This window comes from Methanosalsum natronophilum (genome assembly GCF_024808815.1).
Lineage (GTDB): Archaea > Halobacteriota > Methanosarcinia > Methanosarcinales > Methanosarcinaceae > Methanosalsum > Methanosalsum natronophilum.
In genome coordinates, this window is the sequence record NZ_JANUCS010000016.1 from 1 (window position 1) to 43970 (window position 43970).

The 43970-nt window shown below is 34.4% G+C and carries 39 protein-coding genes and 1 tRNA gene; 18 read left to right on the forward strand and 22 right to left on the reverse strand.

All coding sequences use genetic code 11. The features are described from left to right. Positions 1 to 355: 355 nt before the first annotated feature. Positions 356 to 1321 (reverse strand): methenyltetrahydromethanopterin cyclohydrolase, encoded by a 966-nt coding sequence (gene mch / locus J2T59_RS08295; RefSeq protein WP_259135471.1) that lies wholly within the window; start codon positions 1319 to 1321, stop codon positions 356 to 358. A 146-nt stretch (positions 1322 to 1467) separates the two neighbouring features. On the opposite strand from mch, the gene cruF reads away from it, so the two are divergent. Then, positions 1468 to 2232, forward strand: a complete 765-nt coding sequence (gene cruF / locus J2T59_RS08300; RefSeq protein ID WP_259135472.1) for a bisanhydrobacterioruberin hydratase CruF — start codon at positions 1468 to 1470, stop codon at positions 2230 to 2232. A gap of 38 nt (positions 2233 to 2270) precedes the next feature. On the opposite strand, the gene J2T59_RS08305 is transcribed toward cruF, so the two are convergent. The 3 genes from J2T59_RS08305 to crtID are packed head-to-tail and all read right to left on the reverse strand — an operon-like array spanning position 2271 to position 5564. Beyond that, on the reverse strand, positions 2271 to 3128 hold the full coding sequence (locus J2T59_RS08305; RefSeq protein ID WP_259135473.1) for a prenyltransferase: 858 nt from the start codon (positions 3126 to 3128) through the stop codon (positions 2271 to 2273). Positions 3129 to 3187: 59 nt separating this feature from the next. Beyond that, positions 3188 to 4108, reverse strand: a complete 921-nt coding sequence (locus J2T59_RS08310; RefSeq protein WP_259135474.1) for a phytoene/squalene synthase family protein — start codon at positions 4106 to 4108, stop codon at positions 3188 to 3190. Continuing rightward, positions 4083 to 5564 (reverse strand): bifunctional phytoene desaturase/3,4-desaturase, encoded by a 1482-nt coding sequence (gene crtID / locus J2T59_RS08315; protein ID WP_259135475.1) that lies wholly within the window; start codon positions 5562 to 5564, stop codon positions 4083 to 4085. The genes J2T59_RS08310 and crtID overlap by 26 nt, the downstream gene beginning before the upstream one ends. Before the next feature lie 383 nt (positions 5565 to 5947). Between crtID and J2T59_RS08320 the strand changes: the two genes are divergently transcribed. Next, positions 5948 to 6154 (forward strand): hypothetical protein, encoded by a 207-nt coding sequence (locus J2T59_RS08320; protein ID WP_259135476.1) that lies wholly within the window; start codon positions 5948 to 5950, stop codon positions 6152 to 6154. A 31-nt stretch (positions 6155 to 6185) separates the two neighbouring features. On the opposite strand, the gene J2T59_RS08325 is transcribed toward J2T59_RS08320, so the two are convergent. From J2T59_RS08325 to lysA, 4 genes are all read right to left on the reverse strand, one after another. Beyond that, the gene (locus J2T59_RS08325) at positions 6186 to 8171 is read right to left on the reverse strand and encodes a histidine kinase dimerization/phosphoacceptor domain -containing protein (protein ID WP_259135477.1); all 1986 of its coding nucleotides are present in this window, start codon (positions 8169 to 8171) and stop codon (positions 6186 to 6188) included. Positions 8172 to 8572: 401 nt separating this feature from the next. Next, positions 8573 to 8657 (reverse strand) — tRNA-Ser (locus tag J2T59_RS08330). Between the two features lie 184 nt (positions 8658 to 8841). Next, entirely contained in the window at positions 8842 to 9546 is a 705-nt protein-coding gene (locus J2T59_RS08335; protein ID WP_259135478.1) for a peptidylprolyl isomerase, read from the reverse strand. A 229-nt stretch (positions 9547 to 9775) separates the two neighbouring features. Then, positions 9776 to 11056, reverse strand: coding sequence for a diaminopimelate decarboxylase (lysA, locus tag J2T59_RS08340; protein WP_259135479.1), 1281 nt, complete (start codon positions 11054 to 11056; stop codon positions 9776 to 9778). A gap of 235 nt (positions 11057 to 11291) precedes the next feature. Between lysA and J2T59_RS08345 the strand changes: the two genes are divergently transcribed. The 3 genes from J2T59_RS08345 to J2T59_RS08355 all read left to right on the forward strand — a co-directional run bounded on the left by J2T59_RS08345 (position 11292) and on the right by J2T59_RS08355 (position 13534). Further along, the gene (locus tag J2T59_RS08345; protein ID WP_259135480.1) at positions 11292 to 12479 is read left to right on the forward strand and encodes a geranylgeranyl reductase family protein; all 1188 of its coding nucleotides are present in this window, start codon (positions 11292 to 11294) and stop codon (positions 12477 to 12479) included. Between the two features lie 6 nt (positions 12480 to 12485). After that, the gene (locus J2T59_RS08350) at positions 12486 to 12857 is read left to right on the forward strand and encodes a gamma-glutamylcyclotransferase family protein (RefSeq protein ID WP_259135481.1); all 372 of its coding nucleotides are present in this window, start codon (positions 12486 to 12488) and stop codon (positions 12855 to 12857) included. A 68-nt stretch (positions 12858 to 12925) separates the two neighbouring features. Continuing rightward, on the forward strand, positions 12926 to 13534 hold the full coding sequence (locus tag J2T59_RS08355; RefSeq protein ID WP_259135482.1) for a TatD family nuclease-associated radical SAM protein: 609 nt from the start codon (positions 12926 to 12928) through the stop codon (positions 13532 to 13534). A 100-nt stretch (positions 13535 to 13634) separates the two neighbouring features. Here J2T59_RS08355 and J2T59_RS08360 read toward each other — a convergent pair whose 3' ends face one another. The 4 genes from J2T59_RS08360 to J2T59_RS08375 form a co-directional block, all read right to left on the reverse strand. Beyond that, the gene (locus J2T59_RS08360; RefSeq protein ID WP_259135483.1) at positions 13635 to 13874 is read right to left on the reverse strand and encodes a PGF-CTERM sorting domain-containing protein; all 240 of its coding nucleotides are present in this window, start codon (positions 13872 to 13874) and stop codon (positions 13635 to 13637) included. A gap of 334 nt (positions 13875 to 14208) precedes the next feature. Then, positions 14209 to 14790 carry a GTP-binding protein EngB gene (gene engB / locus J2T59_RS08365; RefSeq protein ID WP_259135484.1) on the reverse strand — a complete coding sequence of 194 codons (582 nt, stop codon included), beginning with the start codon at positions 14788 to 14790 and terminating at the stop codon, positions 14209 to 14211. A gap of 4 nt (positions 14791 to 14794) precedes the next feature. Next, positions 14795 to 15787 carry a DHHA1 domain-containing protein gene (locus J2T59_RS10275; protein WP_259135485.1) on the reverse strand — a complete coding sequence of 331 codons (993 nt, stop codon included), beginning with the start codon at positions 15785 to 15787 and terminating at the stop codon, positions 14795 to 14797. Between the two features lie 121 nt (positions 15788 to 15908). Beyond that, positions 15909 to 17462 carry a COG1470 family protein gene (locus J2T59_RS08375; RefSeq protein ID WP_259135486.1) on the reverse strand — a complete coding sequence of 518 codons (1554 nt, stop codon included), beginning with the start codon at positions 17460 to 17462 and terminating at the stop codon, positions 15909 to 15911. Positions 17463 to 17596: 134 nt separating this feature from the next. On the opposite strand from J2T59_RS08375, the gene J2T59_RS08380 reads away from it, so the two are divergent. Further along, positions 17597 to 18340 carry a Nif3-like dinuclear metal center hexameric protein gene (locus J2T59_RS08380; protein WP_259135487.1) on the forward strand — a complete coding sequence of 248 codons (744 nt, stop codon included), beginning with the start codon at positions 17597 to 17599 and terminating at the stop codon, positions 18338 to 18340. 14 nt (positions 18341 to 18354) lie between these two features. Here J2T59_RS08380 and J2T59_RS08385 read toward each other — a convergent pair whose 3' ends face one another. Both J2T59_RS08385 and J2T59_RS08390 read right to left on the reverse strand, forming a co-directional pair. Beyond that, positions 18355 to 18879 (reverse strand): tRNA (cytidine(56)-2'-O)-methyltransferase, encoded by a 525-nt coding sequence (locus J2T59_RS08385; protein WP_259135488.1) that lies wholly within the window; start codon positions 18877 to 18879, stop codon positions 18355 to 18357. 46 nt (positions 18880 to 18925) lie between these two features. Further along, positions 18926 to 20449 (reverse strand): AMP phosphorylase, encoded by a 1524-nt coding sequence (locus J2T59_RS08390; RefSeq protein WP_259135489.1) that lies wholly within the window; start codon positions 20447 to 20449, stop codon positions 18926 to 18928. Between the two features lie 165 nt (positions 20450 to 20614). On the opposite strand from J2T59_RS08390, the gene J2T59_RS08395 reads away from it, so the two are divergent. The 4 genes from J2T59_RS08395 to J2T59_RS08410 are packed head-to-tail and all read left to right on the forward strand — an operon-like array spanning position 20615 to position 24214. Further along, positions 20615 to 20827 carry a FeoA family protein gene (locus tag J2T59_RS08395; protein ID WP_259135490.1) on the forward strand — a complete coding sequence of 71 codons (213 nt, stop codon included), beginning with the start codon at positions 20615 to 20617 and terminating at the stop codon, positions 20825 to 20827. Positions 20828 to 20830: 3 nt separating this feature from the next. Then, on the forward strand, positions 20831 to 22594 hold the full coding sequence (locus tag J2T59_RS08400) for a FeoB small GTPase domain-containing protein (protein ID WP_259135491.1): 1764 nt from the start codon (positions 20831 to 20833) through the stop codon (positions 22592 to 22594). A 56-nt stretch (positions 22595 to 22650) separates the two neighbouring features. Continuing rightward, positions 22651 to 23301, forward strand: coding sequence for an SAM-dependent methyltransferase (locus J2T59_RS08405; protein ID WP_259135492.1), 651 nt, complete (start codon positions 22651 to 22653; stop codon positions 23299 to 23301). Further along, positions 23228 to 24214: a lysylphosphatidylglycerol synthase transmembrane domain-containing protein gene (locus tag J2T59_RS08410; RefSeq protein ID WP_259135493.1), complete on the forward strand. Its 987-nt coding sequence runs from the start codon at positions 23228 to 23230 to the stop codon at positions 24212 to 24214. Before J2T59_RS08405 ends, J2T59_RS08410 begins: the two co-directional genes overlap by 74 nt. Positions 24215 to 24257: 43 nt before the next feature. Here J2T59_RS08410 and J2T59_RS08415 read toward each other — a convergent pair whose 3' ends face one another. The 5 genes from J2T59_RS08415 to carA all read right to left on the reverse strand — a co-directional run bounded on the left by J2T59_RS08415 (position 24258) and on the right by carA (position 31742). Further along, a complete protein-coding gene (locus J2T59_RS08415; RefSeq protein WP_259135494.1) occupies positions 24258 to 25361 on the reverse strand; it encodes a citrate/2-methylcitrate synthase in 1104 nt (367 codons plus the stop codon). Between the two features lie 127 nt (positions 25362 to 25488). Continuing rightward, positions 25489 to 26064, reverse strand: coding sequence for a diacylglycerol/polyprenol kinase family protein (locus tag J2T59_RS08420; RefSeq protein ID WP_259135495.1), 576 nt, complete (start codon positions 26062 to 26064; stop codon positions 25489 to 25491). A gap of 94 nt (positions 26065 to 26158) precedes the next feature. Next, on the reverse strand, positions 26159 to 27340 hold the full coding sequence (locus tag J2T59_RS08425; RefSeq protein ID WP_259135496.1) for an argininosuccinate synthase: 1182 nt from the start codon (positions 27338 to 27340) through the stop codon (positions 26159 to 26161). A gap of 59 nt (positions 27341 to 27399) precedes the next feature. Then, positions 27400 to 30648: a carbamoyl-phosphate synthase large subunit gene (gene carB / locus J2T59_RS08430; RefSeq protein WP_259135497.1), complete on the reverse strand. Its 3249-nt coding sequence runs from the start codon at positions 30646 to 30648 to the stop codon at positions 27400 to 27402. Continuing rightward, positions 30648 to 31742: a glutamine-hydrolyzing carbamoyl-phosphate synthase small subunit gene (carA, locus tag J2T59_RS08435; protein ID WP_259135498.1), complete on the reverse strand. Its 1095-nt coding sequence runs from the start codon at positions 31740 to 31742 to the stop codon at positions 30648 to 30650. The genes carB and carA overlap by 1 nt, the downstream gene beginning before the upstream one ends. Positions 31743 to 31864: 122 nt before the next feature. On the opposite strand from carA, the gene J2T59_RS08440 reads away from it, so the two are divergent. After that, positions 31865 to 32902: a TIGR00341 family protein gene (locus tag J2T59_RS08440; RefSeq protein WP_259135499.1), complete on the forward strand. Its 1038-nt coding sequence runs from the start codon at positions 31865 to 31867 to the stop codon at positions 32900 to 32902. A 28-nt stretch (positions 32903 to 32930) separates the two neighbouring features. Here J2T59_RS08440 and gatE read toward each other — a convergent pair whose 3' ends face one another. From gatE to hdrA2, 3 genes are all read right to left on the reverse strand, one after another. Beyond that, positions 32931 to 34844: a Glu-tRNA(Gln) amidotransferase subunit GatE gene (gatE, locus tag J2T59_RS08445; protein ID WP_259135500.1), complete on the reverse strand. Its 1914-nt coding sequence runs from the start codon at positions 34842 to 34844 to the stop codon at positions 32931 to 32933. 102 nt (positions 34845 to 34946) lie between these two features. Continuing rightward, positions 34947 to 36242 (reverse strand): 4Fe-4S binding protein, encoded by a 1296-nt coding sequence (locus tag J2T59_RS08450; RefSeq protein ID WP_259135501.1) that lies wholly within the window; start codon positions 36240 to 36242, stop codon positions 34947 to 34949. Then, the gene (gene hdrA2, locus J2T59_RS08455; protein ID WP_259135502.1) at positions 36239 to 38587 is read right to left on the reverse strand and encodes a CoB-CoM heterodisulfide reductase HdrA2; all 2349 of its coding nucleotides are present in this window, start codon (positions 38585 to 38587) and stop codon (positions 36239 to 36241) included. Before hdrA2 ends, J2T59_RS08450 begins: the two co-directional genes overlap by 4 nt. Before the next feature lie 287 nt (positions 38588 to 38874). Here hdrA2 and J2T59_RS08460 point away from each other — a divergent pair, with 287 nt between their 5' ends. The 7 genes from J2T59_RS08460 (at position 38875) to J2T59_RS08490 (ending at position 43881) form a co-directional block, all read left to right on the forward strand. Continuing rightward, positions 38875 to 39150, forward strand: a complete 276-nt coding sequence (locus J2T59_RS08460; protein ID WP_259135503.1) for a ferredoxin-thioredoxin reductase catalytic domain-containing protein — start codon at positions 38875 to 38877, stop codon at positions 39148 to 39150. Positions 39151 to 39235: 85 nt separating this feature from the next. Then, entirely contained in the window at positions 39236 to 39697 is a 462-nt protein-coding gene (locus tag J2T59_RS08465; protein ID WP_259135504.1) for a (Fe-S)-binding protein, read from the forward strand. A gap of 17 nt (positions 39698 to 39714) precedes the next feature. Beyond that, entirely contained in the window at positions 39715 to 40980 is a 1266-nt protein-coding gene (locus J2T59_RS08470) for a formylmethanofuran dehydrogenase subunit B (protein WP_310572671.1), read from the forward strand. Beyond that, positions 40981 to 41391 (forward strand): molybdopterin dinucleotide binding domain-containing protein, encoded by a 411-nt coding sequence (locus J2T59_RS08475; RefSeq protein WP_259135505.1) that lies wholly within the window; start codon positions 40981 to 40983, stop codon positions 41389 to 41391. 453 nt (positions 41392 to 41844) lie between these two features. Continuing rightward, the gene (locus J2T59_RS08480) at positions 41845 to 42060 is read left to right on the forward strand and encodes a hypothetical protein (RefSeq protein WP_259135506.1); all 216 of its coding nucleotides are present in this window, start codon (positions 41845 to 41847) and stop codon (positions 42058 to 42060) included. Between the two features lie 72 nt (positions 42061 to 42132). Continuing rightward, the gene (locus J2T59_RS08485) at positions 42133 to 42762 is read left to right on the forward strand and encodes a class I SAM-dependent methyltransferase (RefSeq protein ID WP_259135507.1); all 630 of its coding nucleotides are present in this window, start codon (positions 42133 to 42135) and stop codon (positions 42760 to 42762) included. Positions 42763 to 42816: 54 nt separating this feature from the next. After that, positions 42817 to 43881, forward strand: coding sequence for a cation-translocating P-type ATPase (locus J2T59_RS08490; protein WP_259135508.1), 1065 nt, complete (start codon positions 42817 to 42819; stop codon positions 43879 to 43881). Positions 43882 to 43970: the final 89 nt, after the last annotated feature.

Genomic DNA, 43970 nt, shown 5'->3' on the forward strand with positions numbered 1-43970 from the left:
ACGAAGAATGGTTAACAGGAAATAGATATTTAAACATGGATCTCTAACTAAAGTGAGGTACAGGAGAATTTACAGCAAAATAGTGACACAACCGGTATACCTCATCCTGACACTAAAATAAAACCTAACACCAATCTCTTAATTTATGGTAGAATGAAATCTATTAAATCATTGGACATAAGAAAAAGTGGGTTTAGTGGTGATTTTGATCATAATAAAGCTGTTTATAATCAAAGGGAAATTGAATCTAAGCAAATTCAAGATGATTTTCATAAATAAAATTGTTTTTTACAAAAAAAGGGTTTATTGATGTGAGTTTAAGAAAAGATTGTTTCTTAAACTACTTTAATTCACTTTAAACATCATCAACACCAAATGATTCCAGCAATATATCTGGACTAAATTTACCACTACTAAATGTTTTTTTACTATTTAGGTCATTGATTGTTACTTTCGCGGGTGCAAACATTCCTGCATCCACTTTGAAGAAATCAAAATTAGCTTCCTTAAATGTTGTATAGAAAGGCTTTCCGTAATCTTTTGACGTGACTGAAGGAGCATTTTTTACATATTCCTTTAATTCGTCAGAAGTTCCCTCAAAATCAACTGTATAATAGGTTTCACCACAATAAATTACACAATCATTCGTTGATCCCATACATTTAGTATCGTCGCCTACAACTGGTGCAATAGGTGCAGTACCAAATCCACTTTTGATGCAATTTATATCGAAGCCGATTGATTCTAATTTATGAATACCTGTTTCAACAACACGAGCTGATATTTGAACACTACCAGCTATAGAGGAGGTGGGTGCAACTGCAATAAATACATTGTCCGTATCTACACTACAGTGTTTAGCAATATATTCCACTACTTCTTCATCAGGAAGTTTGTTAGATTCTAATACAAGAACTGCGGCTGAAAAATCGTCTTGATAGCCGATCTCTTCATAGAGTTCTTTTGGTTTAAGTCCTAGAGCCCTTCCTGGGCCTGACCCCATTCCAAAATAGTTTCCTACTGATATTTTCCATCCAGCATATTGGGATGCCATACATGCTGTTGTTGGAAGATCAGTTGTTACTTGAATACCTGGTACTGCTAGACCATTCAGGTCAATCTTCGTATATGCAAGGTCTGCAAGATCAGCAAGACAAAGCCGGGATAAATACATTCCTGCATCATAACCACCATCAACATTCACACCACAGTCTACAATAACTGCACCATTAGACAGTTCCTGTGATTCTACTTTAAGTTCATCTTCCCAATCTAGCATTTCATCGAAGAGTTGTAGTCCTTTTTCATTTACACTTATCATAGAAAATCATCCTTTATAAGGTCTAATTCAATTCAATTTGTATGATTGAATATATATTTGACGATTATTTCTCAGCAAAATCTGTTATTGAGAAATTTATATAATATAGAATTAAGATATAATTAAAAATAGGTTTTGGTGTTAATTTGAAAGATTATAGTAAACATTTCTACATTATTAGTTTGGCATTAATAATATCTGCATTTTTTCTAGCTAATGTCGAAGTCTCTGAGCAACATACTGTGATATCTATCCTTTTCATAGTGGGATTTGCAATACCTTCATTAATAGCTACATTAATATGGTTAGGAATTAATAAGGGAATCTTATTCATATGTGTCTTAGGTATCTATGCATTTCTTCTTGAAACTTTTGCAATTATTACTGGAATACCATATTCAGAGTTTTATTATACTGAATTGATTGGCTACAAACTCTTTGGATTAACACCATTTACTGTACCACTTGCATGGCTACCACTTTTCATCGGAAGTTTATATCTTGCCACTAAAATCAAAATTAGCACTAGAATACCTAACATTACACAAATATTACTAATAACTACATTGATTCTAGTCATAACAGACCTTGTATTAGATCCTGCTGCAGTCGCATTGAACTTCTGGGTATGGATTGAGAGCGGAACTTATTATAATGTGCCTTTCATCAATTTTGTTGGCTGGGGAATATCAGGATTCATAGCTGCTATTATTGGAGTGAGTATAACAAAAAACAATTTGGATAATAATATGCCAAAAGCAATGGTATCAAGTTTTTTTTTGATAATGGTTTTTTGGACTGCTATCTGTATATACTTAACACTCATAATACCTGCTATTATAGGGGTAGGTTTATTGATATTGACATTTTGGCAAGTTGAAGGTAGAATAGGTGATTTTACACCAAAATAAAATAATTTTAATCATCGTTCTATTTTATTAGCTCACTTTTAAATCCAATTAAATATCTTATAGTTAATTAATGCGAGGAACAACAAGCCACCCAATATTATGTTAACATAAGGTAAATACCAGTACAGTTTTCTAATATCTACTGAAGGTTTTATTATTAAAATAAATGGGAATGCTGGAAACACTAAAACTAAAAAGCTGAGTAAATGGTATCCAGATAAATATATGGCTATAACTGCTAGAATAATCCAGAACATTAGTACAAGATATAAACCGACTTTTTTTCCAAAATATACAGGTGTAGTGATTATACCTGTAACCCGATCATATTCAATATCAGGAATTGCTGAAAAGATATGCATTGCAGAAACATGGCAGTATGCTGCGAGTAATATAATCCATGTAGGAAGTTGTCCTGCAACTAAATAGTACGCAAAAATGCCTGGCATCACATAAAGATAATTTGAAGAAAAATCTAGAATTGGTCTTTCTTTAAAACGTAATGGAGGTGCACTATAAAAGTAAGATAGTAACAGAAATCCTGAAAATATAAACCTTTCACCCCAGCTCTGAGTATACATCAAAATGATGCTTATACCTAATATAAGATAAATCGAAAATTTTAATCTTAGTTTCTCGGATTTTTGTAACCGATGTTCCATTTCATCCTTTTTTGGATTGAGCTCGTCAGTATCCTCGTCCCATAAATCATTGACACCATATATGAAAATATTAGCTAAAAAAAAGAAATAAAAAAGATAAATATAATATTCCATTTGCATAAAGTCAGTAAATGTATTCGCAGCTAATGCGTAACCTACAACATAGGTTCCTCCTGTATATATCCAAAACCTGAATCTGGAAATTTTAAACAAAAATGAAAATATTGAGCTCATGAACTTTTTAATAAACAATATATGTTTTTTGGTCTAAACATTTTTAAACTATTTACATCTCAACCATGGAATGGATTTTTATTTATTTGAGACTTTTTCCTGAGAATTTTAGCACATTTACCTAAACTCATTGCGATATTGAATATAATACGAGGAATGCTAGGTTTAATCTTTCTTTCATAAACAACAAGTGGGTCTTTATAGATTTGGTCTGAAGTCCATAAATACATCTCAGAAGCAGTTTTTATAGGTATCAGGTATCTGCATGGAATAAATACAAAGCCTTCTTCCGCTTTCAACTGCCATTCTCTATAAATATCAATCTGTGCTCTAACAAATGAACGGTAATTCTCTTTGTTCTCTTTTATTTCACCATATTCTAAACTACTCAATCCATATTTTATAAGTTCACTTTCTGGAAAATAGTTCCTACCCAAATCAAGGTCTTCATCGATATCCCTGATAAAATTCAAATATTGCATTGCTCTGCCTAAATACTTTGCCGAAAAATATGCATCTTCTGGTAAATCCAATATCTTGGCCATAAAAAGCCCAACTACTTCTGAAGAACCGTAAAGATATTTATCAAGTTCATCAAATGTTTTGTAACTTGATATTGTCAAGTCCATTTCCATTGAAATTAAAAACGCATCAACCCACGTAAAATCAAATTCTTTTCTATAAAGGAGCTCAATAAAGGAATCTATGACAACATCACCTGTCTTGGCACCATTGATTCCTTCATAATACTTCTTTTTAAATTCATTGAAACCATTAATGTCCTGTGGGATACTATCAACGTAATCATCGGCTTTACGTAAAAAACTATAAAGTGTGAATACGTCACTTTTTATATCACTAGGGAAAAAAATAGTTGTATAAAAATACGTTTTGCTCCCTTTTTTGAATATTGAATGTATCGTTTTATCAATCATGTTATTACTTAGTCCGCTATTATTTGTTATCTCCGTTGTTTCCATTGATCTGTTCTGCAACTATCTGTGAAGATATTAAAGTCATAGGTACTCCAATTCCAGGGTGTGTGTACTGGCCCGAATAAAATAGGTTTGATACTTTTTTGCTTTTATGTGCAGGTCTCCAAACAGCGGTTTGTCTAAGTGTGTGAGATATTCCTAAAGCTGTACCTTTATAGGCATTATAGCTTCTTTTAAAGTCATCTAATGCGAATATACGTTTAACCACAACATGACCCCTTATGTCTTCATTTACCTTTTCTTCAAGATCATTCATGATCATATTGTAAAGTTCCTCCCTTTTTTCTTCAGTATCTTCTAGTCCTGGGGCCAATGGTACCAAGATAAACAGTGTGTCTGTTCCTTCAGGAGAAGCTGTTGAATCTGTTCTTGATGGAATATTTACATAATATGATGGTGAATCTGGCCATTCAGCTTTTTTCGGATCGAACAGTTTATCGAACTTGTTTGACCAGTCCTCTTGCAAGAACAGGTTATGATGATCCAATTTATCTAACACCTTATCAATTCCAACATAAGCAACAAAAGCTGAAGGTGCCATTACTCTTGTTTCCCAGTATTTATTAGAATAACTTTGATGTTTGTCTGGTATTAAATCGATTTCACTATGTGCATAGTCTGCATTAACTAAGACCATATCACAATCATATTCACCATTAGATGTGATCACTTTATTAACTTTCTTTTCCTGTATTTCTAATGATTTAACTGGTTCATTGAATTTGAAATCAACACCTTGTTCAACTGCCAAATCATACATTGAAGAAACTACTTTACGCATTCCGCCTTCCGGATAAAATACACCCATTGTCATATCAATATGTGACATAATATGATACATTGATGGAGTTTTTTGTGGGGAACTACCCAAAAAGCCAATCGAATATTCCAACACTTTTCGGGCTTCATCACTATCAAATCTTTTATTGACAAAATGGTCTAGACTTTCCAAAATATTGAGCTTCATACCTTTGAAAAGTAGTTTCCCGCTCAGAAAATCAGATACTGAAGTGAAATCTTTGTAAAGCATTTCTTTTACAGATGATTCGTACATTTCGCCTGCGGATTCAAGATAATTCTTTAGCTTTTCACCACCATTCTCTTCAAATGTATCAAACAGTTCATAGTTTTTTTCAAGCGATGGTGAGATATCTACAACTTTCTTATCACCAAAAAAAACTCGGTACGAAGGGTCCAGCTTTTTTAATTCATAGTAATCTTCAGGTTTTTTTCCGAATTCAGCAAAATAATTCTCGTAGATGTCAGGCATCAAGTACCATGATGGTCCCATATCAAAATTAAAATCATTCTCACTATAAACACTAGCTCTACCACCAGGTAATTCGTTTTTTTCAATCACTGTGACTTGATGTCCATCTCTTGAAAATAGGGAAGCTGCTGATAGACCCCCAAAACCGGCTCCTATAACTATAATTTTCACAATATTCACTCCTATATAAATATTAACTAACAGTATACTAATATATTACTTTCTTACTATTTAGAAAAATCTATTATTTAAGATTATATCTAACCCTTGGTTAAAATCTTTAAAGATGAAGATTTTATTTTAATTCTAATAGGTAGACATAAATTTTGATTTGAAATAAAACAAAATTCTGTGGCTAGAGTGGAAATCCATTCACTACCAGTTAAGTATGGATAATTTTCTTTGCAGGTACAAATAAAGTTTTCAACATCTTAACAAAATGTTATATTCAAACTATATAACAACAGCTTTATAATTATATATAATGTAATTATATCCTATTAATAAATAATATTTGATAGTAAAATATTAATGATAATATAGAGGTGAGCTGTATGAGTGACAGTAAAACGCACGGAGTTCCTGCATTGCTTTCTTTTTTTATACCTGGATTGGGACAATTGATTAAAGGTCAAATCCTTAAAGCTATAATCATCTGGATAGTGATGGCTATCAGTGGTGCATTGACAATAATATTAATAGGTTACATCACTACTCCAATTATCTGGTTATGGCAAATATTCGATGCCTATAATAATTGAGTAAATATAACAAAAATATTATATGAAAATATCAAACCTCTTTTGGAATCGATATTGTATAGCATGTCCCATCAAGATTATCAAGTCTCAAATCACCTTGTAATTGAGTTACAAGTAAGTTGATCACTTTTAATCCTAGTGTATTAAAGTTCATTTGTTCAAGGCTTTCAGGAATACCTATACCATCATCTTTGACGACAAGTTCATATCCATCATCATTTTCCTTAAATGATATGGAAATATGACCTTTATCCTTGCCATCGAATGCATGCTTAAATGAATTAGTCACTATCTCATTTATTATCATGCCAAGAGGGATGGTTATATCCATGTTAAGATACAGTTCATCTACATCGACCTCAAGGTCTACTGGTACGTTAACAGAACTGTTCATTTGTGATATATGTCTCATGAGGCTACTGACATAATCCGATATCTCAATACTTGCAACTGTGTCACCTGCATAAAGTTTCTCATGAGCTAGTGACATTGACCTTATCCTATTTTGATTCTCTTTAAGTGCAGCTTTGAAATGCTCATCTTTGAAAAGGTTAGATTGCATGCTAAGTAAACTGATAATGACCTGTAAATTGTTCTTAACACGATGATGTATCTCATGAATAAGAACTTGATTTCGTTCTAATTTTTCTAATTTTAGCCTATCATTTTCTGCATTCTTTTCGTCTGTGATATCTATTATATTTGCAACTATCCTCTCGACACCGTTGATATTTGCTTTATTTAAGTATACATGAACCCAAAATTCTTCTCCTGTAGATTTGCGATCAAGCCATTCGAACTGTTGCACCCCTTCAGATGCTGCTTTCCTAATCCATCCTACAGCATCGCTTGAAGAGTAGGGAGAGCTTAAAAATTTCTTTTCTTTTTTGAGATCTCCAATTGAAGAAAAACCATAAGTTTTACAAGCAGTAGGGTTTGCATCTATTATTTCTCCACTATCTTTATCATGAACAATGATAGAAATCGGAGAGAATACAAACAAAGATCTAAACTGTTCCTCTTTAATAATGATTTCCTCTTCCCTCTTTTTTAGCTCCTTATTCAGTGAATTGATATTTCTTGTCCATGCAACAATTACTAGCATTATGAGACCAGAAACAAACATTATTCTAAGAGCTAAACTATAATCAGGTACACTTTCTGTAGTAGCTTCAATAGAAATATGTTTGTTAACAATATGCTGAACTTCTTGAGGTGTAATTGTATTTATTCCTTTGTTAAGAATGTCCCTGAGCATTGGTTCATCCTTACAAACCCCTATTCTAAACTCGTTATAATATTCTGGAACTGTACCTGCAATCTTTAGATTGAACCAACCTTCGTCTCTGATAACATAAGCAGCAACTGTTAAAGAGCGAACAGTCATATCTGCCTCTCGATTTTCAATCATCCTAAATGCATCAGCTTCAGCTGAACCCGTGGTGACTATTCTAAAGTGTGGATAATCGTTTCTTATTCTTTCTTCCATTGCTGTTCCAGAAGGCAAAGCAACTATAGGATCATCTAGTGCGTAAGGTTCAGATATGAACTCATGTTCCTGATGTGTAATAAAAACAACTGGATCTGAGAAATATGGATCAGTGAAAAGAAGCCACTCATCGCGTGCGGGAGTTTGAGTTAAAAAAGCTAGTATATGGCATTTTCCCTCTTTAGAATATTCAAGGCTTTCTTCCCAGTCTTTTGTTGGAACAAGTTCTAGCTCTACACCCGACCTTTCAGCAATAATATAAATAAGATCAGCAGCAATTCCCTCGAAGTTGCCATCCTCATGGACTATCTCATATGGCATCCAATCAGGGTCCACACACATCTTTACTGTCCCAAGTTGTGCCAGATAAGCTTCTTCCTCATGAGTTAAATCCACTCGAATATCGTTTATTTCTGAGTCGGTTTCGTCTTGCAAAATAAGATTATTTTCTTCACCATATACAACCGTTCCCATTAATCCCATACCTAGAATAAGAAGTATTGGAATTAAGAGCCGAAAATGTTGCATAAAAGTTATAATTTTCACATTAAATAAAACTATCTATATTCCAATTTAACTTTCTTCAACACTTATTTTAACATATGGAAGTCAGGAAAGGTTTCTCTAACATATTACAGACTGTCCTAAAATTCTCATTATATTCAAGTTAATATTTGTTCCAGACTTCTAGATGACAGACCATGCTTAAAGATTTCATTGGATATTCTATGCAGTTGAAATTATGAAATTTATTTCAAACTCAGTTCCTTTTTCATATAACTATTTTACCTCAGTTCTTTTTTTTTTCTGCAGAACCTACCAATTTATTTATTATTTTTTTTTAAAAGTCACGCATAAATTATTGGATAGATAATATCCTGCGTAATTAGGTAAATGTGTTTAGAGCATTTAACTATATTATTATATAACGCTGAGGGGGAGATTTGAACTCCCGTGGTGCGTCGCACCACCGGTTTTCAAGACCGGCGCCGTAGGCCGCTTGGCTACCTCAGCATATAAAAAAAGGAGATATCTATATTTTAGGCGAATGTAAAAACATATTCCAACTATTAATAATTTTCCTTATGAATGAAATAAACTAGAAGAGAAAAGTGGTTTTTTGGGCCTACCACTTTTTTTGAACAGTAGCATCAGTTATTCTAGTTTACTGGCCAAATTAGATTCTAACATATTCTAATCACTGTTCATCTTCTTGATCTTCAGCTTCATCTAATTTTTCTTCTTTAGAGTAACGCTCAACATACTCTATATTACCAAGTTCTGTGTGTTCAAGTATCTCTTCAGCAACTCGCGCCTTTGACATTAACCATCTTTGATTAAATGTTATCTCAGGTGGTGTTACTATCCGTGCAGTATTTCCATCGATCTCAACTTCTATTTCAGGGATACCTGTATAAAGCCCTAAGATTCCTTTTATCTTTTCATCAGGTTCTTCAAGTTTTGATTCTATCTTATATTCATAAGTTACTTCTTTACCTGCAAGTGGATGGTTGAAATCTACACGTGCACGTCTACCAATAACTTGAGTTACAATGCCTCTTTTACCTTCAATCTCTACCTGCATTCCAGGTTGAGCATTCTTGTTTTTGAATTTAGATAATGAATAAGATTCTACCTTTTTAGGATCATGTTCACCAAATGCTTTCTCAGGGGGAATTACAACTTCACCTGAATAGCCTACATCTTTACCATCAAGTTCTTCATCAAGTCCTTGGATTGTATGACCGGCACCTACAATAATCACATCACCGCCATACATCCCACGTGGATTATAAATATCGTATTCTTTAGCGATCTCTTCATCTGTAGTATCGAAAATCTGATCTTCATCAAACTTCCCAGTGTATGATATTTTTACAAAGTCTCCAGTTTCTACATTCAATTAAATCATCCCTTATTCTTTATTGTTAGCTAGCTATTCAATTACGCTATGTTAAGATTACTATATACTATTTTAAAATCTTAGCTTGTGCTTATCAGTGTTTTGATTTAATAAGTTTTTGGATTTTTATTCTAACACAAATAAGTGCCCATAACTAAAATATATAATCACCATAAGCTCTAATTAAACCTAAATAAAAGCTTATGATGTATCAAGGTTCTTTTTCATTTCACAAAAACCTTGCAGGTATTAGTTGATTATTTAACAAATCATCATAGGTTTCAGGTTTTCTTATGACATCAATGCAACCTTTATTCAAAAGCAGTTCAGCACATCGAGTTCGACCATTATATTGTGAACTCATGGAAAAACCATAACCACCAGTGTCGAGGAACGCTATGATATCCCCCTTTTCAATTTTTGGGAGTTCACGATCATGTGCTAGGATATCTCCAGATTCACATATAGGACCTACTATACTGTAAATATCTTCAGGTGTTTTATCAGCTTTGTTAGCAACTACTGCAAAATGATATGAGTCGTACATTGCAGGTCTTATTAGAAGATTAAAGCCTGCATCTACTCCAACAAACTTTTTAGCAGCTATCTTCATTGTATTGACAGTTGTCAACAAAACGGTCGCATCACCCATAATGTACCTACCTGGTTCGAGAATCAGTTTTGGTTTAATCCCTTCAGCTTTACACCTTGATTTAAATATAGGTAAGATCAGGTCAGCAAGATCTTTTGGTGTTGGTACTTTACCACCTTTTTCATACGGAATACCTAAGCCTGAACCGATATCTACAAACTGGACATCAACTCCAAGTCGAGTTATTTGTTCAACAAGGTCCATCATTTTGTGCATAGCTTCAGAGAATGGTTCAATTTCTAGAATTTGAGACCCTATATGGCAATGAATCCCAATTGGGTTTACGCCGGGAAGGTCAAGCGCTTCTTTATAAGCTAATACAACTTCATCATTTGGAATCCCAAACTTTGAAGATTTAAGACCTGTGGAAATCTTGGGATGTGTTTCTGGAGATACATCTGGATTTACCCTAAAGGAAACATCTATGACCTTATCTTCCTTTTTAGCTATTTTTGATAGTGTTTTAAGTTCATCTAAAGAATCCAAAGAGATTCTAACATCTGATTTTACTGCCATATACAATTCTTTATCAGATTTGGAGTTACCATTGAACAGAATCTTATCTCGAGGCATGCCTGCCAAAAGTGCTAGATACAGTTCGCCGTCTGAAAACACATCTGCACCTGCGCCTTCTTCTGCCATTATTTTTAGTAGAGTGATGTTAGAATTGGCTTTTGCTGCATAGTACAGATCAGCGTCAGGGAAAGCGTTCTTGTAACGTCTGAAATTTTCACGTATCCTATTTTCATTTGAAACATAGAGTGGTGATCCGTATTCTTTCACGATATCAGTCGCTGAGATACCACCTATTGTTAATTGTCCATCTTCAATTTCTAAATGATTTTTTATTGTGAACATTTTTTACACCTTACTCAAGTAGTGTTTTATAGAAAAGTCTTGTTTTCCTATATAATGTATTTGTCATCAACGTTTGTATTACATTAACAGCTTTATATAATAAAATACCTATGACACTAAAAACTGAACATATTACCTGATTTTCGTTTTAAATAAAGAGTATAAGATGAAATAGTAATTTTTTTGTTTACTTACCAAATAATGAATTAATTTATAGCACGTGGAGATAGGTTTTGTGATCATCAAAGATTCATATGATGTAGTAGTAGTAGGTGCAGGCCCTGCAGGTGCAACTGCTGCAAACTATGCAGCAAAAAAAGGTGTTTCTGTACTTCTAATTGACAGGAAAAAAGATATTGGTGTGCCTTTACAATGCGGTGGATTCTTACCAGGTTTTAGTGTACTAGAAGAACTTGTTCCTAACGCAGAGCTCCCTTATACTCTAAAAGAGTTTCCTGCTAATTGTATAAATGCAACTACTTCTTATCAAAGGTTCATAGCACCTGATGGATATTCTAAAGGATTCGAAGTAACTGGATATGCCCTTGATAGAAAAAGGTTCGATAAGTACCTTGTACATGAAGCTGCTAGTTCGGATGCCCATGTTCTAATTGGAACCAGTGTCACTTCAGTTGATGGAAAGGTGCTCAAGTGTGAAGGTGTGTTCGGAAACTTTTCAGTTAATGCAAAAGTGATTGTCGGAGCTGATGGACCAAGTAGTTTCATAGGCAGGAACGCAGGACTGGTACTTGAGCATGATCCTATGGATATAGCAACTGCTTTAGAGTATGAGCTTATGGGAGTGAATATAGATGAACCATCTGTTGAAATGTATTTTGGGAAAGATTATGTTCCTGGTGGCTATGCATGGATTATCCCTCAAGGAAACAATAGTGCTAATATTGGTATTGGTATTAGAAGACCTATGTGCAAAAAAGGTATGAGTTATAGGGACTATCTTAACCATTTCATGGAAAAACATCCTATTGCGAGCAAAAAATTGAAGGGTAGCACTATTGTTTCGGTTATAGGTGGATTGGTTCCTGTTGGTGGTGCACCATCAAGAACTGTTTCAGGGAATGTTATTTTAGCTGGAGATGCAGCAGGTCATCTAATAGCAACAAATGGTGGCGGGATTTCTACAGCAATGTTAGGTGGAAAGATTGCAGGTGAGACTGCAGCAGAATTCGTTCAGAATAAAATTCCATTAAATGAATATGAAATAAGATGGAGACAGCAAATGGGTATCGAAATAAAAACTGCTGTTTATACTAGAAAACTAATGGATAATCTAATGAAATCTGATACCATGGTCTCAGCTGCATTCAAGATGATATCTTCTGAGCATATGAAAGCTATACAATGCGGCAAGTTACCTAATACTGTCAGGTCTAATTTACTAAAGTTGAATAAGGGTATGTGAAATGAAATGTATGTTTTTGTTTACGGGACTTTGAAAAGGGGTTTTATTAACAATTGGTTACTAACCGAATCTTATTACATTTGTCCCACAAGAACAAACGAAGAATACTTGATGGTTAACCTAAATTACTTTCCCGGCGTTCTTGAACTTGAAAATGATGAATATATAGATTTAGGTGAACCTAAATCTAAGATAAGTGGTGAACTGTATAAAGTGGATAACAGAACAATTTCAACCTTGGATAAGTTTGAAGAACCTTTTTTTTACAGGAAAAGAACATATCTTGAAAATGGAGTTGAAGCATGGATGTATTTTTTAAAAAATGAGTATTATAATGATGATTCAAATAGAAAAATCGAAAATGGTTTTTGGAGATAATTCAACTCGATCTCCCAAAGTGCTAGGTTTTAGATACAATCAAACTAACAAAATTACCATCAAATAACATGAACTACAAATCAAATGAAAGGTCAGGAGCAATAACATATCCTGCACATGGCAACATTTACCTAAATATAACTAACCGATGTACAGCTGAATGTACTTTTTGTATCAGAGAAGTGTCTAATGGAGTATATGGCTATAACTTGACTCTGGATAATGAACCCACCGTACAGGAAATAATAAAAGAGCTAGAAAATCATAACCTTAAAGCATACAAAGAGATCGTATTCACCGGATTTGGTGAGCCTCTTATCAGGCTTGATACTGTAATAGAAATAACTAAGTGGCTGAAAAAAAAAGGACACACTGTCCGACTTGATACAAACGGTCATGCGAAAATACTGTATCCTACTAGGAACGTTCCACTTGAATTAAAAGAAGCTGGGATTGACGCTGTTTCAGTCAGTATGAACGCAGAATCTAAAGAAATATATAACCGTATATGCCGACCATATCATCCGAATGCTTATGATTCAATGTTAGAATTTGTTAAACGTTCTGTTAAGTATGGGATTAAAACAAGAGTAACTGTAGTAAACATGGATGAGATCGATATTAATGCATGTGAAATGAAAGCACATGAATTAGGTGCTGAGTTTTATGTCAGATAATTTATTATTCACTTAAGGAGTTCAATAACACAAGAAAAAATAAAAGATTAATGGTAGCTATACTCAGATAACTACCATTTTTTTTAATTAAGATAGGAGTTTAGCGACGTCCTAGAACAAATCCAGCTGCTGCAAATATTCCCATCATAGCAAGGATTGCACCAAAGCCTGGTTGTTCAGGAATTTCTTCATCACCCATCATATCCTCTGGATCAACGGGTTCTTCTTCGCCCATCAAATCGTCTTCAATTGCCTGTGGAAGATCTCCATCTACAGCTGAAGCTACACCTGTAGCCACAAACAGTATCATTAAGAATGTTAACATTGCTTTAAATTTCATGTTTTTTTAACACCTCCAAAGTATAAGTTATTAAGAAAGTAATATTAGTCCCAACATACCACTATACTAACTATACTTTTTTGAGCATAATTCAATCTGTTCTGGTATTTTGAGCGATAATATCACTTTAGTGTTTTTACACGTTACCTATAGTAAAGTTCTTCTATATAAAAATTCCGGGTTATTTTGGCTTTTATTTAAGCATCTCAATGCCTTTCTAGCCTATAATTAGTTTTAAGGTGGTTAATTAATCTATCCGTGAATTTTGACCTTAATTTAAACTTAGTATACTATTGAAAAGAGCCAGTTTGTAAATGACCTGTATTTTAAGGAGTTATATCTTATTGTAAATTAACTTTTTTAAGCTACCAATATCCTTTTGTTTACCACTAATAATCGCAATATTATCTAGCCATTGTCTCCATGGTGGTAACAGATCAAATTCCTGTATGATTCCATCTACTGTTTCATCTAAATTATGAAGTTTATCTTTTTTATTAATTGCAATAATTGTAGGAATTGATAAATCTGATAGAAAATCATAGAGTTCAATGTCCAGAGGAATTTCATCTCTACCTTTCCATCTCTCAACAATATCTAGGAAAGAAGAGCCATCAAGTACCAGAACACCTAGCTTAATATTATTATTTCTTTCTATATATTTTACAATTTTTTCTTTTACAATATCTTGCTTCCTATCTTTTACCCCACTCATAAAGCCAAATCCTGGCATGTCAGTTACAATAAAATTTTTTGTTAGAATACTATTAGGTTTTAATGTCACACCTGGTCGTTTCCCTTTACGAACTTTTTTGCCAGTTAGTTGACCTACAATTGTAGACTTACCTACATTGGATCTACCTACAAAAATGATTTCAGGTATAGCTGGTTTCTTTTGATCTAACAAGGAACTCAAGAAATTAATTCACCCCATTAAAAGAATCATATCTTTCAGCTAATTTATTGAGCTGTGTTAAAAACTTTTCTAGCATATTTGAGGGTATTCGTGCTCCTGCAGCCATTGGGTGACCACCACCAGTTCCACCAGCAAATTTTGAAGCTTTCCTTGTTATTATGTTAATATCAATACCGTTTCTGGATCTAAGACTTAAATCATATACATCTTTTTTGTCCCTATATTCGGCCGAAACGCCTATTGGGGTTTTACCATATGAAGCTGCATATATCGCGGATTTTGACATATATCCTTTCGCATTGATAACATAAGAAACAAGTGACATGGAAATAACGTTCTTTTTCACGTACAACCTGAGTTCTTCTTCAAGCAATGAAGCTTTCTTAGCATAGTTTAGTAATTTTGGTATTTCTGATGGTAATATATCCTTAGATAAATTATCAACTATCTTTCTTTTTATGTTATGGTCACGACCAACGAATATTGTTGCTTGGACTAAGGTGCCTGCTTGGAAATACAGTGCCCTTTTATCCCAATCACGACACCATTCTTTAATTCTAGAAGTGTTGTCAGCGTAATCACCAATTGCACCATATATTGAAACACGACGAATATCTCTTCCAAGCATTGCTTCAAATGTTTGATAAGCTATTTCTGATGTACAAACATTTTCATCATGATAAAACCATTCACCACCCCATGTACTGTAAGGTATAGGATGGTGGTCTATGTAATATACGTTACTTACTTCACATAGTTCATTGATTTTTTCAAAGAGAGCTTCATGTGTACGTTCATCTACAGCAATATCACATATAATTATGTTATCATACCCTTCTGACATGCTATTCAATTTATCAAGAAGATTTACTGGACTTGTGAAATAAACATCACTATGATAAAATGCATTTTTTGCAATTGAGGCAGAACATATTCCATCAGAATCGCCATGGCTAAATATTATAGAAGAACCAATCTTCCTTTTTTTCCCTTCCATTAAAACATCTCTTGTTCTTGTTTCACTTACTCAATATACTAGATTGCAATAAACTATCAAACTGAGATCTATTTTTTTATAATGTATAGTAAGTTATATATATTCAACTGGCCAATCTATCTCAATCCCTTCGATTCAGCATGATATACATGATAGCAATAACGAATAGTGAAATGATAACTTCAAATCCTGGCTGTACTCTATCGACGTCTTCATTATCATACTCATCATCTTTAGTTACTTCAGTATCATCTGATATATCCGTATCATCATTTTCTTTTAGTGATACATGTTCATCTTGTACACTTATAGTGATTGTTCGAGATTCTACAGTTCCACTATGTCCTCTCAGGTCAACAAAATGAACCTGAGACGATGGTATATTGAATTCTCCTGTATGCTCGAATTTCAGAGTATAGGATAGTGAACTCTTGGAACCTTTCTTTATAATATCATTGAATTTCAAATCACCTTCTACAAGAACAGCACCTTCTGGTAGTTGTTCTTCAAGTGTCACGCTAGCATCTTTATTCCCACGGTTCCTTATATTTAAATTAACCTCAACATTATTATCTAGTAATATAGCCTGATCACTTACTTGTTTATCTACAGTAATATAGGGACCTTCAATCTCACATTCAGGACGATTTGATGTAATCTCATGTTCATTACCCTCAGGAGTAACATAGATAGCAGTTGCACGAGGAATAGTAAAATCTCCAGGTCGATCTGGAATCAGCCTATATTCGAATAGTTTTATTGAGTCTCCGGGTGCTAATGAAACAGTGGTCTCTAATGATTTGTTTTCTTTTATTGCAAAATTATCGTGTATATGATCTTTAACTTCAATCGAATCAAGGGTCACAAGACCGGTGTTTCTGATAACTAAGCTGGAAGATGCTATTTCATTAATGTACATTTCTTGAGTAAACATTTTACTGAGTGAAATACCCCATTTTTCTTTAATTTCAATTACTTTTTCATTTTTAGCTGATATTTTGTCTCCTTTAATATCATGACCTCTAGCGTCGAAATTCAATGAAATGTCTGTATTTTCCCAAAATAGTGGTGTTTTAAATTTTAGTTTAATGGTTTCACTAGACTCTCCTTTTTTTATTTCTGAAAAACTGTGTACAAGAGTACCATCGGTTAATTCGAGGTTACCTACATCTATTTCCAAGAATACATTTTCTGCTTTAGCGTCTCCATCATTTTCAACCTGAACCTCGATTTCAAATGTAGATTCTGATGATTTCTTGGGGTCATAGGTAGATTGATCTGATTCAATGTTAATCTTAATTTTAGGAATGCCTCTTTTGAATACCTGCACCTCTACCTCGGGTTCTGACATCCTACCGGTCCAAGAATCTACATCGGAATCGACTTTTTTCACACATACTCTTATTTCATCATCGTATTCAAGAGTATCAGCAAATCTAAGGGGTGCATCTGCTTTCACAACACCATCTTTTGATATTGAAAGATAAACCAGATCATCCTTTGTAAAGTCTTCAGCTTTGATTGTAAAATCTCCCACATTTAGCGAATCTCCCCATGAAAGTGTTCTTGAATCAACACTTGATTTCCATTCAATATCTTCAGCTAGAGATACAGGAGAGTTTAGTATTAAAATTAATAAAATAACACTAATAATTAAAACTGTTTTCTTATACATTTCAACCTAACCTTATTTATTACTATAAAAATAGTCATATATTAACATTGATATGAATTTGAGATGATAATAAGTTTGAATCAGGTATAACAGTTCCGAAAGCTTGATATTAAAGGATTAATAAAAATGTGTTTATGGAGTTAGCAAAAATAGTACACATTTTAGAAGATATTGCGCCACCTGAACTCGCACAAGATTTCGACAGCGGGAAAATTGGACTTGTTGTTGACCTCCAAAATGAAATTAACAAAGTGGCAGTTGCCCTAGATGCTACTGAATATGTACTAAAAAGGGCTTCTGAAATAGGTGCAGATATTTTAATAACTCATCATACACCTCTTTTTAAGCCTATTACCTCTATAAAAGAACCACTTACTGAAATATTAAGTATCTCATTGAAAAATAATATCTCAATATATGTCATGCACACAAACTATGATCAGGCAGAAGGTGGAGTGAACGATACTTTAGCAAAAAAGATTGGGCTCAAGCATGTTCAAAAACTAGATATGGCCTGTATTGGGACAGTACCACAATGTTCAACATCAACTTTTGCAAAACATGTAGCTAAATCTCTAGATACACCAGTACAATATGTTGGGGAAAGAGATGATATTGTTCGAGTTATGACTGTTGCAGGAAGTGGATTCAAGTCTGATATTTTGGAGTTAGCTAAGATGAATTCTGTTGATTTGATAGTGTCAGGAGAATTAAAACACGATGTTGTAAGAACAAGAGGAAATATCGACATGATTGATGCCACCCATTACGCTACTGAAAATCCTGCAATGGAACAACTTAGCTCAAGGCTTAAAGAACTAATTGAAATTGACATCGAGTATATTGAGCATGACCCTTTCATTCAAGTTACTGAATAAAAAAAAGATTTAGACTATTTTTCAGTAACTTTTTTTCCAATAGGCATTGGCTTTATTTCAAGTTTTGGGTTACTAAAATCATGTTTCAATGGATCCGTGTCTAATATCCTATCTAGAGTAACTGCAAGTGCAGCTACTTCGGAATGTGGTTGGTTTCCAACCGCAACATTCCAGTCAGCTAACTCATATATCTCCGGAGGTACCTTTTCTGCCCCTACAACTATCATTAATTTATTCGCAGTTTTGATCTCATGTGAAATATCTGATAAGTTTAGGCCGTACATCGATAAATGACATACTTTTCCTCCACTATTTTTCCAGTCTTTAATCTCCCTTTTCCAATTGATATCATTTTTCAGGAAAAAGGTGCCACCCCAACGCGCAGTTACATCATCTAAACTTTTTTTTATTCCAGTATCTTTTGATGCAAGTAACATCCCTTTTGACCCAAAAGCTCGAGCTACAAGGCCAACGTGTGTAGTGATTCGTTTATCCCTTTCAGGACGATGCCCTAACCTCAATACAACAATTTCTTTCATAATTAACTCACAGTTTTCTCATATATGGCATTAAAAGGTTGAGTATTTACATCTCCCTAAATGTTGGAACTCTTTCGATCAACATCCCCTCAACAACTATTGGGATATTTTGTTGAGCATTTTTTATAGCATTTTCAAGTTTCCATTTTTTTTCAGCATAGATGGTTAAAACTGGTTCATCTTTTTTAACAGCTTCACCCCGTTTTTTGTTTATAAGGACACCAGCTCCTTTATCATTTGGAGCACCCGCAATTCTTGCAATTTCAACTATTCTCTTGTTATCAAACTCTAAAATATATCCGTTAGTTGGTGCTAATAAAGTTTGGGAATATTCGCCGATCTTTATATCTGAAGATGTTACTGTAGGATCACCACCCTGTATTTCAATAATCTCTTTCATTTTTTCAAGTGCTTTCCCATTCTTAAGTGTCTCTAAAGCGAGTTCTTGTCCAGTTCCTTTTGTAGCTGCACCACCCATTTCCAGCATCATTCCAGCAATCACAATACTTTTTTCAATAAGGCTGTTAGGTCCTTCCATACTTTCGAGGACTTTAAGTGCTTCTTTTACCTCTAAAGCTGGGCCAATAGTTCTCCCTACAGGAGAAGAACCGTATGTTAATGCGCATTCTACAGTCATCCCTAATCTCTCACCAAGATTAATCAAATCACGTGCCAGTTTTCTACCAGACTTCATATCAGGTATCTTGGTACCTAATCCCATCGGGATGTCCATTACAACATGGTCCGCGCCCATTGCACCCTTTTTCGCCATGATCGATGCGAGTAATTGAGAATGTGGATCAACTTTCAATGGATACTCAATTTTTATAAGTTTATCGTCTGCTGGTGCTATATTAGTACTACCACCCCATACAAGGACACCGCCAACTTTTTCGGTCATTCTTTTAATCTCAGAAGCCGTAAAGTCGACTGGAGCTAATACCTCCATCAAATCAGAAGTTCCACCTGCACCGGTAATTGCTCTTGAACTTGTTTTTGGAATCAATAGTCCGTTAGCAGCTACTATAGGTACTACAAGAAGAGATATCTTATTGCCGGGAACTCCTCCAATTGAATGTTTGTCCATGATAGGATGTGTATCGAACTCTATCTTTTCACCAGTATCAATCATGGCACGAGTTAGCCATTCTGTTTCGTCGTCAGTAAGATCGTTTATGTATGTGCTAGTGATAAATGCAGATAGTTCGATGTCACTTAGACTTTCATTAACTATTCCTTTAACTATTTCGTATATCTCATCTTTTGTGAGTTCTTTTTTATCCATTATCTTCCTTACCAAGACCGCTGATTTCGGCCTTGACGCAGGAACTATTTCTACTGATTTAAGGTCATCTTTAAGAGCAAGTTTTTCATTTAATTCATGATATACACCAATTGATCCAGGAGGAATCATATCTTCAGTAAAGTCAACAATTGCTGTAATCGAGTCGTGTTCTTTTATCTTTACACGATCACCCTCGATTACACCTAATTCCTTGGCATCCAAAGAATTAAGGACCACTTTATACTTACCGACTTTGATAGCAATTGGTTGTACATTCAATTTCATTATTTTTCACCACTATAGAATAACAAGGTATTATGCAACTAAATTATATATGTTTAATTTATTTCAGGTTAATTTAGGTTACACGAAAATGTTTAAGTATAGGTAAATATATTAATACCATCTAGATAATATAGGTATGTGAAACATTGAGGTAGGTGAATAAAAATGGATCTTGCTAATTACAGAAAAGGTAAGCCATGCATAATAGAGCATATGCCAAAGAATAATCTTTTAAATTCAATGGGAATTAGGGAAGGATCTAGAGTTTCTATTAAGTCTAGACAACTTTTTGGTGGACCTCTAGTTATACAATATGGTAGTAGATGTTTAGCTATTGATAAAAAAATAGCTGAGAAGATTAAGATTAAAGAGGTATAATAATTGAAATGCCATAATACCAAATCAAGGGGTTTGCCAAAGAGTGCACCTGATGACATTAGAATATTATTGATGGGGAACCCTAATGTAGGTAAAAGTGTTATTTTCTCTAAACTTACTGGTGTTAATGTTATGGCAGCAAATTATGCTGGCACTACAGTAAGTTATACTGAAGGTGATATACATTATGGTAGAAAGACAGCAACTCTAATTGATGTCCCTGGTACTTATTCATTGGATGCTACTTCTCCCGCCGAAGAAGTTGCAGTTAATTTCCTTGAAGATGGTGCTAATGTAATAGTTTGTGTCCTTGATGCAACTAATCTTGAAAGGAATTTGAACCTTGCACTGCAAGTCAAACATAAAGATATACCAGTAGTTTATGCACTGAATCTAATTGATGTAGCTGAAAGTAAAGGAATACAAATTGATGTTGATAAGCTAGAAAAGGAACTGGATGCACCGGTCATTCCAACTATAGCTACACGTAACGTTGGGTTGAAAGAATTACTTGATAAAACATGGGAACGTGCCTTAAAAGATCCCGTGCCTACCGAACCTACCCATATATCACATGATGAAAGGTGGGCAGAAGTTGGTCGAATTGTTGAAAATGTACAAATTGTTGAGCACCGGCATCCTACCTTTTGGGAACGTTTCGGTGATCTTGCAGTACAACCAATTCCTGGCATTCCGATTGCCATTTTAGTACTTGCATTATCTATAGGTTTTGTTGTTGGTGGTGGACAAGGAATAAGAGCAACTATTCTACTCCCATTACTAAACAATGTGTATGTTCCAGCAATTACTACTTTTGTATCAAGTTTTGTGCCTGAAGGAATTTTATTAAACGTTTTAGTAGGCGAATATGGTGTACTTATTAAAGGTATTGAATGGCCTTTTTTCTTAATATTACCTTATGTTGCATTGTTCTTTATTGTAATGTCATTTCTAGAGGATAGTGGATACCTTCCACGTTTAGGTATTCTATTAGATAGTATATTAAGACAAATTGGTATGACCGGAAGTAATGTTGTACCTATGGTAATGGGATACGGTTGTGCAGTTCCTGCAATATTGGGGACAAGAGCAGCTACATCAAAAAAACAGAGGTTAATGATAACGGGTTTAGTAGCTTTAGCTGTTCCATGTGTCTCACAAACGGGTGCCTTTATAGCATTGCTCGGGGATCAATCAGTATTTGCATTGGTTTTTGTTTTCTTGACATCGCTTATAGCTTTAATGGTCGCTGGTGCGATTATGAACAGATTAATACCCGGTGAAAATGAGCCTCTATTAATGGAAGTTCCAAATCTATTAAAGCCAAATAGCAATGCATTAGTTCAAAAAGTGTGGCTTAAAATCAAGCAGTTCGTATACGATGCTCAGGGTCCACTATTATTAGGGATATTATTTGCTGCATTACTCGTAGAAACGGGTTTACTTTTAGTGATAGCTAATGTACTTGAACCTTTAGTTGTAGGTTGGTTAGGACTGCCAAAAGAAGCAAGTTTAGCATTGATGCTTGGGATTGTAAGAAGAGAACTTGCAGTATTACCATTGCTAGCACTTGAACTAACTACATTACAGTTAATAGTTGGATCTTTGGTAGGTCTGTTTTACTTGCCGTGTATCACTGTACTTGCAGTTATCTTCAAGGAGTTTCACTTTAGATTAGCAATCTACACATTATTGTTCACAACATTAACTGCATTCATATTTGGTGGCGTATTTAATCAAGTAGCCAGATTATTAGGATTTCAATAAAATAGAGTGTCTAAAGTAAATCAGAATAAAGCGCAATACTAAAATAAGGTAAATAGATGCTACTCAAGTTAACAAAGCAGGTAGAATTTTTTTCTGCTAGATCAACTTTATTTTCTAAATTATATCAATTATATTACAAGAATAAAGTTAGAAAAGAAGTAAATCTGGCAAACATATCATGTAGTGATAAAGTGCTGTGCATTGGTGGTGGACCAACACCATTCACAGCAATAGAAATCGTTAAACAGAGTGGTGCCAAGGTTACAATAGTAGATAATGATATAAATGCAATAAATACTGCAAATGAATTGATTAATAGATTAGGTATGAACGATTCCATTAACCTCGTTCTTAGTGATGGAAGAGATGTTAGATTAAAATATTATACTATTGTACATGTTGCACTTCAAGTGCACCCAAAAAAAGATATTATTAATCACATCTGTCAAAATGCAGAAAAATATACTAAAATATTGGTTAGAACCTCGGATTTTTCATTTAATAATAATCTATACGGAATAAAAACCAATCTTTGCCAGAAAGATATTGATTGTGTATCTGCTAATTTCAACTGTTTAAAGTATAGACAAGAGAAATTAACGCTTTTTATAAATAAACACATGAGCTCTGAAAATGAAGAAAATTGTTCTTTATCTTCTTGGAATTTCAATAATAATAGTAGTACTATTGACTTCAGAAATAAATGAAACACTTGAAGCTGTAGGCTCAGTGAACACTATTGCACTCTTAGTACTATGTATACTCCAAATAATCACACTTCTCTTGATAACATCACAGTGGAAATTGATTTCTAAAAAGTTAATTCGGGATTTAACTTTTTTAAGTGTACTTGATGTGAATATGAAAGGAACACTTGTAGAAACATTAACTCCTGCGTTAAAAACAGGCGGTGAAGTAACTAAATATTATTTGATGAAATCTAAATGGAACATTTCAAGTTTCGATTCTGTCACTATAATATACATTCAAAAACTTATCAGTATTTTTACATTTACTGGCATTACACTATTGATATTTTTATGGATGATATTTGGGGACTTGAGATATTATGAACTAGTATCAAGTTCATTTGAACTGACTATGTTTGTGCTCCTTGCATTGTTATTAATATTTTCTAGTATACTATTATACCCAAAGAAAACATTTGAAATAGTTAGAAAAATACCATTAGAAATGAGAGGAAAGCAAAAGCTTAATTCTACTATAAAAGAGTTTAATGCCTCGGTCAAGAAAATTAATTTGAATTCATCTGATTACATTAAACTGTTCATACTCGCTACCATAATATGGACATTATTCGGTATAAAAGGGTATTTACTCGCAGAATCAATGAATATGGGGTTAGGATTTGCAATAGTATTTGCTATTACAATACTATCATATCTTGTTGGAATGTTACCTATAACACCTGGTGGACTGGGGACATTTGAGGCTACTATGGTATTATTATTAGGAACTGTTGGAATTAGTGTTTCCACAGGTATAGTATTTGCAATTATATTCAGGTTTGTTACATACTGGTTTGTTTTTATTATAAGCTTGATATATGTGTCCATATCCAAGATTTCAAGCCAATTAAGTATGTTACTAAATCATTGAATGATAATTTAATTTATTTGTAAGGTTAAATGAATTAAGTTTTTTATTTATCAAATATTTTCCATATGAACTTTGCACGTGGTCTAATCAAGCGATTGTCACTATACTGCTCTATGCAGTGTGCCGTCCAGCCGGAAACGCGTCCTAGTGCAAATATAGACGTTGACATTTTTGGAGGAATATCTAAATACTTGTAAGTAACTGCTGCATAAAAGTCAATGTTTGGATAAATAGGTTTATCATGCTTATTTACATACTCTCGTTCAACAACTGTTTCGAGCTCTTTAGCAACCTCATACCAAGTGATGTCAGGCTTATCTTCATCTAATTTTTCTGCTAAGTTCCTATATATCTTAGCTCTTGGATCATAGGTCTTATAGACTCGATGACCAAAACCTGCAACCCTTTTTTTGTTAGATATACAATCATTAACATACTTCTCAACCCTATCAAGTGAGCCAATCGAATCAAGCATCTCCATAGCACCAAGTCTAGCACCACCATGTAATGGACCTTTTAATGTGCAAATTCCTGAAATGATTGCAGAATAAATGTCCGAGTGAGTGGAGGCAGCAATCCTTGAAGCAAAAGTAGATGCATTAAGCCCATGTTCTGCACTTAATATCAGATCCTTTTCCATAACCTCAGATTCTATACTATTTGGCTTCTTTCCAGTTAGCATATAAAGAAAATTAGCTCCATGAGATAAATTGAGGTCAGGTTGAACAGGTTCTTCTCCATTAACTATCCTAAAATATGCTGCAACTATTGTAGGAAATTTAGCAATTAGTTTAATGGCTTTTCTATTGCTAGCTTCCATCGAATTATCAGTATAATCTTCATCAACTTGGGCCATGTAAGATACTGCTGTCCTTAAGACATCCATAGCGTCAGCTTCCTTATTACATGCCCTTATGACTTCAAGAACCTCATCATATAGAGGTCGAGCTTCTCTTAAACTTCTTTTATATTCTTCAAGTTCATCACCTGAAGGTATTTGACCTTTTACCAAAAGGTAGCATACTTCCTCAAATGAATTATCCATTAAATCATTTATGTTAATTCCCCTGTATGCTAATATACCAGTTATGCCATCAATATAGGCAATATTGGTTTCAACAGCAACTACGTCTTCTAAACCTTTCACAAAATGCCTCCAATATCAACCAGATAAGTTAAGATACGTTTCACTATTTATTAAACAATATAATAAGTAATTATATTTTAAATAATTGTAATTATTCTTCTAAAATCAATTCTATATAATAAATAAGTTACATTATATAAATAACAGTATGTGCTACAAAACCTGAAAGGACAGGAATAGCTAGATTATCGTCAAGTTCTGTGAACCAAAGTTCTGTTAAAGATGCAGTTATAGCCATAAATAGAACAACATAATGATAACCAAATATAAAAAAGGCAATCAGTACATTCATGAATAAACCTGCAAAGGTTCCTTCATAAGATTTAGCAGTATTCGATATTTTGTTTTTCCCAAACAACATACCAAATATTGCAGCTGTTGCATCTCCAAATGATGCCATTAAAATTGAAGCTATTGCAATTTCAAAACTAAATAAAGATATTGATATTATTGCTCCTAACAAAAAATAAAGGTGGCCAGCTAGTGATTTTTTTTCAAAGTCCCTTAACAGCTCACCAAAAAAAGGTACTTTTATTCTATACTTCAGCCTAAAGTTCTCAAAAAGAATGAAAATAATCAGTATTATCAATAAAATATTTAGGGTTAGCTCTTTGCCACCAAATGCATATATCAAAACGATTAAAACTGAAGATATATGTATGCCTTTACGTTTTAATTCGTGCAGAATGAATCCTAAATGCATATTTATATTAATTTAAGCGTACTTCTGGTAATTAAAAAAAGGGCCTTAAGCATTTTGTAATTAGCTTAATTTAGTTCCCTTTAAAAGTAAAAATTCAATTGCCTAAAAACTTTTTATATACCCTTGCTTGGAAGCCATGGTATTTCGAATAACCTTCGGCATCTTTCTGGTCTATAGTTTCACTATCAAAAGAAACTAGTTCTTGAGAGTATAAAGCGTTAGGTGATGTACGTGCAAGTATTGAGACATTTCCTTTATACAGTTTTAGTTTAACAGTTCCATTGACACGCTCCTGTGTTTTATCAATAAAAGCATTCAAGTCACTATAAAGTGGTTCATCTACAAGACCATAATACGCCAATTCTGACCACTGTGAATCAACCATGCTCTTGAACTTAAGTTCTGACCTTGTTAGAACCAGTTTCTCTAGGTCTCTGTGCGCTGTTAGTAAAATCGTTGCTGCAGGATGTTCATAGTTTTCTCGTGCCTTTAAACCAAGTATTCTATCTTCTACAAGGTCACTTCTCCCAATCCCATGTGCACCACCAATCTTATTGAGTTCGAGTATGAGTTTATATCCATCTAATCTATTTCCATCAATAGATATTGGTACCCCATTCTCAAACCCGATTTCAACAATTTGTGATTCGCCTGCATTTTCAGGTGCCTGTGTCCACTCGTAGATTTCTTCTGGTGGTACGTAGTTTGGGTCTTCTAGCAATCCACCTTCTACACTTCTACTCCAAATATTTTCATCAACACTCCATGGTTTTTCTGAAGTGGCAATTACAGGTATATTGTTCTTTTTTGCATATTCAATCTCCCATTCACGGGTCAAATTCATGTCCCTCATAGGAGCAATAACTTCCATATTAGTGAGTCTGAAAACAGCTTCAAATCGTAGCTGATCATTTCCTTTACCAGTACAACCATGTGCAAGTACTGATGCACCTTCTTTTTTTGCAGTTTCTACAACCTTTTTCGCAATAAGAGGACGTGCAATAGAGGTACCCATCACATAACCTTCATAGTCACCATTGGCTTTAATCAAAGGAAAAATGTATTGATCTACAAATTCTTCCTTTGCATCGATTGTATAGTGCTTATCGCTGATGTATTTAGCCTTTTCTTCAGCATTCAAAATGTCATCTTGTGGCTGACCTACATCAACTGCGACTGTAATTACCTCATCACAACCATATTTTTCTTTAAGTAAAGGTACACAGATTGAGGTATCTAAACCTCCAGAATATGCAAGAACCGCTTTTTTTACCATATTATCAAATCCATTGTATACATACATCAATTATTGATATAAAAATATCTTTGAATATCTCAATTTTTTGTTATATTATCATTTACATCTTTATGATATTCATTAACTGATTTAATTATAATATCTCCACTTTTCATTGCTTCAATCGCTTGAACTGCTGCAATCGATGCCTGAACTGTAGTTATATAAGGCACTCTAAAATCAACTGCAGCTCTTCGAATCAAATAACCATCTTTTCGCGATTGTTTACTAGTAGGTGTATTGATAATAAGTGAGACCTCGTTTCTTCTAAGCATATCTATTACATTTGGACTTCCATCATGAACTTTTTTTATCGTTTCCATAACAATGCCATGTTCTAACAAGAAATCAGAAGTACCTTTAGTCCCCATAAGTTCAAGACCTAAGTCTTGAAGGGAGCGGGCTACAGATACTATTTGATCTTTATCAGCATCTCTTATTGACATAAACACTTTACCTGAAAGTGGCAACAGATTTTCGGCACTTAGTTGTGCTTTAAAGAAAGCTAACCCGAAATTATAATCAATCCCCATCACTTCACCTGTACTTTTCATCTCAGGGCCCAGTACAGGGTCTGCACCCGGAAGTTTATCGAATGGTAAAAGTACCTCTTTCACAGATACGTGATCTATTGAAGGTTCATTCTTATCCATATAGCCTAGTTCTTTTAAAGTATGACCAATTATTACCTTTGCAGCTATTTTTGCTAGTGGGATACCAACCGATTTCGAAACGAAAGGAATGGTTCGACTTGATCTAGGGTTTGCTTCAAGTACGAATATTTCATCCTCCTTCTTAGCCATTTGAATATTGATTAGGCCTTTTACATTAAGTGCTAGCGCTATTTTACGAGTATATTCCCTAACAATTTCGAGGGTATCTTCTGAAATCGATTGTGGCGGAATTACACATGCAGAATCACCTGAATGTACTCCAGCTTCTTCAATATGTTCCATTATAGCACCTATAAGCACATCTTCTCCATCTGAAACTGCATCTACATCAATCTCAATTGCACCTTCAAGAAAATCATCAATTAATATAGGATGTTCTGGTGAAACCCTAACAGCTTCTCTCATATAGCGTTCCAAATCATTACCATCATATACGATTTCCATAGCTCTTCCACCAAGTACATAGGATGGACGAACTAATACAGGATACCCTATTCTTGAAGCTACCTTTAATGCCTCTTCATGTGAGGTGGCATAGCCCGCATCAGGCTGCTTTATTTCCAAATTATTCATTAATTGATTAAACTTTTCACGATTTTCAGCTACATCAATACTTTCAGGAGATGTGCCCATAATAACAGTTTTCAGATCATCCCTACGATTTAATTCCGACTCCAAAGAAAGTGCAAGATTTACTGAAGTTTGGCCACCAAATTGTACAAGAACACCATCAGGCTTTTCACGGTCAATCACATTCATTACATCTTCTAAGGTGATGGGTTCAAAGAATAACTTGTCAGAAGTATCATAGTCAGTAGAAACAGTCTCAGGATTGTTATTAATTATATGTGTCTCAATTCCCTCATTCCTTATAGCAGATACTGCATGTACTGTACAGTAGTCAAACTCAATACCTTGTCCTATTCTAATGGGACCAGCACCAATTATTAGAATCTTTTTATTATCCTTCGGAATTGATTCACACATCGACTCATAGCACGAGTAATAATAAGGTGTAGCTGCCTCAAATTCAGCTGCGCATGTATCCACCATTTTGAATGTTGTGATTATACCATTCAATCTTCTAAAATCATTTATCTCAGAACGGGGTTTATTTGTGAGATTACCTATCCTATCATCTGTTAACCCTATTTCTTTTGATCTTTGAAGAAGATCTAATGGAAGTTGATCAAGTGGTTTATCAGTAAATTGTCTTAGTTCAGTTTCTATATCCACAATGTTCTTCAACTTTTTAATGAAAAATTGGTCTATACTTGTAAGTTCACATATATCATCTATAGTATAGCCAATCTCAAGGGCTCTGTATATAACAAATAATCTCTCGCTTGTAGGTGTTTTCAGTAGATTTATTATCTCGTTCTGATCCCATGCACAATTGTAGATATCTAAATCTATATCAAGTGAACGAATGGCTTTTAGCATTGATTGTTCTATTGTTCTTCCAATAGCCATCACTTCACCAGTACTTTTCATAGAAGTCGTTAACGTTTTATCGGCAGTAACGAACTTATCAAATGGCCATCGTGGAATTTTTGTGACAACATAATCTATTGTAGGTTCAAACGAAGCTGGCGTTTTCTTTGTAACATCGTTTAAGATTTCATCTAAACGCATTCCTACTGCGATTTTAGCAGTGACTCTAGCTATTGGATACCCTGTTGCCTTTGAAGCTAGTGCAGATGATCTAGAAACCCTTGGATTCACTTCAACTACTCTATATTCACCATCTTTAACAGCAAACTGAATATTACAGCCACCTTCAATTCCAAAATGTCGGATAATCTTAATCGCAGCTTTCCTTAGCATCTGATGTTCTTCATCTGTAAGTGTTTGTGAAGGAGTTACTACAATAGATTCCCCTGTATGGATTCCCATTGGATCCAAGTTTTCCATATTACATATAACAATACATGTATCATTAGAATCACGCATAACCTCATATTCGAACTCTTTCCATCCAAGTACACTTTCTTCAATTAATACTTGATTAATCCTACTCCTTCTAAGACCATTCTCTACAATTCGCAACAGATCTTCTCTGGTATATGCAATTCCACCTCCTGCGCCGCCTAAGGTATATGCAGGTCTAACTATGAGAGGTAAACCAAGTTCGTCTATCATCTTCTCAGCATCTAGCAATGAAGAAATTGCTTTACTTCGTGCTACTTGTTCCCCAATTTTTTCCATGGCTTGCTTGAAGAGTTCCCTATCTTCTGTATCTTTAATCGCTTGTAATGAAGTACCAAGCAGTTTAACATTGTATTTTTCAAGGATACCGTGTTCTGCAAGTTCACTTGTAATATTTAGACCCGTTTGGCCGCCAAGGCCTGCAACAATGCCATCAGGTCTTTCTTTTTCAATAATCTTCTCTATAGCTTGTACTTCAAGAGGCTCAATATAGACGGCGTCTGCGGTTTCTGGGTCAGTCATGATAGTAGCTGGATTGGAGTTGACCAAAACTACCTCATAGCCTTCTTCCTTTAGTGATCTGCATGCTTGAGTTCCTGAAAAATCAAACTCTGCAGCTTGACCTATCATGATCGGACCAGACCCTACAAGTAATATTTTTTTAATGTCTTCACTTTTTGGCATTAAAATGCACCTCCCACTGTTTTTATAACTTTATCAAAGAAAATCTCTTCAGTGTCCATTGGGCCTGAATGTGCTTCCGGATGATATTGAACACTGTAAATCTGTAGATAGTCGTGGGAGATACCTTCAACTGTTTTGTCATTGACATTTTCTTGAGTTACTTCAATTTCGGTACCATCAAGTGAATCCCGATCTACAGCAAATCCATGATTTTGAGATGTGATATAAATCTTGCCAGTAGTTAAATCCCTAACTGGCTGGTTTGCCCCTCTGTGACCAAACTTCAATTTATATGTATCTGCACCCATTGCTCTTGCAATAATTTGGTTGCCAAAACATATCCCCATTATAGGAAACGTACCTGCGAGTTCATTTACACAATCAATTGCATCTGTTGCATTTCTTGGGTCACCTGGGCCATTTGTTAAGAATAAAAAATCAGGATCTAACCCTTCTATAGTAGATGGTTTTGAGTTGGAAGGCACAACTGTTATATCAACACCGCGTTTCAATAAACTTATTAAGATGTTGTTCTTAAGTCCAAGATCAATAACAACTGCATGTTTTTTACTAGATGTCTTTTTTTTGCTTTTTAGTTCATAAGGTTCCTTGCACGTAACTTTTGAGAGTAGGTCAAGTTCTGATATTGGTGGTAGCTTCTTTGCTTTTTCTACAGCTTCCTCTACATCATCACCACCTACAATAAGTGCTGATCTCAATGCTCCATGTTCACGTGTTTTAATTGTTAGCATACGAGTATCAATTCCAGTGATACCTGGAATGCCATCATCTTCTGCCAATTTTCTGAGGTTCAGTTGAGATTTGTAGTGACTTGGAAAATCACAAAGTTCTCTTACAACAAAACCTTCTGACCTAATGCCATCTGATTGAAAATGATCACCACTTATCCCATAGTTACCTATTAGAGGATACGTGAACATTAGAATCTGACCTTTATACGAAGGGTCAGTTAAAGCTTCCTCATATCCTGTATATTGGGTAGTGAAAACAAGTTCGCCGCAAGCTGTACCTTCGGCACCAAAACCAGTGCCTTTAACATATGTTCCATCTTCTAATCCTAATATTGCATCCATAATGAGAACCTGCCTATAAATGTCAGAAATAAGCTATAAGTATTACGATACGAAATTATCAGTTAGAAAATGAAACCTATCTTTAAAATACTTTTCAATAAATAAAACATGGGTCAATTATCATGGCTACAAGATTAATAGAAGTTTTTTTACCAGCAGAAAAGAAAGAAAGAGTTGAAGAGCTACTTGATAAAAATAGATATATTGATGCTTGGTATTCAGATTTAGATGATGAGAAAATGCTTGTTAGGGTATTAACACTTGCAGAAAATACACAAAAAGTAGTTGACGATTTTGTTAATTGGTTCTCACTTTCAGATGGGTTTCGAATAATAATACATTCAATAGATGCAACTATACCTCTTGCAGAACAAGCAGAAAATGATGAAAATGAGGTAGCTAACAATCAACTGTTAGTTGATGCTAATGAAGAGAACAAACCTAAAGAAATTAAATACGGGAGCATTACACGTGAAGAACTTTATGAAGAAATTTCAAAAAATACAAGTTGGCGTATAGATTATTTTGTTTTGATAATCTTATCTTCAATAGTAGCAGTAATTGGAGTTTTAGAGGACAGTACTGCAATCATAATTGGGGCAATGGTAATAGCGCCACTTCTTGGACCCAACATTGCGCTATCTCTAGCAACTACACTTGCAGATGTGGACCTAGGCATAAAATCCATGAAGGTTAATTTCCTAGGAATAGGTATTGCTATACTGATATCTATTAGTGTGGGAATGGTTACTGTTGTAGACCCTGGTATCACAGAAATTGCTACAAGAACCTCTGTTAATTTAGGATATGTCATTCTAGGATTAGCTGCAGGAGGAGCAGGTGCACTTGCTATCACTACAGGTGTATCAACAGCTATAGTGGGAGTAATGGTTGCAGTAGCTTTATTGCCACCGCTTGTCGTATTTGGACTACTGGTAGGCGCTGGACACCTGAATCTCGCATATGGTGCAATGTTACTTTTCCTAGTGAACTTAATTGCAATTAATTTATCAGGTGTAATTACATTCTATGCACAAGGTGTAAGGCCAAGTAATTGGTGGGATATAAAAGAAGCTAAGAGGACAACATTTCATGCAATGTTCATGTGGTTCGTGTTGCTTTTAATACTAATTTCCTTGATGTACTTATCACCGAACTAAAAAAAGTAGAGGGGGAGAGGAATTATATCTATTCCTCACTCAAATATTCTTTTATTTTCTGAGCTAAAGTATTATTTACTACCTGCCCATCCACTTTCCCTCTAAACTCTTTCATAACAATACCCATCAGTGGACCAACTGCACCCATACCTTTCTCATTAATGAAATCTTGTTTCTCTTCTACCAATTGAACAATAAATTCTTCAATTTCAACTTTACCTACACCTATCAAAGAAAGATCTGAAGCTGCATCTTCAGTTGTTTTTTCAGGGTTCTTGCATAAGTACCTTAAAACATGATCAATAGCTTCTTTTGCGATAGTCCCTTCAGCTATCATGTCGAAAAGTTGTACAAAATGATTGTCTTTTAAGCCAGTTGTATCAAGACCTTCGCGTCTTAATTCAGGTACTATTGCAGTTAAAGTCCTTACAACCAAAGTTGAGGTTACACGTGATTCACTATCGTATCTTTTAATTAGTAAATTAAATAGGTCTAAATCTTTCGAATAGACTATATGTTTTGCCAGTTCTTCATTTAAATCAAACTCGTGAGCATATCTTATGGCCTTTTCAGAAAGTAGTTCTGGTACTTTAATTGAATTAAAATACTGCATTGAAACTTTTACTGGAGGTACATCAGTTTCAGGATACATTCTGGCAGCACCAGGTAGTGGTCGCATGTATGAACTGTTACCATCAGGTAATGCTCTTCTAGTGGATTCAATTACACCATATTCAAGTGTTTGTTTAGTAAATTTGATAACAGAATCCATTGCTGAATATGCTTTATTATGGTCATCAGCAACTATTATTAGAGCATCGTTTTCATTAGCTTCAAGTTTTTTGCGCATAATATCGAGTTCATTTTGGGTTATTCCATACTTTGGGAGTTCATCTGTGTGGAATAACCCACCCACACCAGATGTTTTGGCATGATCAGATATTTCAGTACCAAACCGTCTACCTGGTTGTATCTCTTCGCCTATAATACCTGAAAACCCTACTAGTTTAACTCCATATACTTTTCCATGATTATTTTTAAGAGCTTTTTTTATGACTTTAGATGTTGTCCTGGAAAAAATGTCCGTTACATCAAAAATCTCTTCAACTACAGTAGCTTTTCTGTTAAGTAAAGCATTTTGAATTTTTAACAAATTTAGCTGGCGTTCAACCTCTCGTTCAACAATTGTTTCAATCATGTCCAATGCCTGAACTCCTTTAATCTCTACTCTAACCCCTTTTTCGATGGATATGTTAACATCTTGTCGAATTGTCCCAAGTCCTCTTTTTACACATCCAGTTGATCGAAGTAGCATTCCAATTTGCTGAGCAGTTTCTTTTGCATGGGATGGCGATATTATGTCTGGCGCAGTACCTATCTCTACCAGAGGAATTCCTAGCCTATCCAATGAATAAACAATAGACTCCGAGCGTTCACCAACTTTCTGTGCAGCTTCCTCTTCTAGGCATAAAACATCAATGCCTACATCACCTGAACTGGTCTCTACAATTCCGCCACCTGCAAGAAAAGCTGTTCTTTGGAACCCTGTTGTATTAGAACCATCTAGAACTATTTTTCTCATTACATGAACCTGATCAGCTGGTCTCATCTGTAAAAGTTTAGCTATTACTAGAGAAATCTCGAGTGCCTCTGGATTCACTTCTGAAGGTGGCTCTTCATCATACTCAACCAAACAAGTAGTATCATAGCCTTTATAGCAATATTTTCTGTTAAGTTTAGATTGTTCTATTGCAGCTTTATCAATTTCTCCCATCTCACTCACAACTGGTCGAAGAAATCTAAAAAACTCTATTTGCGCATCTTTAGTGTCTATTATCTGATTAGGACAATGACAAAACAACTTGGTCTCTGAGTCCAATTGTTGATGTATCTCTAGACCACATTTCAGTCCCAAGCTTTTATAGTAATCATTTCCAGTCATAAAATATCATCTCTTATAATAACTAATTAATCAACTCAATGTGTTAATATCTTAATGTAATAATGCTAAGTTAACCTCAATTATCTTTCCATAATTCTTACCTTAAGATTCGATTTCTTCATTTTCTTTTTCAAGGTTCATCCTAAATTTCTTGTTTTTAAAAACAAGTCTAGCTTCATTTAGATTTTTCTTTGCAGCATCTAAATAAGAACTATCGATTTTTGGAGTTTCAATCTCTCTGTATTCTTCTGGAACTTCTTTTTCAATTTCAATTGACCGTGAAGTATCTGGATAATTTCGCTCAGATGTAACCAATGAATTAATAGCATCTTCCCATTGATTTGACCAAGGTGCATCTGGAATTCGAGTATGGTTCACTTTAGATCTAGATACTTTCATTACATCATAAGGACATGCATTGACACATGCACCACAATATATGCACAAATCTTCTTTAATAGCGATTTTGTTAAATTCATCATTATCCTTTGGAACATACCATAGATGAGAAGGACAGATATTAAAACATGCATGACAACCGTGTGGGTCGCATTTAGGTACATTTTTTTCTTTGAGTTTAAGTTCGCCCTCGAATGGCTTTTTTACTGATACTGCATCGTAGGGACAAACTTTACTACACCATGAGCACTTTGTGCACAAGTCATCATCAATATTGACCTTGCCCTTTATACTAGGAGTTTTTTGTCCATGTTCAGTACCCCCTGAAACTTTTATAGCATCTTCGGGACACATATCAACACATAATCTACAATAATCACACTTATCCTCATCAACCAATATTTGTTCATAAGGTAAGAGATTAGTAGGTGTTGATTCCTTTTCGACCATTACAAAAGCATCACAGAATATAGAACATAATCCACAATAGTTACATTTATCTTGATCTATTTCGATCGTTCCTTCCGCATTGTTATCAAAAGACACTAGTTCTTCCTTTTTAGGTATATCGAAACTTACATTTATCGCATCTTCAGGGCATGCTTTTTCGCATAGTGTGCATGGTAAACATTTATCATTGATCTCAATACTAGAATCCAGTTTGGGAAATTGTTCTTCTCCCGGAAAATATCCTTTTCTTTCTAACTTGAAAGCATTCACCGGACAGAAATTGGAACACATACCACAAAAAGTACATTTCTCGAGATCCATTATTACAGGAGGTGCATCTAAGCCTGTAGCAATTTCTTTTATAGGGCCCAACTCTAAAGCTTTTAGAGGACATATTTTCACACATAAGCCACAGCCTGTGCACCTTTTATAGTCATAGTCCAATGTTTTAGTTGATTTCTCAGTAATTTCTTTATATCTAAAATGAGTATTTTCAGCATCCATCTCTTTTTTCACTGAAAGAGAATCTTTTTCTTGCTCACCACTCATTTTAAATCCCTCAATACTTCATGCCCGATTGGACCCAATTCTTTGAGTTCTGCCACAAACTCTTCAATTGTACTTGCAAACCGATCACATTCTGAAGCCGATATCCATAGAAGTTTTAGTCTTGAAGATCTTATACCAGTTTCTTCCAGTACTTGCTGGAGTGCTTCTAATCTCCTTTTAGCACTATAGTTCGCATGTACATAATGGCATTCACCTAGTTTGCAGCCTGCAACCAAAACACCGTCTGCACCATTCTCTAAAGCCGTGATCACAAATTCGGGGTCAACACGTCCAGCACACATGAGTCTAATTATCCTGATATTTGTAGGATAATTTAGTCGTGAAACTCCTGCTAGGTCTGCACAAGAATAGCTGCACCAGTTACATAGGAAACTGATAATTAAAGGGAACTCTTCTTTAACTTCAAGAGCTGCATGAATCTGAGCATTTATCTGTTCGTCAGTGAAATATCTCATATCTATAGCATCTGTAGGACATGCTGCACTACAAGTACCACAGCCTTGACATGATAATTCATCAACTTCTGCCTTCTTATCAGTTATTTTAATCTTACCAAACCTACAAATTTTTTCACAAAGGCCACATGAAATACATTTTGATGAATCTACCATTGCACATAGTGGATCTGTCTCAAGTTTGCCCAGATTCAAGAGTCGAATGGATTTTGCAGCTGCTGCACTCCCTTGTGCTATAGAAGATTGGATATCTTTTGGGCCCGTAGCACATCCGGCTACAAAAACTCCTTCTATATGTGAATCTACTGGTCTCATTTTAGGATGTGCAATCGAAAAGAAACCATCTGTCCGACATGATAAGTTAAGCATATTTGATATTGTTATTGTACTCTCTGTAGGTTCCATGCCTGTTGCCAAGACAACTAAATCATATTTCCTTTGAGTTATTTCTTGTTCCAAAGTATCTTCAAACCTTAGAATCAGTTCTCCATTTTCAATAACCTCTGAAGCTTTTCCTCGAATAAACTCAATTCCCATAGATTGAGTTTTTGAATAATATTCTTCATACATTTCACCTGATGCACGAATATCAATATAATGAATAGTTATATTAGTCTCAGGATATCTCTCTTTTAAGAGTTGTGCATCTTTTAGAGACGACATACAACAAACCCTAGAGCAATGGGGATTACCCACAGATTCATCTCTTGAGCCAACACATTGTATAAATGCAACCTTTTTTGGGGTTTTCCTTGTTGAAGGAACCACCACTTTACCCCTAGTAGGTCCTGATGCGTTAAGCAACCTTTCGAGCTCCATTGTAGTAATGATATCGACATTTCTGCCGTACATATATTCTTCTTTTTTAGCTGCATCGAACAGTTTATAGCCCGTTGCAACAATAATAGCTCCTACAGACAATACAACTACCTCTTCTTCCTGTTCATAATCAATTGCTTCTGAAGGACAAGCTAATTGACATAACCCACAGCCTACGCAATAATCTGTATCAATATATGCTACTTGAGGAACAGCTTGAGGAATAGCTACACTGATAGCTTTTTTCTTTCCTAGCCCATAATCAAACTTTCCGGGCACTTCAACCTGACACACCCTAGAACAATCTTCAATACACCCTTTACATTTATCTTCAAGAACATAACGAGGTTTGCTAGTTACACTTACAGAAAAATTTCCAACATTCCCTTTGATTTCTGTTATTTCAGATAATGTAAATAACTCAATGTTTGGGTGATTATTAACTTCCGTCATTTTTGGTGCCAATACACAAATTGAGCAGTCATTTGTAGGGAATACTTCATTGAGTAATGCCATTTTTCCGCCAATGGTGGGTTCTTTTTCAACCATATAAACATGGAAACCGGATTCTGCAAGATTTAACGCAGCTTCAATACCAGCAACACCACCGCCTATAACTAAAACGTTCTTATTCACCTGTACTGTATCTACATCTAATGGTTTTAAGAGTCTTAGCCTTGCTAAACCCATTTTTATCAGTGAATAGCCTTTTTGTGTTGCCATCTGAGGATTGTCACTATGAACCCATGAACATTGTTCTCTTATATTTACCATTTCCACCATGTATGGATTAAGTCCAGCTTTTTCAGCTACGTTTCTGAAAGTCTGCTCATGTAATTTAGGAGAACAAGCTGCAATTAGTATTCTATCAAGACCATATTCTTTCACGTCATCGATGATACGTTCCTGCCCAGTATCAGAACATGTGAACTGTATATTTCTTACAAGACTAACATCTTCAAGATTCTCGACTTTTTCAACTAATACGTCTACATTAACTATATTAGCAATATTTAATCCACAATGACAAATATATACTCCAATATTCATGTGCCCTCTCAAAATGATTGCTTTTATTATAAAGATATAGTATTATTCTTATTATGTAGCTAAGTTGCATTAAATTAACACCAAATTACTTAAGACATGTTACATATTATAACGATTAATAATTATTTATTAGATTGAGGTTAATGTTGATATTATAGTATCATCTAAATATTATTTCCTCCAAATGAAAATAGTATCATTATTATATAATACGGGAAAATTTCAAACCATAACAATTTAATATCTGTTTAATATGACAAATCAAGTTGCTAGGAGATTAGCTACTTATGGTAGAAGAAACAAAAAAGAAAATTCGTAATTGGACTCAAAGATATGCAGATAGAAAAGGTTATGATTTAAATCCTGATAATGAAATGCTCGATATGGTTATAGAAGGGCTAGCTAATAATGTAGATAAGTATGGAAGAAGATATTGTCCTTGTAGAATTATTACGGGGAATGAACAAGAGGACCGTAAAATAATATGTCCTTGTATATACCATGAAGAAGAAGTTGAAACCCAAGGTTCCTGCCATTGTTCACTTTTCTTTGAAAGTACATGAATTGATGTTGAATCAAAAAAAAGTATAGATCAAAAATAATTATACTAACCAAATTAACTTTTAGCTTAAATTTAAGGGTGTCATTATGACAAATGTTATGGAAGTATATAACCTTCTACCAAAAACAAATTGCAAAGAATGTGGGAAGTCTACATGTATGGCTTTTGCTGTAGATCTTTTGGCACGAAAAGTGAAGGTAGATGATTGTTCACCTATCAAAAATGAAAATCAATATATTGAGAATTATCAGAAACTAACTGACTTATTTAAAACTAGTGATGATGTATCAGAAGCTGGGCTTATAGTACATGAAGAAAAGTGTACAGGATGTGGTAACTGTGTAGTAGCATGTCCAGTAAACGTTTCACATGATCCAAAAGGTGTTGCTCTTGGCAAGGCCCCTAAAAGCAATAAAGTGATACTAAGAGTAATTGATGGGGTTGTCAAATCTTCTAATGTTCATGAATGCCGTAGATTTGGTGAAGAGAAAATTCTTTGTAATGCATGTATAGTAACCTGTCCTAACAAAGCAATTGAATTTGTTTAAAGTTTAATCCAAATGTGGTGATTTTTCTGAGAAATAAATATAGTGTATGTCCAGGATGTTCCCTATTATGCGATGATATTGAAATTGAGATGAAGGGTACAGAAATAGATAAAGCAAACAATGCCTGTATCAAGGGTGTATCACGAATAAAGGATACAAAAAAACTTGAATCGAAAATTGATGGAAATGAGGTAAATCAAGATGAAGCTATATTTAAAGCTGCAGAATTACTGCAGAATGCTAATAACCCACTTATATTTGGATTAGATAATTCAACAACCGAAGCACAACTTGAAGCTATAAAACTTGCAAAATTAATATCAGCAACAATTGATGATAATTCCTCTTTCTGCCAAGGCCCAATTGTGAATGCAATACTAAAAAACGAGTTAAAAACATGTACATTAGATGATGTCCGAGATTATGCAGACGTACTTGTTTTTTGGGGTGCAGACCCTTCTAATTCGCATCCGAGGCTTAACTCTAAATATGCATATTATCCACGAGGTAAAGAAAGACAACGTGGATGGGATGAAGATAGAACCGCAATAGCGATTGATGTCAGAGAATCCAGTAGTTCAGTACTTTGTAAAGATAATTTTTACCAAATTCCTCCAAGATCTGATGGAGAGCTAATGACCGCTTTAAGTTCAGCGTTTTCAGGGAAGATGCCAAAAGTTTCTTTTGACATAGAAACTCAAAGAATATTAAAGCTCAGCAATATCTTAAAAAAAGCAAAATATGGTGTTATATTTGCGGGCCTTGGTTTGACCTACTCTCAAACTGGCATAGAGACCATTAAAAATTTTCTAACTGAGTTAAACACATATTCAAATTTTCACTTAATCCCCATGGTCGGCCATTATAATATGAGAGGTTTTAATCAAGCACTTTACAATGAAACAGGTTATGTTAATAGAGTAAAGTTCGTTAAAAACGAATCTGGTAATCTAGATATAAAGCATGGACTACAATATTCTGTACTTGAACAGTTAAACAATAAGGAACCTGATACTGTATTAATAATTGGCACAGATCCATTCACTAGTATGCCTCACTCAGTTGCCAAGAAGTTAAAAGAAGTCCCCACAATTATTATAGATCCCTGTGAAACCCTTACCGAAAAGATTGCTGATGTAGTTATTAGATCTGCAAAAAGTGGTATTGAATGTGGAGGTAATGCTATAAGAATAGATGGAACTTGTGTTGAATTAGTGCCAATAATAAACAGTGGTTGTTTGTGTGATGAACATATCATCTGCAAAATCATGGAGGAAATATAAATGGATGATTTTGGTAAATACCTTTCAAAGCCTGAACATGAGATCCGAATTATAACTTATAGAGATGTTTTCCAGAGTTCAGCTGCAGAGAAATCGAAGTTTAGTGATGAATACAAGAACCTGTCTGCAATCATACAGCTAGATAAAAAAGATATTAAAAAGATGGGTTTAAAAATTGGACATAATGTAATAGTAAAATCTACTGTAGGAGAAGTTACTGTTCAACTTAAAGTTATTGAAAGTGACATCCCACATCAAGGGTTTGCTTACATGCCAAATAGCCCGTGGTCAAATGCTATTGTACCTCTATCTGATGACAGATCAGGAGTCCCTGAATATAAAATGTTACATGCAACAATAAAAGATGCAAAGAACGAAAGTATTACACTAATTGAAGAACTTATAGCATAAATTTGTTCTGACGCCAAATTACAATACTATACTTGTTTTATCTATATATTATAATTCTTCATATTGATTTTAGCAAGAAAGTATGGATTGGAATAGTTTTCATTGCTGTATAAGCTATGTATTAACCTAAAAAATCATTCCAATACATAAAATTATGAAATGTGTTTTTTGGTGAAATATATGAAATTCTTCCAGAAAGGCGAATATAACCGTTCTAATCTAAAACAAGATTTAAACCCGATAAAATAAAGTATTAAATATCAAAAAAATAAGAAAATCAATTCTTAAGATCAATTCCTTTTTATTTTCAAATATAAGTGATTAAATTTGTATTTCATCTCTATTAAATATTTCTTTTTGTTAAGATAATTTTTAGCGGTACCAAATGATTAAAATACATACCAAGTGTTTTGATTACCACTGTGAAATTTACTCAAGCAGAGGTTCATAACAATGAAATTGATAATAGAAACAGAAGAAGAAGCTGAAGCTTTAAGCAAGTTGGGCAAAAGGTCACTCATTGATATAATCTATGCATCCATTAACCAATACGATCTAAACAGAATGGTCGATATTTATGATGAAACTAAAAAATCAGATATTTCTAGGATATTAAACGATTGGGAAGAAATATTAGATGCACTTGAATTTGAAGACGAGTTCCGATGATATTGGCATATTTTAGTTTCCTTTTTATGAGAGACGATTACTTACAGAATATTTATTAGTTTAAGTGTTATAATGAGTGAAAATACTGACAGGATTAGACAATGCAGAAAACCTCTGGGAAAAGAAGGCCTAGTTGTAGGAAATGAAATGAATGTTAGGCACAGAGAATTATGGGAATGGGGATTAAAACATGTTGCCATAAGCCCTAAGAATACTATCTTAGATGTAGGGTTTGGAGGGGGTATGTCGCTTGAACTTCTCTCAAAATTAGCATACCAAGGTAAAGTCTATGGAATAGACTATTCCCATGATATGACACGGTTGGCATACGGTCTAAATAAAGAATTAGATAACCTAAACCTAATTAATATTTTACAGGGTACTGTAGACTCATTACCATTCAAAAATAATGTTTTTGATATTGTATGTGGTTTTGAAACCTGTTATTTCTGGCCAGACCTAGAAGCAGATTTTAAAGAGATATATGATGTGGTTAAAAATAACGGCTTGCTTTTAATAGTAAATGAAGTTTATGATCACCCTTTATTCAAAAAAAGGAATGATGAATATGCTAAAAGTGGAAGTATGCAAATAAATAGTCCAGATGAATATAGGACAATGCTCTATAATGCAGGCTACTCTTTAGTTAAAATCCATGAACTACCAGAAAAAAATTGGATCACGTTAGTGGCAATTAAATAATAAATAATAACTAAATATTAAGATATATTGTCGGATAAATAATAGATAGTTAAAATGGATAAAAAATACTTTTGGTACCAATTAGAAACCGATGAGGTATTCAACCGATTAAGCAGCAGTACTCATGGATTAGCTGAAAGTCGTGCACTTGAAGACCTTAAACAAGAAGGACCAAATGAAATCGAATCAAAACAGAAAGAGGGTTTTTTTAAAAAGTTTTTTAAGCAGTTTGCTAGTCCTCTAATCTATATTCTGCTAGCAGCTGCAATCATAACATTTTTTCTTGAAGAATATATAGATTCAGTTGTTATATTAGGTGTTGTTCTAGCAAATGCAGTATTAGGTTTTGCACAAGAAAAAAAGGCTGAAAATGCTTTACAAGCATTATCTAATATGATTGTGCCTGAAACTAAAGTTATTCGAGATAATACAAAGAAAACAATTTCTAGCAGGGATTTAGTTCCAGGTGACGTTGTTCTATTAGAATCTGGTGATCGTGTCCCAGCTGACTTAAGGTTATTTTATGTCAAAAATATGACATGTGACGAAGCACCACTTACTGGGGAATCTATACCTGTTGATAAATCAAGTTTACCTCTAGAAGAAAGATATTTAACTGCAAGTGATCAGAAGAACATGGCTTTTGCTGGAACCTATGTAACTCAAGGAATTGGGAAGGGCATAGTAGTTTCAACAGGTAAGTATACGGAAATTGGGAAAATTTCAGAATCTATTAGAGAATCTAAAGAAATTAAAACACCACTCATAAAAAAGATCGAGTACTTTGGTATTCTTTTATCAATTGCAATTCTTGCAGCTGCCATTTTCACGTTTGTTGTTGGACTCTTAAGAGGATTAGATATACTTGAAACATTTTTAGCTTCGGTTAGCCTTGCTGTAGCTGCTATTCCCGAAGGATTGCCTGCAACGTTAACAATAACCCTTGCACTTGGTGTTAAAGCAATGGCATCACGTAATGCAATAATTAGATCCATGCCTTCAGTTGAAACTTTGGGGTCTGCTACGGTCATTTGTTCTGATAAAACTGGAACACTTACTAAAAACCAAATGACTGTGACGCAGATATATACGAGTGACGGTAACACATTTGAAACCTAAGTTTGCCAGTTTAAACTATTTTTGATTAAATATTACTAATTTTTGTCGGAAAATGAGTTTGCCAGTTCAGCTAATTTTGTTGATTTTAC

Bases quoted from the DNA above. Each gene is read 5' to 3' on its own strand.
- J2T59_RS08375 (WP_259135486.1), bottom strand. From the start codon at position 17,462: ATGTATAAGAAAACAGTTTTAATTATTAGTGTTATTTTATTAATTTTA.
- J2T59_RS08450 (WP_259135501.1), bottom strand. From the start codon at position 36,242: ATGAGTGGTGAGCAAGAAAAAGATTCTCTTTCAGTGAAAAAAGAGATG.
- carB (WP_259135497.1), bottom strand. From the start codon at position 30,648: ATGCCAAAAAGTGAAGACATTAAAAAAATATTACTTGTAGGGTCTGGT.
- J2T59_RS08380 (WP_259135487.1), top strand. From the start codon at position 17,597: ATGGAGTTAGCAAAAATAGTACACATTTTAGAAGATATTGCGCCACCT.
- carA (WP_259135498.1), bottom strand. From the start codon at position 31,742: ATGGATGCAATATTAGGATTAGAAGATGGAACATATGTTAAAGGCACT.
- J2T59_RS08310 (WP_259135474.1), bottom strand. From the start codon at position 4,108: ATGGAAACAACGGAGATAACAAATAATAGCGGACTAAGTAATAACATG.
- J2T59_RS08395 (WP_259135490.1), top strand. From the start codon at position 20,615: ATGGATCTTGCTAATTACAGAAAAGGTAAGCCATGCATAATAGAGCAT.
- J2T59_RS08410 (WP_259135493.1), top strand. From the start codon at position 23,228: ATGAAGAAAATTGTTCTTTATCTTCTTGGAATTTCAATAATAATAGTA.
- J2T59_RS08405 (WP_259135492.1), top strand. From the start codon at position 22,651: ATGCTACTCAAGTTAACAAAGCAGGTAGAATTTTTTTCTGCTAGATCA.
- J2T59_RS08465 (WP_259135504.1), top strand. From the start codon at position 39,236: ATGACAAATGTTATGGAAGTATATAACCTTCTACCAAAAACAAATTGC.
- J2T59_RS08320 (WP_259135476.1), top strand. From the start codon at position 5,948: ATGAGTGACAGTAAAACGCACGGAGTTCCTGCATTGCTTTCTTTTTTT.
- J2T59_RS08355 (WP_259135482.1), top strand. From the start codon at position 12,926: ATGAACTACAAATCAAATGAAAGGTCAGGAGCAATAACATATCCTGCA.
- J2T59_RS08325 (WP_259135477.1), bottom strand. From the start codon at position 8,171: ATGCAACATTTTCGGCTCTTAATTCCAATACTTCTTATTCTAGGTATG.
- J2T59_RS08350 (WP_259135481.1), top strand. From the start codon at position 12,486: ATGTATGTTTTTGTTTACGGGACTTTGAAAAGGGGTTTTATTAACAAT.
- J2T59_RS08390 (WP_259135489.1), bottom strand. From the start codon at position 20,449: ATGAAATTGAATGTACAACCAATTGCTATCAAAGTCGGTAAGTATAAA.
- gatE (WP_259135500.1), bottom strand. From the start codon at position 34,844: ATGACTGGAAATGATTACTATAAAAGCTTGGGACTGAAATGTGGTCTA.
- J2T59_RS08485 (WP_259135507.1), top strand. From the start codon at position 42,133: ATGAGTGAAAATACTGACAGGATTAGACAATGCAGAAAACCTCTGGGA.
- mch (WP_259135471.1), bottom strand. From the start codon at position 1,321: ATGATAAGTGTAAATGAAAAAGGACTACAACTCTTCGATGAAATGCTA.
- J2T59_RS08385 (WP_259135488.1), bottom strand. From the start codon at position 18,879: ATGAAAGAAATTGTTGTATTGAGGTTAGGGCATCGTCCTGAAAGGGAT.
- J2T59_RS08420 (WP_259135495.1), bottom strand. From the start codon at position 26,064: ATGCATTTAGGATTCATTCTGCACGAATTAAAACGTAAAGGCATACAT.
- lysA (WP_259135479.1), bottom strand. From the start codon at position 11,056: ATGTTCACAATAAAAAATCATTTAGAAATTGAAGATGGACAATTAACA.
- J2T59_RS08360 (WP_259135483.1), bottom strand. From the start codon at position 13,874: ATGAAATTTAAAGCAATGTTAACATTCTTAATGATACTGTTTGTGGCT.
- J2T59_RS10275 (WP_259135485.1), bottom strand. From the start codon at position 15,787: ATGGAAGGGAAAAAAAGGAAGATTGGTTCTTCTATAATATTTAGCCAT.
- J2T59_RS08460 (WP_259135503.1), top strand. From the start codon at position 38,875: ATGGTAGAAGAAACAAAAAAGAAAATTCGTAATTGGACTCAAAGATAT.
- J2T59_RS08475 (WP_259135505.1), top strand. From the start codon at position 40,981: ATGGATGATTTTGGTAAATACCTTTCAAAGCCTGAACATGAGATCCGA.
- J2T59_RS08490 (WP_259135508.1), top strand. From the start codon at position 42,817: ATGGATAAAAAATACTTTTGGTACCAATTAGAAACCGATGAGGTATTC.
- J2T59_RS08480 (WP_259135506.1), top strand. From the start codon at position 41,845: ATGAAATTGATAATAGAAACAGAAGAAGAAGCTGAAGCTTTAAGCAAG.
- hdrA2 (WP_259135502.1), bottom strand. From the start codon at position 38,587: ATGAATATTGGAGTATATATTTGTCATTGTGGATTAAATATTGCTAAT.
- J2T59_RS08440 (WP_259135499.1), top strand. From the start codon at position 31,865: ATGGCTACAAGATTAATAGAAGTTTTTTTACCAGCAGAAAAGAAAGAA.
- J2T59_RS08305 (WP_259135473.1), bottom strand. From the start codon at position 3,128: ATGAGCTCAATATTTTCATTTTTGTTTAAAATTTCCAGATTCAGGTTT.
- J2T59_RS08425 (WP_259135496.1), bottom strand. From the start codon at position 27,340: ATGGTAAAAAAAGCGGTTCTTGCATATTCTGGAGGTTTAGATACCTCA.